The organism is Nostoc sp. T09 (assembly GCF_002154695.1).
In the GTDB taxonomy this organism is placed as follows: Bacteria; Cyanobacteriota; Cyanobacteriia; order Cyanobacteriales; family Nostocaceae; genus Aulosira.
In genome coordinates, this window is sequence record NZ_MTAV01000120.1 from 1 (window position 1) to 52,132 (window position 52,132).

The 52,132-nt window shown below is 41.4% G+C and carries 41 protein-coding genes and 1 pseudogene; 27 read left to right on the forward strand and 15 right to left on the reverse strand.

Annotated features, from left to right (window positions below; translation table 11 throughout):
* Nucleotides 1-456: 456 nt before the first annotated feature.
* The 4 genes and pseudogenes from BV372_RS22850 to BV372_RS22865 all read left to right on the forward strand — a co-directional run bounded on the left by BV372_RS22850 (nt 457) and on the right by BV372_RS22865 (nt 3,731).
* On the forward strand, nt 457-2,031 hold the full coding sequence (locus BV372_RS22850; protein WP_086688790.1) for a reverse transcriptase domain-containing protein: 1,575 nt from the start codon (nt 457-459) through the stop codon (nt 2,029-2,031).
* 86 nt (nt 2,032-2,117) lie between these two features.
* A pseudogene (locus BV372_RS22855) lies at nt 2,118-2,480 on the forward strand (SnoaL-like polyketide cyclase); the annotation flags it as partial.
* A gap of 63 nt (nt 2,481-2,543) precedes the next feature.
* On the forward strand, nt 2,544-2,873 hold the full coding sequence (locus tag BV372_RS22860; protein WP_086688827.1) for an MgPME-cyclase complex family protein: 330 nt from the start codon (nt 2,544-2,546) through the stop codon (nt 2,871-2,873).
* 216 nt (nt 2,874-3,089) lie between these two features.
* Nucleotides 3,090-3,731, forward strand: coding sequence for a hypothetical protein (locus BV372_RS22865; protein ID WP_086688828.1), 642 nt, complete (start codon nt 3,090-3,092; stop codon nt 3,729-3,731).
* 104 nt (nt 3,732-3,835) lie between these two features.
* Here the strand turns inward: BV372_RS22865 and BV372_RS22870 are convergent, their stop codons facing one another.
* The 3 genes from BV372_RS22870 to folD form a co-directional block, all read right to left on the reverse strand.
* Nucleotides 3,836-4,303: a divergent PAP2 family protein gene (locus BV372_RS22870; RefSeq protein WP_086688791.1), complete on the reverse strand. Its 468-nt coding sequence runs from the start codon at nt 4,301-4,303 to the stop codon at nt 3,836-3,838.
* 209 nt (nt 4,304-4,512) lie between these two features.
* On the reverse strand, nt 4,513-5,442 hold the full coding sequence (crtE, locus tag BV372_RS22875; RefSeq protein ID WP_086688792.1) for a geranylgeranyl diphosphate synthase CrtE: 930 nt from the start codon (nt 5,440-5,442) through the stop codon (nt 4,513-4,515).
* Nucleotides 5,443-5,598: 156 nt separating this feature from the next.
* Entirely contained in the window at nt 5,599-6,489 is an 891-nt protein-coding gene (folD, locus tag BV372_RS22880) for a bifunctional methylenetetrahydrofolate dehydrogenase/methenyltetrahydrofolate cyclohydrolase FolD (RefSeq protein WP_086688793.1), read from the reverse strand.
* Between folD and BV372_RS22885 the strand changes: the two genes are divergently transcribed.
* From BV372_RS22885 to BV372_RS22900, 4 genes are all read left to right on the forward strand, one after another.
* Nucleotides 6,488-6,676 carry a hypothetical protein gene (locus BV372_RS22885; RefSeq protein ID WP_086688794.1) on the forward strand — a complete coding sequence of 63 codons (189 nt, stop codon included), beginning with the start codon at nt 6,488-6,490 and terminating at the stop codon, nt 6,674-6,676. The two genes, folD and BV372_RS22885, sit on opposite strands and share 2 nt — an antisense overlap.
* 115 nt (nt 6,677-6,791) lie before the next feature.
* On the forward strand, nt 6,792-7,211 hold the full coding sequence (locus BV372_RS22890) for a hypothetical protein (RefSeq protein WP_373270806.1): 420 nt from the start codon (nt 6,792-6,794) through the stop codon (nt 7,209-7,211).
* A gap of 30 nt (nt 7,212-7,241) precedes the next feature.
* Nucleotides 7,242-7,679, forward strand: a complete 438-nt coding sequence (locus BV372_RS22895; protein WP_086688795.1) for an NUDIX hydrolase — start codon at nt 7,242-7,244, stop codon at nt 7,677-7,679.
* 192 nt (nt 7,680-7,871) lie between these two features.
* On the forward strand, nt 7,872-8,966 hold the full coding sequence (locus tag BV372_RS22900; protein ID WP_086688796.1) for an AI-2E family transporter: 1,095 nt from the start codon (nt 7,872-7,874) through the stop codon (nt 8,964-8,966).
* 43 nt (nt 8,967-9,009) lie between these two features.
* Here BV372_RS22900 and BV372_RS22905 read toward each other — a convergent pair whose 3' ends face one another.
* On the reverse strand, nt 9,010-10,038 hold the full coding sequence (locus BV372_RS22905) for an ATP-binding protein (protein ID WP_373270808.1): 1,029 nt from the start codon (nt 10,036-10,038) through the stop codon (nt 9,010-9,012).
* A gap of 195 nt (nt 10,039-10,233) precedes the next feature.
* Here BV372_RS22905 and BV372_RS36585 point away from each other — a divergent pair, with 195 nt between their 5' ends.
* From BV372_RS36585 to BV372_RS22930, 6 genes are all read left to right on the forward strand, one after another.
* A complete protein-coding gene (locus BV372_RS36585) occupies nt 10,234-10,398 on the forward strand; it encodes a hypothetical protein (RefSeq protein ID WP_179198197.1) in 165 nt (54 codons plus the stop codon).
* Nucleotides 10,399-10,403: 5 nt separating this feature from the next.
* Nucleotides 10,404-12,995, forward strand: coding sequence for a DNA mismatch repair protein MutS (gene mutS, locus BV372_RS22910; protein WP_086688798.1), 2,592 nt, complete (start codon nt 10,404-10,406; stop codon nt 12,993-12,995).
* 261 nt (nt 12,996-13,256) lie between these two features.
* Nucleotides 13,257-13,856: a hypothetical protein gene (locus tag BV372_RS22915; RefSeq protein ID WP_086688799.1), complete on the forward strand. Its 600-nt coding sequence runs from the start codon at nt 13,257-13,259 to the stop codon at nt 13,854-13,856.
* Between the two features lie 192 nt (nt 13,857-14,048).
* Complete coding sequence (thrB, locus tag BV372_RS22920; RefSeq protein ID WP_086688800.1) at nt 14,049-14,972, forward strand: homoserine kinase; 924 nt, start codon at nt 14,049-14,051, stop codon at nt 14,970-14,972.
* 9 nt (nt 14,973-14,981) lie between these two features.
* Nucleotides 14,982-15,491 (forward strand): hypothetical protein, encoded by a 510-nt coding sequence (locus tag BV372_RS22925; protein ID WP_086688801.1) that lies wholly within the window; start codon nt 14,982-14,984, stop codon nt 15,489-15,491.
* Nucleotides 15,492-15,889: 398 nt separating this feature from the next.
* Nucleotides 15,890-17,503, forward strand: coding sequence for an NAD(P)H-quinone oxidoreductase subunit 4 (locus BV372_RS22930; protein WP_086688802.1), 1,614 nt, complete (start codon nt 15,890-15,892; stop codon nt 17,501-17,503).
* Nucleotides 17,504-17,862: 359 nt separating this feature from the next.
* On the opposite strand, the gene BV372_RS22935 is transcribed toward BV372_RS22930, so the two are convergent.
* Nucleotides 17,863-18,165: a PadR family transcriptional regulator gene (locus tag BV372_RS22935; protein WP_086688803.1), complete on the reverse strand. Its 303-nt coding sequence runs from the start codon at nt 18,163-18,165 to the stop codon at nt 17,863-17,865.
* Between the two features lie 998 nt (nt 18,166-19,163).
* The gene (locus tag BV372_RS22940; protein ID WP_373270807.1) at nt 19,164-19,571 is read right to left on the reverse strand and encodes a DUF6335 family protein; all 408 of its coding nucleotides are present in this window, start codon (nt 19,569-19,571) and stop codon (nt 19,164-19,166) included.
* A gap of 344 nt (nt 19,572-19,915) precedes the next feature.
* Here BV372_RS22940 and BV372_RS22945 point away from each other — a divergent pair, with 344 nt between their 5' ends.
* The 11 genes from BV372_RS22945 to BV372_RS22995 all read left to right on the forward strand — a co-directional run bounded on the left by BV372_RS22945 (nt 19,916) and on the right by BV372_RS22995 (nt 32,838).
* Nucleotides 19,916-20,305, forward strand: a complete 390-nt coding sequence (locus tag BV372_RS22945) for a DUF2267 domain-containing protein (RefSeq protein WP_086688805.1) — start codon at nt 19,916-19,918, stop codon at nt 20,303-20,305.
* A gap of 159 nt (nt 20,306-20,464) precedes the next feature.
* The gene (locus BV372_RS22950) at nt 20,465-21,562 is read left to right on the forward strand and encodes a DJ-1/PfpI/YhbO family deglycase/protease (protein ID WP_086688806.1); all 1,098 of its coding nucleotides are present in this window, start codon (nt 20,465-20,467) and stop codon (nt 21,560-21,562) included.
* Between the two features lie 142 nt (nt 21,563-21,704).
* On the forward strand, nt 21,705-22,403 hold the full coding sequence (locus BV372_RS22955; RefSeq protein ID WP_086688807.1) for an SRPBCC family protein: 699 nt from the start codon (nt 21,705-21,707) through the stop codon (nt 22,401-22,403).
* Between the two features lie 122 nt (nt 22,404-22,525).
* The gene (locus tag BV372_RS22960) at nt 22,526-23,695 is read left to right on the forward strand and encodes a zinc-dependent alcohol dehydrogenase (protein WP_086688808.1); all 1,170 of its coding nucleotides are present in this window, start codon (nt 22,526-22,528) and stop codon (nt 23,693-23,695) included.
* 53 nt (nt 23,696-23,748) lie between these two features.
* Complete coding sequence (locus BV372_RS22965; RefSeq protein ID WP_086688809.1) at nt 23,749-24,315, forward strand: hypothetical protein; 567 nt, start codon at nt 23,749-23,751, stop codon at nt 24,313-24,315.
* Nucleotides 24,316-24,491: 176 nt separating this feature from the next.
* On the forward strand, nt 24,492-25,661 hold the full coding sequence (locus tag BV372_RS22970; RefSeq protein WP_086688810.1) for a zinc-dependent alcohol dehydrogenase: 1,170 nt from the start codon (nt 24,492-24,494) through the stop codon (nt 25,659-25,661).
* 15 nt (nt 25,662-25,676) lie between these two features.
* Nucleotides 25,677-26,018, forward strand: a complete 342-nt coding sequence (locus BV372_RS22975) for a cupin domain-containing protein (RefSeq protein ID WP_086688811.1) — start codon at nt 25,677-25,679, stop codon at nt 26,016-26,018.
* Between the two features lie 334 nt (nt 26,019-26,352).
* On the forward strand, nt 26,353-27,300 hold the full coding sequence (locus BV372_RS22980) for a manganese catalase family protein (protein WP_086688812.1): 948 nt from the start codon (nt 26,353-26,355) through the stop codon (nt 27,298-27,300).
* A gap of 1,441 nt (nt 27,301-28,741) precedes the next feature.
* Nucleotides 28,742-31,381, forward strand: a complete 2,640-nt coding sequence (locus BV372_RS22985) for an EAL domain-containing protein (RefSeq protein ID WP_086688813.1) — start codon at nt 28,742-28,744, stop codon at nt 31,379-31,381.
* Between the two features lie 48 nt (nt 31,382-31,429).
* A complete protein-coding gene (locus BV372_RS22990) occupies nt 31,430-31,987 on the forward strand; it encodes a dual specificity protein phosphatase family protein (protein ID WP_086688814.1) in 558 nt (185 codons plus the stop codon).
* Between the two features lie 161 nt (nt 31,988-32,148).
* On the forward strand, nt 32,149-32,838 hold the full coding sequence (locus tag BV372_RS22995; RefSeq protein WP_086688815.1) for an SAM-dependent methyltransferase: 690 nt from the start codon (nt 32,149-32,151) through the stop codon (nt 32,836-32,838).
* Between the two features lie 164 nt (nt 32,839-33,002).
* Here the strand turns inward: BV372_RS22995 and BV372_RS23000 are convergent, their stop codons facing one another.
* The 4 genes from BV372_RS23000 to BV372_RS23015 all read right to left on the reverse strand — a co-directional run bounded on the left by BV372_RS23000 (nt 33,003) and on the right by BV372_RS23015 (nt 37,117).
* Nucleotides 33,003-34,103 (reverse strand): AI-2E family transporter, encoded by a 1,101-nt coding sequence (locus tag BV372_RS23000; RefSeq protein WP_086688816.1) that lies wholly within the window; start codon nt 34,101-34,103, stop codon nt 33,003-33,005.
* Nucleotides 34,104-34,252: 149 nt separating this feature from the next.
* On the reverse strand, nt 34,253-35,701 hold the full coding sequence (locus BV372_RS23005) for a bifunctional orotidine-5'-phosphate decarboxylase/orotate phosphoribosyltransferase (protein WP_086688817.1): 1,449 nt from the start codon (nt 35,699-35,701) through the stop codon (nt 34,253-34,255).
* Between the two features lie 52 nt (nt 35,702-35,753).
* Nucleotides 35,754-36,476, reverse strand: coding sequence for a molybdopterin-dependent oxidoreductase (locus tag BV372_RS23010; RefSeq protein WP_086688818.1), 723 nt, complete (start codon nt 36,474-36,476; stop codon nt 35,754-35,756).
* A 41-nt stretch (nt 36,477-36,517) separates the two neighbouring features.
* Nucleotides 36,518-37,117 (reverse strand): cytochrome b/b6 domain-containing protein, encoded by a 600-nt coding sequence (locus tag BV372_RS23015; RefSeq protein WP_086688819.1) that lies wholly within the window; start codon nt 37,115-37,117, stop codon nt 36,518-36,520.
* 645 nt (nt 37,118-37,762) lie between these two features.
* Between BV372_RS23015 and BV372_RS23020 the strand changes: the two genes are divergently transcribed.
* The gene (locus BV372_RS23020) at nt 37,763-42,784 is read left to right on the forward strand and encodes a GAF domain-containing protein (RefSeq protein ID WP_086688820.1); all 5,022 of its coding nucleotides are present in this window, start codon (nt 37,763-37,765) and stop codon (nt 42,782-42,784) included.
* Here BV372_RS23020 and BV372_RS23025 read toward each other — a convergent pair.
* Complete coding sequence (locus tag BV372_RS23025) at nt 42,778-43,194, reverse strand: anti-sigma regulatory factor (protein ID WP_086688821.1); 417 nt, start codon at nt 43,192-43,194, stop codon at nt 42,778-42,780. The two genes, BV372_RS23020 and BV372_RS23025, sit on opposite strands and share 7 nt — an antisense overlap.
* A 149-nt stretch (nt 43,195-43,343) precedes the next feature.
* Here BV372_RS23025 and BV372_RS23030 point away from each other — a divergent pair, with 149 nt between their 5' ends.
* On the forward strand, nt 43,344-44,534 hold the full coding sequence (locus tag BV372_RS23030) for a SpoIIE family protein phosphatase (RefSeq protein ID WP_086688822.1): 1,191 nt from the start codon (nt 43,344-43,346) through the stop codon (nt 44,532-44,534).
* 43 nt (nt 44,535-44,577) lie between these two features.
* Here the strand turns inward: BV372_RS23030 and BV372_RS23035 are convergent, their stop codons facing one another.
* The 4 genes from BV372_RS23035 to BV372_RS23050 form a co-directional block, all read right to left on the reverse strand.
* Nucleotides 44,578-44,910: an STAS domain-containing protein gene (locus BV372_RS23035; protein WP_086688823.1), complete on the reverse strand. Its 333-nt coding sequence runs from the start codon at nt 44,908-44,910 to the stop codon at nt 44,578-44,580.
* Between the two features lie 219 nt (nt 44,911-45,129).
* Nucleotides 45,130-47,145 carry a glycosyltransferase gene (locus BV372_RS23040; protein WP_086688824.1) on the reverse strand — a complete coding sequence of 672 codons (2,016 nt, stop codon included), beginning with the start codon at nt 47,143-47,145 and terminating at the stop codon, nt 45,130-45,132.
* A gap of 19 nt (nt 47,146-47,164) precedes the next feature.
* Nucleotides 47,165-48,574 (reverse strand): DUF3131 domain-containing protein, encoded by a 1,410-nt coding sequence (locus tag BV372_RS23045; RefSeq protein WP_218776757.1) that lies wholly within the window; start codon nt 48,572-48,574, stop codon nt 47,165-47,167.
* Nucleotides 48,575-49,019: 445 nt separating this feature from the next.
* Nucleotides 49,020-51,848, reverse strand: coding sequence for a DUF3131 domain-containing protein (locus BV372_RS23050; RefSeq protein ID WP_086688826.1), 2,829 nt, complete (start codon nt 51,846-51,848; stop codon nt 49,020-49,022).
* Between the last annotated feature and the right edge of the window lie 284 nt (nt 51,849-52,132).

Consider the following 52,132-nt stretch of genomic DNA (forward strand, 5'->3'; position numbering starts at 1 on the left):
ACACACCGAACAAGCTCGGTTCTTGTAGAGTGAAGCTGGGAACAGGGCGCAACCAGACGACCGTTGCGGGTTGACACTGGCGCTAACAGGGAGTTCCTATGATGAAACAGAGCCTAGAAAAGCGACTTATCTGGAGGCAAGGGCGCAACGCAAAATCCCTGACCCCACTGGAGTTCATTCCCGCCGAACATGTAATGGAGTAGCGGCAAGAGTCTAGGGAATCCAGTAGTCGAATTGGCTACATCTAACGGAACAACGCCACATGCTTCAACCGGGGAAACCCCGGCAACGCAGTGGCTCATCAATCTCTCCGAGGGAACGAATAAAAACTAATTGTGGGTCTTGAGACAGTCGAATCTCAGGTAGACCAGACGAGAGGAGGAATCCCCACAGTTAGGGTAGGACAGTCCGTAATTGGACTGAGGTGTTCAGAGAATACAAACTCCAGAAGAGAAAATGATTAGACACAGTTACAGAACTAGTGAATCTTGGAAAGCCCTACCGTGGAAGAAATTCCGCCGAAATCTTTTCCGCCTTCAAAAGCGCGTATTTAAAGCTGTTCAAGTTGGAGACAAGCGGAAAGCGCGGTCACTCCAAAAGCTCATTTTAAAATCCACCTCGGCTCGATTTCTTGCAATAAGACAAGTATCTCAGTTAAATGCTGGTAAAAAGACGGCGGGTATTGATGGGAAGAAATCCCTCTCATTCATGGAACGCTTCAAACTTGAAGAACTACTAAAAATGAATAGTGGAAATTGGAAGCATCAAGGACTACGGGAAATCCCCATCCCCAAAAAGGACGGGACTACCAGAACGCTTAAGATACCTACCATCGCGGATAGGGCTTGGCAAGCTATCGCAAAGTACGCACTCGAACCAGCACACGAAGCCACTTTCCACGCCAGGAGTTATGGGTTCAGAACTGGGCGTTCTGCCCATGATGCACAAAAATACATCTACTTGAACCTTAATTCCAAAGCGAACGGAATAAAAAAGCGGGTAATCGAACTCGATATTGAGAAGTGCTTCGATAGGATTAACCACTCAGCAATAATGGACGAACTCATTGCCCCCAAAGGCTTAAAACTCGGCATCTTCCGATGCCTCAAGGCTGGAGTCAACCCAGAATTCCCCGAACAAGGGACACCCCAAGGGGGAGTGGTCAGCCCTCTGCTAGCTAACATCGCGCTTAACGGGATTGAGAGTATACACAGATACCATATGAATCAAGGACAGAGAATCACTGACAAAACATCAGCCAGTGATATCACCGAGCCATCAGTCCGATACGCAGACGACATGGTTATTATACTTCGACCCGTAGATGATGCAACAGAGATACTTGAAAGAATCAGCGAGTTCCTCCGCAAACGCGGAATGAATGTAAGCCAAAAGAAAACCAAAATTACCGCCGCGACAGATGGGTTTGATTTCCTCGGCTGGCACTTTAAAGTCCAGAAAAACGGAAAGTTCAGAAGCACTCCCTCAGTGGACAACTTCAAAGCGCTCCGTAAGAAAGTAAAACACATCGTCAACAACTCGAATTATGGTGCTACCACAAAGGCTCTTGAATTAGCCCCGGTAGTTAGAGGTTGGAGAAATTACCATAAGTTCTGCAAGATGGACGGTTCCAGGAACTCCTTGTACCACATCGAAACAAGAGCCTACAAGGTATTCAACAAGGAAACCAATCAAAACCGCTACTCCAGCAAAAAATTACTGGACAAGGCATTTCCAGCAGTTTCCTACTCCGAACACAAACACGCCATAGTCAAAGGAACAAAATCCCCCTATGACGGAGACACAGCCTACTGGAGCGAACGCAACAGTAAACTCTATGATGGCGAAACCTCTAAAGCTCTTAAGATGCAAAACCATAAATGTGCATCCTGCGGGTTAAAATTCATCGATGAGGAACGGGTTCACCTGCATCACATCGACGGAAATCACTCCAACTGGAAGAAAAATAATCTTGAAGCAATTCATGAGAGTTGCCACGATTACAAACACATGAGCAAAAGCGCTAGCTAAGAACATCGGAAGCTGGGTGCGATGAAAGTCGCACGCCCAGATTTAACAGAGAGGGGCGCGGGATAATACCCGCCCTCGACTCTACCAAAGCATCTGCTGAAAGCTTTGAATCATCGGGTGAAATCTTCCATACAACATTTCCCCAAGGATTTCCTTGGGAAGTTCTGGAAGTGTTCTCAGGTCCACCAAATGTGACATTCAAGTGGCGACACTGGGGAGATTTTAATGGTGCATATAAAGAGTTTGCACCAACTGGAGAGACAGTAGAAATTATTGGCATGAGCATTGCTAGAGTTACCGATGACTTGCAGATAATTTCTTTGGAACACTACTTTGACAATACGCTGTTTTTAGAAAAACTAACAGCTGGCGGCAAGCTGCCAATTAGTGACAACAAAGGAAGTGCTTGTCCCTTCAGTTCTTGGTTTAAAAAAGTCAAGAAGAGTTAATTTTTCAGGGTACAGCGTATACACTGTACCCTGGGATTAATCATTAACAACCACAGGATGAAAATGCAAACATACTATTACGTATTGACAAGTCAAAAATTTTTGTTACAGGAAGAACCTATAGAAGAGGTTCTCAAGGAACGTACTCGTCACTATCACGAACAAGAAAAAGAAATTGATTTTTGGTTGGTTAAACAGCCAGCTTTTTTAGAAGCACCAGAAATGGCAGAGATTAAAGCCAAGTGTCCTCAACCATCTGCAGCAATTATTTCTACCAATCAGCAATTTATTACTTGGCTAAAACTGCGGTTAGAGTATGTCATCACAGGAGAATTCCAAGCTCCTTCCCAGACAATTTCCGATCCTATAGCATCTCTAGCTACCGTATCCTAATATACTGTTCATTAGGTGGATAGACATAAATATCACTCATGAAGTTTGGATCTGGGGCAATAGTCATTTGTCATTGGTCATTGGTCATTTGTCATTTATTATTTCCCCACGTCTCCCCGTCCCTGTGACTCCTTGTCCCCCTGCTCCCTGCTCCCTTGGTTCCCATTTGGGGGAACAAAATATATTTTGATGAAATCTTTTAAAAACATCCTATTTATGTCTGAGACTGTTGTGCAGAGATTTCCGAATTTACCACATGCTGTAGTATTAGCGATCGCAGGGTTGATGGGTGGTATGAGTTCTGTTACCGCTCAACAAGCTCTTCCAGTTTGTCAGCCTCCTAGTGCTGGTGAGTATCTTTTATTGATAGTTAGTCCCACAGCAGATAATCAGAAGCAACTGCGCAATGCCTTACCTCCTGAACTCAAAAGCACGACCTGTCAATACTTAACAGAGACAGTAACGCGGATAGGGGGGTTTAATAAAATTGACGATGCCAATCGTTGGGCGAGATACATCAACAATATTGTTGGGTTGTCTGGTATCATTACCACTAGACCGGCAGATGTGCAACAACCTCAAGCAGTAACCTATAATCCTCAAGCCTTGGGAGTAGGCTATGCTGTATTAGTAGATTATTTCAACCGCCCAGAACTTGTCTCTAATGTAGAACAAGCGGTAGGAGGCGATGTAGGTTTTGCTTCTTACGGACAACGCCCTTACTTACTGGCGGTTTACACCACTAACCAAAAAGAAGCATACAGCACATTGCAAAAGCTCAACGAACGCGGCTTTGTTGCCTATCTAGTAGATAGTCGTAAGGTGATGCTATTGCGGTCAAATGTGCGTTCACAGTAGTTACTCATAGGTAACAGTCAAAAGGCAAGGTATTAATTCCTCCTTGTCCTTCATGCCCTCCTTTCCCTATTCCCCTACTTTTTCATCAGGACTACCTTCCTGCACTATAAGCTAGTGGCTAAGAAAGACCTCGCTAACAAAGAGATGGTTATACCTAAAGCCGACCCAGCGATGACTTGAACTGGTGTGTGTCCCAGCAATTCTTTGAGGCGGTCTTGGCTAAAGTCATGTTTTTCATCAAATAATTCATCAATCATTTGATTAAGAATTCGAGCTTGCTTTCCAGCGGCTTGGCGCACTCCAGCGGCATCATACATGACAATGATGGCAAAAATCGTAGCCAGGGCAAAATCAGGAGATGCCCAGCCGAGAGTTTGCCCTACACCTGTGGCTAGAGATGTAACTAGAGCCGAATGGGCACTGGGCATACCTCCAGTGGTCACTAAAACACGTACATTTAGTTTGCGATTTTTGATTAGCTCGATGACGAGCTTTAGAGATTGAGCAATCAAACAAGCTACCAGAGCAACCAGCAGCACCCGGTTGTCTAAGATGTTGCCTATGTCCTGCATGGTATTTTGGCGAAGTTAGTAAATATTAGCAGCAGTTGTTTTTTTTGGAAACCTTTAGATGCGACCCAACGAAATCCAAAATCCCCAATTGACCGTCGCTAGGCTCCCAGTCAAAATCAGCTAAGTTCTGGTGTTTAAAAACAAGCTACCCTACGGGCGAGTATGTGGGCAGAATCCAAAATTGGTATGAATTCCCCGTAGGGGTTGACTTAGTGATTGCGACTGATAATAAAATGAGCGATCGCTTTTAGGGGTTGTGCTTGTTCTCCAAATGTATCTAATTCCGCACAAGCTGCCTCAATTAGCTGTTGAGCTTTGGAGCGCGATTCTTCAATTCCCCACAAGCTGGGATAAGTTACTTTCTGCGCTTTGAGATCCTTGCCAGCAGTTTTGCCTAATTGTTCTTGAGTAGCAGTGATATCTAAGATATCGTCCACAATTTGGAATGCCAGACCAATATTCTGAGCATACCGAGTTAGTCTTTGCAAATCTTCAGAAGATACTCCTGTTAAGATTCCACCACAAACAACACAAGCCTCTAAAAGTGCAGCTGTTTTGTGATTGTGAATGAAATTCAACGTTTCTAGGGAAGTATCTAATTTACCTTCCGATTCGAGATCGACCACTTGACCGCCAACCAAGCCAGCAGCTCCTAATGCCCTGCCGAGACGGGCCACTACCTGCAATACCCTATCTCTAGCCACATTTTGGGGCGTCTGGGTGGCAACAAACTCAAAAGCATAAGCTAATAAGCCATCTCCAGCTAAAATTGCGATATCCTCGCCATAAATCTTATGATTTGTGAGCTTACCCCGACGGTAATCGTCATTATCCATCGCTGGCAGGTCATCGTGAATCAATGACATCGTGTGGATCATCTCCAGAGCACAAGCTGTTGGCATGGCCATCTCGATTGTGCCTCCAGTCATTTCACAGGTAGCAAGGCAAAGGATGGGACGTACACGCTTACCACCAGCTAACAGAGAGTAGCGCATTGCTTCATAAATTTTTTCTGGATAAACGATGGGGATCGCCCGATCCAAAGCGGTATCACAAAGCTGTTGTCGCTCTTTGAGATAAGCTGATAGGTTGAACTTGGTTGTCTCTGGCGTCTTTTGAAACTTATCAGTTGCTACCATTCTTAAAATTCCTGAAATTTTGGTATTTTTGTCATATACGTCACAATTTTAAGGGGCTTTGGAGCTGAAAGAATCACTATGCCCAGAGGATTAATAATATCGTGCGCGATCGCTATTCAATAAGCACAAAAGAGAACGAAATGCGATCGCAAATTATCATCCATCACTCTTAACTCCATACCGTCTTAAATAGCTGGCAAATGTATTTTGCAACAACATAGCGACAGTCATAGGACCAACACCGCCAGGAACTGGGGTGAGAAACTCCGCCACGCCAGCTGTTGATTCCCAGTGGACATCGCCGACTAAACGACTTTTACCACTGGCATCGGTGACGCGATTCATCCCCACATCTACCACAACAGCGTCCTGTTTCACCATTTCTGAGGTAATCAATCCCGGAAGACCTACTGCTGCAATCAGAATATCGGCATTTTGGGTGATGGCTTTTAAGTCGTGCGATCGCGAGTGGGCAATGGTCACAGTCGCATCAGCTTCCAGAAGCATCAATGCCATGGGTTTACCCACTAAAATACTACGTCCCACTACCACTGCTTGTTTTCCTGACAAGGGAATTTTATATTCTTCCAACAGCCGCATCACACCAGCTGGGGTACAACTGCGTAAACCTGTTTCTTGGCGCACCAGTCGCCCTAAATTTACTGGGTGCAGTCCATCAGCGTCTTTATCTGGATCAATTTGATTGAGCAACCTAACAGCGTCCAAGTGTTTAGGTAGAGGTAACTGCACAAGAATGCCATCTACCTGTTCATCTTGATTGAGTGCAGCAATTACATCTTCTAGTTCTGCTTGGGTAGTTTCAGTAGGAAAATGCTTGCCAAAAGAAGCAATACCCACTTTAGCGCAGGCTCGCTCTTTATTACGTACATAAGCAGCCGATGCTGGATTGTCGCCAACCATCAATACTGCTAAACCAGGGGGACGCCCAATTTGTGGTTGTAACTCTGTAATGCGCTCTAGAAGTTTTTGGTGAATTTTTTCAGCTAAAGCTTTACCATCAAGAAGTTTGGCAGTTTTTGTTTCCATGAGAATTTCTAGCTATATTCGCTTTGAGTTCAAAGTCCAACATCTAGCCGTCTGTAGCGGAGTCAACAGTCATCAGTCAACCTTGGCTATTGACTATGATGGTTTTGCTATTTTATGCCGTAGCGTCGCTCAAACAGCAGAACTATATTGTTTAATCTTCTCAGATCAACTGCATCATCTCAAATAGGGATGTGGGGGGATGAGGGAGTGTGGGAGAGGGTGGGGAGACAAGGAAGATGAGGAGAAATCATTCATGACTATTGCCTATTGCCTTTTGACCCTGGACTCTGGACTGTTGACCAATGCTCAATGACAAACAAACACTAATGCAAAAATTTTCTCAAACTTACAGCATTTTTCCCTATCGCCTAGGATTCTTCTTGCTACTGATGCTGGGACTCTGTAGTTGTGGTAACTTGACACAGCCTGGCTTAAACCTCGGTAAATTCACGGGTAGTAATGTCACTCCGATTCGGGAAATTAAGCCAGAACAAAACAAACAGGCTACAGTTTACATCCAAGGTAAAGTAGAAAGGCAAGTGCCCCTTGTGAAACGGTGGGCGTATCAAATCGATGACTCAACAGGCAAAATCTGGGTTGTTACTCATCAAAATAAGTTGGCAAAAGGAGAGCAAGTTGTAATTAAAGGCAAAGTTCGCTATCAAAGCATACCCTTGGCGGGTCAAGAGTTGGGAGAAGTATATGTAGAAGAAGATTCTTAATAATTATCTTAAATAGCTAGATAAAAATTTATGAAAAATCATCAGGTACAGGTTGCGATCGCAATTCTCTACCAAGAAAACAAGTTTCTTATGCAACTGCGGGATAATATCCCCAGTATTATTTACCCGGGTTACTGGGCGCTGTTTGGCGGACATCTTGAGTTGGGAGAAAGCCCAGATATTGCTGTCAAGCGAGAAATTTTAGAAGAAATTGGCTATGATTTTCCAGCATTTTCTGAATTTTGCTGTTATTGGGATGACACAGTTATCCGTCATGTCTTCCATGCACCACTTTTGGTAAGTTTCGAGCAACTGGTTTTAAATGAAGGCTGGGACATGGCTTTCTTAACACCAGAAGATATTCGCCAAGGTAACTGTTATTCGCAAAATGCTGGGGAAATTAGACCTTTGGGGCCTATGCATCAGCGAATTATGCTGGATTTTCTGGACAGCAATCAACATTCATAAGCGTTAAGTAGGTTGGCACACTGAAACTACCAGTCAGGGTTGTCATTGGTCAAAAGGCAAAAGGCAATAGTTAAGAATGATTAGTTATTTCTTCCCTGTCTTCCCTACCCACCTGCTTCCCCTTCTCCTTCGTCCAGTCCCCAATCCCCAGAAGCAAAAATAAATTTAGAGCCTTTTGTGGAGTTACTACTCATGCAATCAATCAACAAACTGCCGCGATGGTTAAGTATAGGATTGGCATTTCCCATTGCCATTCTCAACGGTTGGCTATTACTCCAGGTTGTACAGTATTTTCAACCACTAGTAAGTATTTTTGCTGCCGCCATCTTACTAGCTTTTGTGTTGAACTATCCAATTCAATTTCTTCAAGAACGTGGGGTAAAACACAATCTAGCTATTGTGGTAGTTTTACTTTTGACTGTGGTGATTTTAGTGGCTTTAGGTATTACCTTAGTTCCGCTGATTATACAGCAGTTGAATGAATTAGCTAACATTCTTCCCTATTGGATTGATTCTGCCAGTCAACAAATCCAAGTTTTCCAAAATTGGGCAGCGACACAACAACTTCCTGTAAATTTAACTGGTTTAGCTACCCAAATATTAGAGAGATTGTCTAACCAACTTCAATCTTTCACTGGCAGAATTCTTTCTGTTGCTTTCGATACTATCGGTGTTGTGGTGAATGTGTTGTTGACAGTGGTGCTGACTGTCTATATGGTATTAAACGGCGATCGCCTGTGGGATGGAGTTTTTCAGTGGTTACCTCCTCACATTGGCCCAAAAGTACGGGAATTACTGCGAGAGGATTTTCATAATTATTTTATTGGCCAAGCGACGTTGGGTGCTGTGTTAGGTTCAGCGATTACATTGGCATTTTTGACGCTACAAGTTCCCTTAGCGCTACTTTTTGGAATTGGTATTGGCTTTTTCTCACTCTTTCCTTTTGGTACGGGAATAGGCATCACTATAGTAAGTTTTTTGGTAGCTTTGCAAAACATTTGGTTAGGAGTAGAAGTATTAGGTACAGCTATAGCGATTGACCAAGTGAATGCTAATTTTATTGCGCCTCGGATTTTGGGAAATTTGACTGGCTTAAATCCTGTATGGGTAGTAATTTCCTTATTAATAGGAGCTAAATTAGGAGGCGTGTTAGGTTTATTAATTGCTATACCTATTGCCAGCTTTATCAAAGACATAGTAGATAGCTGGCGTGATGGAGCATTTAGCCACGTAATTGTATCTAATGACAATATCAAACACCCTTCTCCTGTTGAGGTGGGTGACTAAGCAATTCAAAATTTGAAATGCGATCGGCTAGTCACGCGGCTAGTCACGAATCAAGTTGAACAGGAATTTTAATCATAAACTCAGTGCCTTCTCCTAGCGCAGATATGCATTGCAATTGACCGCCATGTTTATCTACAACAATTTGATAGCTGATAGATAGCCCTAATCCTGTGCCTTTACCGACGCTTTTAGTAGTGAAGAAAGGGTCAAATAATCGTTTTTGTATATCCTTGGGTATTCCCAAACCATTATCGGCAATGCGAATAATTACATGGTTATCATCTATGAGTTCGGTACGAATCCGAATTAGAGGATATTTTTGAGGTGAAGGTGGTAAACTACAACTTAAACCTGAGCAATCATAATTGTTAAAAATAGCATCAATAGCATTTGCCAGAATATTCATAAATGCCTGATTGATTAGACTGGGATAGCATTCAACTAAAGGAAGTTTTTCATACTCTTTAACAATGGTAATTATTTGACCAGTTTGCTGATTTTTCAAGCGGCTTTGTAATAGTAGTAGAGTGCTATCAATTCCTTCATGAATATCAACTCTTTTTTTCTCGGATTCATCAAGACGAGAGAAATTCCGTAAAGCAAGAACTATCTCGTGGATACGTTCGGTACCCACCTTCATAGAATTCAGCAACTGATGAAAATCGACTAGCTGATAATTACCCGAGTTAGTTTTGACCAGAATCGGCTCATAAACAAGTTGTGGTACTCGCTGTAATGCTATTTGGATTGCATCTACAATCCGCATCTCCTCAGAAACTATGCATACCTCTGGCTGGAGAAAGTTAATTAGATTTTCGATAGGACGTGTAGCAAATAGTGACAAACTATAGGGGCGGCTCATATGTTCAAAAAATCTTTGCCGCGAAATCATTCCTTGATATTTATGATTTTTAGTCAGGATAATTCCTGGTAGTAAAGGCTCTTGCTTAAAAAGTGTAGTTAGATCGTTAACTAGACTCTTTACCTCAACGTAAACTGACCACAGTGGTAATTCTTGCAAAGTTGATTCTAATTGCAAGTTCAACTCATTAGCACTTGTCATGCTATGCATAGCCTGCATACTTTCAATCCTTTACTGTTGAAGTAAGATTTCTAGTAACAACCCAAATAACAATTGCAATAATTGCAAAGTTAATCAAACGTTACAAACTTATAATTCCCTGATGACTCGCCAAAATCACAGCAAAGGTGGGAAATTATTGATATTAGGGTATCTTATACTGCTGTCAACTAGGGCTAATGTTTATTGACGGCAAATATCATCAACTTCCGGTTTTCAGGAAAAATCAACCGTGATACCAGCCACACCTCAGCAAAGTTGGCAAAGGATGAAAAAACTTTGAGCGATCGCAATTCAAGTATCAATCAAGTTATCATCAGATCCTGTGGCTTTTCCGTGCGTAACTCCTAGCATTTATGACCGCTTCTGACTTTGAAATTCAGCCAACGGAACCCAATCATCCGACTGCGCCTCATGCTAACACGCGACTGGTAGACCGCAGCAGGCTGAGTAAGATGTATCAGCATTATGTAGAAATGAAGGATAAGTATCCTCATGCGCTATTGCTGTATCGGGTGGGCGATTTCTTTGAAACTTTTTTTCAAGATGCTGTAACTGTATCTCGGGAACTGGAATTGGTTCTGACTAGCAAACACGGCGGCGAAGTTGGTCGTGTGGCGATGACAGGTGTACCACACCACGCTTGGGAACGCTACACTACCCAACTGGTGGAAAAAGGCTACGCTGTTGTAATTTGCGATCAAGTAGAAGATGCGTCCGAAGCTGTGGGTTTAGTACGGCGCGAGGTAACGCGCATCCTCACCCCTGGGACTTTGCTAGAAGAGGGAATGCTAAAAGCAAGTCGCAATAATTACTTAGCTGCTGTGGTAATTGCGGCTAATCATTGGGGGCTGGCTTATGCAGATATATCTACAGGAGAATTTCTTACAACTCAAGGTAGTGATTTAGAACACCTTACCCAAGAATTAATGCGCTTGCAGCCTTCGGAAGTGCTGTTTCCTACCAATGCTCCCGATTTAGGTACTTTACTGCGTCCGGGAGAAACTTCGCCCCATCTACCCCAATGTTTACCCCCAGCATTTTGTTATAGTTTGCGATCGCAAGTGCCATTTTCGCAAGGGGAAGCAAGAAGTAGATTATTGCAGAAATTTAAAGTGCGATCGCTCGAAGGTCTTGGTTGCGAACACCTCCCCCTTGCCGTCCGCGCTGCTGGTGGTCTACTCCAATACTTGGAAGATACACAAAAAGAAAACCAAGTTCCTCTCCAGTTGTTACGCACCTATACCGTCACTGACTATCTAATTGTTGATCATCAAACCCGCCGTAACTTGGAAATTACCCAAACTGTACGTGATGGCACTTTTCACGGTTCCCTGCTTTGGGCATTAGATAGAACTAGCACAGCGATGGGTGGGCGTGCTTTACGCCGATGGTTACTACAACCGCTTATCGATATTAAAGGCATTCGCTCAAGGCAAGATACCATTCAAGAATTGGTAGAAAATACGGCGTTACGTCAAGACTTGCGGCAGTTACTACGTCAAATTTATGACCTGGAACGCTTAACAGGGAGGGCTGGTTCTGGTACCGCTAACGCTAAAGATTTAGTAGCTTTGGCGGATTCTCTATCACGTTTACCGGAATTATCCGAGTTAGTAGCTGAAGCCCATTCTCCCTTCTTGAAGGCTTTGCAGAAAGTGCCAGCGATATTAGAAGATTTGGCACAAAAATTACACGCCCATATTGTAGAGTCACCACCCATACATATTAAAGAAGGCGGCTTGATTCGTCCTGGTGTAAATACTCTATTGGATGAGAGAAAGGCAACTGTAGAAGCAGATCAGCAGTGGATTGCTAATTTAGAAGTTGATGAGAGAGCAAGAACAGGAATCCCGACGCTGAAGGTAGGATTTAATAAAACTTTTGGTTACTACATTAGTATTTCCCGTGCCAAATCTGACCAAGTACCTGCTAATTACATCCGCAAGCAAACGCTGACAAATGAGGAACGTTACATTACACCAGAATTGAAAGAACGAGAAGCGCGGATTCTTTCAGCACGTGATGATTTAAATCAGTTGGAATATGAGGTTTTTGTCGCCTTGCGGGAAGACGTCGGAGAACAGGCGGAGGTAATTCGCAATCTTTCTCGCGCGGTGGCGGCCGCGGATGTGTTGTGTGGTTTAGCGGAGTTGGCGGCGCAGCAAGGTTACTGTCGTCCGGAAATACTGCCAGGACGGGAAATAGCAATTGTCGATGGGCGACATCCAGTAGTGGAACAGTCTTTACCTGCGGGGTTTTTTGTACCGAATTCCACGCAGTTGGGTCAAGAGTCATTAACAAATGACAAGGGACAAATGACAAATGACCACCCTGACTTAATTATCCTCACCGGGCCAAATGCCAGTGGTAAGAGTTGTTATTTGCGTCAGGTGGGATTGATTCAGTTAATGGCGCAAACGGGGAGTTTTGTACCAGCTAGGTTTGCGAAGTTGGGAATATGCGATCGCATTTTCACTCGTGTGGGTGCAGTGGATGACTTAGCCACGGGTCAATCTACCTTTATGGTGGAGATGAATGAAACTGCGAATATTCTCAATCATGCCACGTCACGATCTCTGGTGTTATTAGATGAAATTGGGCGGGGAACGGCAACATTTGATGGGCTATCTATAGCTTGGGCAGTGGCTGAGTATCTCGCAACCGATATTTGCTCCCGCACAATCTTTGCCACGCATTACCATGAGTTGAATGAACTAGCAGGGATGTTAGCGAATGTGGCTAATTATCAAGTGACAGTGAAAGAGTTACCCGACCAAATTATCTTTTTACACCAAGTCCAACCGGGAGGCGCTGATAAATCCTACGGTATTGAAGCGGGACGGTTAGCAGGTTTACCAGCCGTGGTAATTCAACGGGCAAAACAAGTCATGGGACAAATTGAACAACACAGTAAAATTGCGATCGGTTTACGAGAAGGTCTTTAGCTCGACTTTATCCATATTTACGAAATCTAAAAGCCGACGCTGAAACCATTGCAGTTTTTGAACTTGATGGCAAATCAGTCACATGGAAAAAGTATTTGCCAAAAAGCCAGGGTTTTTGCTGGATCAGGAAAACCGAGTTCTTAATTTTGGATAAAGTCAAGCTTAGAGGGTGTTTGAACAGTCGGACATAATGAGAAAATGCGGAATACTGAACTTGACTCATGGAGTTAAAAATCTGATTTCTTTTTTGAACCTCAGCTAATGAAAAAATTACCTTTTCTCGGAGCTAGTCTGTTTTTGATACTTGGTGCTTACGGTTTTAGCGCATCCCACATCAGTAATGTGCATCAAAATCAAATTTCTACATTATCCTCAAAAAATCAGGTTCAAGCGGCTCAAAATAAAGCAAAATTTAAACCAGACCCAGATAATCCCAATTATTTGCGCGATTACGGCTTTTCTACGTCGCTACCTCAAACAGGTAAAGTGACGATTCGGCAACCTATACAACAGTTTAAACAAACTCGGATGTTTAAAGCTTGTCCTGCTAATTCTAAATTATATGCTTATGCGGAAAGTACGAATTACCAGGTAGAAATTTGTACTAAAGAAAATAATCCCAGACTACCTAAATATTATTTGAGTCGTGCAAAGAATGGCAAAAGTAGTCTGACAATCACCAGCCATGATGAAGATGACGCAGCGCAATTAATCTTTAAAAATAATGGCTACACGTATTTAATTTACCGAGACGGTGGTGGCCCTAGCAATTCTATTAATGCTTATCTAGAGGTGACACGTCCCGATGGTAAGACTTTTGGCGAAGCGCTACTTTATCTCTACGAACGACCGTTTGATTGATTTTTCGGGGGAATGGGGATGAGGGAGTAGGGGCAAGGGAGTGTGGGAGAGGGTGGGGAGTGTGGGGGGAAAGGAGGACGACGAGACAGGGGGACACTGGGACGCGGAGATATAAATAATGACTAATGACAAAAAATGAGCAAATCAATCATTTACATGGGATGCTGGTTGATTGATTAGTGAGATTTGCAGATGTCTGTTGTTTCTGGTGTCACTGTTACTGTTCCCGCCACTACTGCTAATTTGGGGCCTGGTTTTGACTGCATTGGCGCAGCTTTAACGCTGTCTAACAAGTTTGAGTTTACTCGCTTGGATGAAGGCGGGTTAATTATTCATGTGACGGGTGAAGAAGCTGAAGGGGTACAAACTGATGAGAGTAATCTTCTCTATCAGGCGTTTGTGAAGTTCTATCACTATATAGAGCAGATACCACCAACCGTAAAAATTGAGATTCAGCTAGGTGTACCATTGGCGCGGGGTTTAGGTAGTTCGGCTACAGCAATTGTAGGTGGGTTGGTTGCGGCTAATCAACTGGCTGGGGAACCTCTCTCGCAGTTGCAGGTGATGGAATTAGCGATCGCAATGGAAGGACATCCTGATAATGTCGTTCCCGCTTTATTGGGTGGATGTCGTCTGGCTGCTAGCAGTGGCGCAGGTTGGGAAATTTGTGATGTACCTTGGCATGAAAATGTTGTACCAGTGGTGGCGATTCCTGATTTTGAACTTTCGACTTCAGAGGCGCGGCGAGTTCTCCCAACTGAGGTAAGTCGTGCTGATGCAATTTTCAATACGGCTCATTTGGGTTTGTTGTTGCGTGGCTTGGCATCTGGTAAGGGAGAATGGTTAAAGACAGCTTTACAAGATAAGTTACATCAACCCTATCGCAAAGCTTTGATTCCTGGTTACGATGCTGTGAATATGGCTGCTGTTGCTGCTGGTGCTTATGGCATGGTGATTAGTGGTGCAGGACCGACACTGTTGGCTTTAGCGGATGCAGAACATTCCCAATCTGTAGAAGCGGCGATGCGAGCTGCTTGGCGAGAAGAAGGAATTACAGCTGTTGTGCGATCGCTTTCTCTGGATAACCAAGGCGCGAGAAGCCTTAAAGAAGGATAAACAGGAATTATGCAGCAGATTCAAGCAGAAATAGCAGCACTTAGCCAACAAATTCAGGCTCTCCACCAAGAACGTGCTGCCCTTACTATTAATAATGTGGTGTCGAGCGAGAATGATTCACCCATCGTCATAGCTGAAGCTTACCGTCGCTTTGCTCGGGAAAATTCCCATTTAGCTGTGGAACTCAAAGGAATTGATGATGCGATCGCGGCTTTAGAATTTCAGATCCAAAAAAAACAGTCTGAGTTAACACGTTGGCAAATTGAATCAAAAGAACTTACTTTACAGCAGCAACTAGAAGAAGCTAGAAGCGTGGCGCAGGTTCATGCTCAACGCATTAATCAACTCGCTGGAGAACTAGCAACCGAAATCCGCCTGCTGAAAGCTTGCGCCGATCACCTCAGTCCCATATATTGGCAGGTGTATTACAAACCATTTATTACTGGGTTCAAAACAATCTCAGTTCCCCATGTCCGCTCAGATGGTGAGGTGTGGACAATTGTCAACCGCATTGTTTAACCCCAACCGCCTCAAGACTAGGAAAAAAGTTCACAAGACTCCCCTTAATAATGCTGCGAGTAATCACTCACCACAGATAATTCCCCATTTATTTACAAGATAGGTTGGTTCTTGTTCAAGGAAGGCAAATATCTAGCTTTAACTGGTGGCATAAGCCGCCTTTTTTATTGGCTTCTAGCCTCTAACCGAGATTTTTATCTCAGTCCAAGAGAAATATTCAACCCATATTGACGTTGCAAAACTTTACAATTAGAATGGTGGACGGCAAAAATGCTGAGTATTTATCTCTATTAAAATCTTAAGATTTGCCATCCTAGGGATAAATTACGTTTACAAAAGTACAAATTTGTTAATATACTGCAATTAAAAGAAAATTGTAAACAGATCGTAACAAAGTGATGAACACTATTGAAATCCCTTGGCTAACAGCCATAATTCTCTTGCCGCTGATGGCATCCCTAGCCATTCCGCTGATTCCCGACAAAGAAGGCAAAACCGTCCGCTGGTATGGTCTGGGAGTAGCACTAGCAGACTTTGCCCTAATGATTTATGCCTTTTGGCATAACTACGACTTCCACAATTCAAGCTTCCAACTTGTAGAAAACTATCCTTGGGTACCGCAGTTAGGTTTGAATTGGTCTGTAGCAGTTGACGGCTTATCAATGCCTCTAGTGTTACTGACAGGCTTAATTAACACTCTCGCAATATTCGCGGCTTGGAAAGTTACCAACAAGCCGCGTTTATTTTATGGACTAATGCTGGCAATGTATAGCGCCCAGCTTGGTGTGTTTGTTGCCCAGGATCTACTATTGTTTTTCTTAATGTGGGAAATCGAGTTAGTACCTGTGTACTTGCTGATTTCGATTTGGGGTGGACAAAACCGCCGCTACGCTGCAACTAAGTTTATTATCTACACTGCTGCCGCATCAATATTTATCCTGGTAGCTGGTTTTGCAATGGCATTCTCTGGAGATACCGTCAGCTTTGACATGGCGACTCTGGGAATGAAAAATTATTCTCAAGCTTTTGAACTATTAGTTTACGCAGGTTTCTTAATTGCCTTCGGCGTGAAACTACCAATATTCCCCCTACATACTTGGCTACCTGATGCTCACGGTGAAGCATCTGCACCTGGTTCCATGATTTTGGCTGGTGTGTTGCTCAAGATGGGTGGTTATGCACTAATCCGCTTCAACATTGAAATGTTACCTAATGCCCATGCTACCTTTGCGCCAGTCCTGGCCATCTTGGGTGTAGTGAACATTGTCTACGGTGCTTGTTGCGCCTTTGCTCAAACTAACCTCAAACGTCGGTTGGCTTACTCTTCAATTGCCCACATGGGGTTTGTGTTGATTGGGATTGCTTCCTATACAGAAATCGGAATCAGCGGCGCTGTCCTCCAGATGGTTTCTCACGGTTTGATTGCTGCTAGCTTGTTCTTCCTGTCTGGTGTGACTTACGAACGTACCCACACCTTGATGATGGATAAAATGGGCGGTATGGGTAAGGTAATGCCCCGAACCTTCGCTCTGTTTACAGCTGGTTCAATGGCTTCTCTAGCTTTACCTGGAATGAGTGGCTTTGTCGGTGAATTGATGGTGTTCCTGGGTATCGCCACCAGTGATGTTTACAGTTCTAGCTTCAAGGTTGTAGTTTTACTCCTGTCAGCAGTGGGCGTAATTTTAACTCCGATTTACTTACTGTCGATGTTGCGTCAAGTATTCTACGGTAAGCAAAGCGAAGAGTTACATCTCGATAAATTCATCCCTGATGTTAAACCCCGCGAACTGTTTATTACTGCTTGTCTTTTAGTTCCCATCATCGGTATTGGCTTCTATCCCAAGTTAATCACCCAGACTTATGATGTGAAAGCAGTAGAATTAGCTGCTCATGCCCGCCAAGTTCTACCAGTTTTTGCTCACCAGCAACCATCAAGTCTCTACTCACGTCTGTTTAAAGCTCCAACATTGGCAGCTTCTCCAGTTGAAAGTTTGGTTAATATTTCTGAGTAATTATATTTTTCACTAAGGGTGCTACAAGTAAATTCTAAATATGAGGGGAATATAGGGGTGGTTGCAAAACAACCCCTAAAATTTTATCAAGCATTTTTAAAGTTCATTTGAACACCTCACAATCAGTTGCAATTATAAAATTATTAGTTACCCTATAAACTCTAAAGAACTAACAACTCATTCCCTCTACCAACAATCACTTTGACTGCAACTTATACCATTTTGAAAAAAGAATGCAACAGATGAGTAGGGGCACGGCGTCAGTAAGATAATTTGATATACCAAAAAATTGTGGGTGCCGTGCCCCTACAAAGAATTTATTTGTCGCAAACATTATTTGAATTGGTATTATTTATTGACTACTCCTCGAATAATTCGCCAAATAATTCCCGTACCTTTTGTTTGGCGTCGTCTAACATCATTTTACCCAAATCGGTAGCCCGGTAGAGTCGTCGGCTTTGTCGCCCCAATCGCTCCTCAACAGAGTACAGATATCCTTTGCGCTCCATATCATGCAGCATTGGGTAGAGTGTTCCAGCACTGAGTTTGTAGCCGTGACGTGCCAGTTCTTCAATAATGCCTAAACCAAAAATTGGCTCCTGAACTGCATGATGCAGAATGTGAAGCCGAATCAAACTGGAGTAGAACTCTCGACCATCCATCAGGCAAGGATTTTGCAACAATAAGTCAAGATTTCATTTTCGCCTATATTTAGCCTAGGTATTATTAATCGCTGTTATCTCCCTGTTGTGTCACTCTCCGGAAACTTTTGCCATTTCTAAATTCTAGAGCTTTTGTATAGCAGGCGATGGCTTCGCCGCGCCGTAGGCATCGCGCGATTATTTTCTAATAACAAATATAAGACCGATTTTTTCTAATAGTATAGCTTGTATTGATTGCCTCATCAGGCTTAAGCGCGATCGCCCTCCCAGAAAGTGACAGAAGAAGGATATTTATACCAAAAATAGCGTTTGCTGAAGAATAGTATCAAAGAAAGCAAGATTCTCCTAATTCCAGAATCAAATTTGTCTACTTATTCAAGAATAATTAACCCGAAACCTAATTAGAGTTTTGTTCCTTAACTCAATTTGCCAGGTTTCTGTTAGTCTGGTTCAGGTAAAAAACGAGTAAATTATCAAAATCTGTGACTCAAATCAACTAGAAACCAAGAGATTCGTTTTCTACTTCTAGCTAAAAGTCGTAATATAAACAGTCAAACTGCAAAGCTTGTACATCTGAAGGTAACCCACACTAACAAAAATAAAAATTTTACCAAAAAACTAGTAATGCTTTAGTTTTTGGCTAATTTTTCGAGAGAAGTCTCTCAATTAAAACTTTTGTAGTTTCAGTACCAACTCGTAAATAAACTTTTAGCATAAATTCTGCTTTATTTGAATAGTTATACTTACAAATGTCTACAAGTAATTACACATAAATTTTTGATATATTTAACAAATAACTAAAAAAACAAGGATGCTCATAATAATGTAGATTGGGCAGAAGAGAAGCGGATGTTAAGCCCTATTGATTTGTAGGTCTATACTTATACAACCGTATAATCACTTGCAGTAAAAATACTCTACCCTTAATCAATCTAAAGGTAGAGTAAGATTTGTAATGAATTCTGAGCATTTGATGAAACTTAATTTCTCTCAGTGAGCTATTTCCGGTCTTGATAATCTTCAGAAGACATCGGATCTAACTCCCAACGGCGATCGTCACGCTCTTCTAAAATATCATTAGTGCGGAGAAAAGCGCGATCGTCCATTTCTAGCCCAACTGCTGCTTCTAATTCCTCAGTGACGTTTTGATCGGGAGTGGGAGCAGTACCACCAACCGCTTCATCTCCAACTGCATCTGCATCTTCCCAATAAGCGTCAACATCCCCACCAGTCAGTTCGGGACTAGTTTCTGTATACTCGCGTCGTTCTGCTTGTATGGAGCGCCCACCGATATTGTATCCTGGCAGGTCTTTTACACCCGTGCCGTAAGATTCGGTAATTGCTTGAGGCAAATCATCAGAGTTTATTTCTTCATTACGATTTTTTTCTGCCATAATTCTAGCCATTTCTGCATCTTCACCATAACCTTTTCCTAACAGAAGCTTGTCTAACTAGCGATGTATTACTTTAGAAATAAAACAATCTATCCCCTGGGAACGAAGTTAATTTACTATTTGAACCATACTCTGGTAAATATGAATTCATGGTCAAACCCGTGTAGTTGAAGTTATTAGTTATGAGCAATAAGTTAATAAACAAAATGTTTTGATTAATAGTTTATTGCTCATAATTAATTTTTATTCAAAAAAATTATCGATATATTCAATTTATCTTTTTTTGAATTTGATTATTGATCGTCAGCTACCTGAATGCTAAAAGGCAGCATTTATGGGAAAAACGGAGGTACAAAGTGGAATACAACGAGTTTATTACCCACGTACAAAGCCTAGCCCAATCCAATTCTCGTGCAGAGGCAGAACGTGCTACCCGTGCCACATTGGAAACAATTAAAGAACGGATTGGATCTGATGAATCCAAAGAATTAGCTGCACAGCTACCTGATGAACTGAGCAATTATTTACAAGGAAGTCAGGGAGAATCTGGTCAATCTTTTAGCTTGCAAGAGTTTATTGCTCGTGCCAGTCAAAAAGAAGACATTGAACCAACAACTGCCGCGATTCATGTGCGGGCCGTTTTTGCAGTCTTACAAAATGCAATTAAACCAGAAAAATTTGCCACTTTTCATAAACATTTCTCTCACGATTATGAAGAACTTTTTCCTACCGCACCAACTAGCTAAGTTCCTTCATAGTAAACAAAGTAGACAAATTCAAGATTTATGAAAATGGAGAATTTTACATTTTAGTCTAAAAGAATATAGCCAGCCTCATGAAATAAATTATCAAAGCTGTTGTCTATTTTAGGTAGTTGAATTCTACAGTTACTCAGGAAAAATCAGATGGTACATCATAACAATCATTCTGGCAAGAAAAAAGTTGCTATCCTCATTGAAAATGGCGTCGAGGATTCAGAATTTACGATTCCTTACAATGGGTTAAAACAAGCGGGAATGGAGGTAGTTGTCCTCGGTTCACGCATGAATGAGAAATATAAGGGTAAACAAGGCAAAATTAGCATCCAACCTGATGCCACTACCACAGAAGCAATTGCTGCGGAATACGATGCGGTGGTTATTCCCGGAGGTATGGCTCCAGACAGAATGCGGCGCAACCCTAACACAGTACGCTTTGTACAAGAAGCTGTGCAACAAGGAAAATGGGTAGCTGCGGTTTGTCACGGGCCACAACTTTTGATTGAAGGCGATTTACTCAAAGGTAAACGCATTACTGGTTTTACGGCTATCCGCAAGGACATCATCAATGCTGGTGCAAACTTTATAGATGAGCCACTAGTAGTTGATGGCAATTTAATTACTTCCCGTGAACCTGGGGATTTAGCGATTTTCACCACAGCTATCTTGAGCCGCCTGGGTTACGGTGGTAAAGATGCTGCATTACCAAACGAAACAGATACATCTGCTGAATGGTGGAAACTGGCTGATGCTTGGGGTGGCTCAACTAAAGGAGATATTGTTAAAGGCTTGAATACTGCTCTGGCTGGTGAGCGTTATTCCTTAGAAGCATTGGAGAAGTATCTTGAAAAAGAATCAAACACAGAAGCGCGATCGCTGTTTCAAGAGTTCATCGGTACTAAGCAGCGTCATATCGAGAAATTGGAAACATACCTCGATAGATTGGGAGAAAAACCTTCCTTAGCTGCAAATGTTGCCGATCAATATGCCAAGGTAAAAACTGCTTTTACAGGAAGCGATGATGTATATCAAATACGTTGCGCTTTAGGCGATTTGCAAACAGGAATTGGCGATATTGGCAATTTGTGTGCCCAGTTTACCGATCCAGTTGCCACCGCTATTTTCAAACAAATTTACCAAGATTTATTGGCATACGAACAACGATTGGTAGGACTGTATCGAGGGAGTATAGGCGCAGAGGTTAAGCCTCCCAAGCCTACTACAGGAGCAGCTACAGCTATGTAATTTGTGTGTGAACCACAACAGAGGACACTTTCATGCAGGGATTTTTCCAAAGTGGAAAGTGTCCATCGCGCAAAGAACATAGAGGCAAAAGAGAGTCTTTGTGCCTTAAGTGGTCATCTTACTGCGATCGGGAGGAAAAAAAGTGACTGCGACACCAGGAGATAGAACAAATACAGGTCAAGGTGAAGCCAGTGAAACTGAACGTTGGGCTTCTTTAATCGGTGGCGGAGCTATGGTGCTCATGGGTTTAAGACAAGGCTCTTTGCGCGGTGCGCTAACGGCTTTGGCTGGTGGTGGTCTGATATATCAAGGTGTAACCAAACAAAGCACAATTGAGCAAGCACAGGAAGCGATAGGCATGAACAAACCAATCAAAGTTGAAAAGACGGTAACAATAAATAGACCAGTAGAGGAACTGTACCGCTTTTGGCACAACTTTGAGAATTTGCCGACATTTATGAAGCATCTCAAATCTGTGAAGGTGTACAACGAGACACGTTCTCATTGGATTGCCAATGCACCTTTGGGTAACAGTGTGGAATGGGATGCAGATATTTTAGAAGACCGAGAAAATCAATTTATCTCTTGGGCTTCAGTGGCGAATGCAGATGTAGATAACTCGGGTTTTATTCGCTTTCAAAAAGCACCAGGCGATCGCGGTACAGAAGTCAAGGTTGTTCTGGAATATAACCCCCCTGGTGGGCAATTAAGTGCGGCGATCGCCAAACTTTTCGGTGAAGAACCAGAACAGCAAATTGGTGACGATTTGCGTCGCTTCAAGATGCTGATGGAAGCTGGAGAAATCGCTACCACAGAAGGTCAACCCTCTGGACGCCAGTAGTCATTAGGGTTTGTCATTTGTCATTTGTCCTTTGTCATTTGTACTAAACACCAATGACCAATGACTAATGACCATTGACTGTTGACTAATGACCATTGACTAATGACTATGGACTAATCAATATGAAAGCAGTTTGCTGGCATGGAGCCAACGATGTGCGGGTAGAGACGGTGCCAGATCCGAAAATTCTCAACCCCCGTGACGCTATTATCAAAATTACTTCCACAGCAATATGTGGCTCAGATCTACATATCTACGGTGGCTATATTCCCACAGTGCAACAAGGTGACATTATTGGTCACGAATTTATGGGGGAGGTGGTAGATGTAGGTAGTGGAGTCCATAATTTAAAAATAGGCGATCGCGTCGTTGTTCCCTCAACAATTGGCTGTGGTCACTGCAACTATTGCCAGCGTGATATGTGGTCGCTGTGCGATAATTCCAATCCCAAAGGTTGGATGGAAGAAAAATTATACGGCAATATCACCTCAGCAATTTACGGCTACTCTCACCTATTGGGTGGTTATGCAGGCGCACAAGCAGAATATGTGCGCGTACCTTTTGCAGATGTGGGTGTCGTTAAGGTTCCTCGCGACTTACCGGACGAGATGCTGCTATTTATCTCCGATGCCATTCCCACCGGTTATATGGGAGCCGAATTCTGCGATATTCAACCTGGTGATACCGTAGCCGTTTGGGGTTGCGGTGCTGTTGGACAGTTTGCCATGATTAGCGCCTATATGATGGGTGCAGAGAGAGTGATTGCGATCGATCGCTTTCCTGAACGTCTAGAAATGGCGAGAAAGTTTGCCAAAGCAGAAACAATCAACTACGAAGAAGTTGATGCTGGCGAAGCGTTGAAAGAGATGACTGGTGGCCGTGGCCCCGATGCTTGCATTGATGCAGTGGGTTTAGAAGCACATGGTGTCGGATTAGAAGACTTCTACGATCAGACAAAACAAAAGCTGAGATTAGAAACTGACCGTCCCCATGTACTACGGCAAATGATGGTGGCTGCACGTAAAGGTGGCACTCTTTCCATTATGGGTGTTTACGGTGGCTTTGTAGATAAAATGCCCTTCGGTGCTGCTATCAACAAGGCTCTAACCTTCAGGATGGGGCAAATGCACGGGCAGAAATATATGCATCTGTTGCTACAACTTATTTTGGACGGAAAACTCGATCCATCTTTTGTTGTTACCCACAAATTACCGCTAGAACAAGCACCCCACGGTTACCACATTTTTCAACAGAAAAAAGACAACTGCATCAAAGTTGTTCTTAAACCATGAAATAGCTCATAGCTATTAACAATAAACAGATTGTAATGCAACGGAGGATGTCTATGACACGTGTATTTTCTTGGATACAGAATGTGATTGTTCGCCGGATTATGGTAGTTTTGCTCCTAGGATTGGCGTTTTTGGGAATGCAAAGTTTCGGCTACAGTAATGGAATGGTGGCACAAGCCGACGTGAAAACACCAGAAGGTATCTATTACAAAGGAACACCCGATAACGTTGGCAATACCAGCAGTGACAAGAATATATTAGAAAAAGCCAGAGATACCCTAAACCCAAATACTGGCAATAATCCCAGACGAAATTTTGATGATGATCGGCGCTTTTCTAGGGAAGATCGAGGATCTTATGGCAATAGAGGATACTATGAAAATGGTGGTAATAAAGGCAAGATTGGTGATACCGTAAAAACACCAGAAGGTATTTACTACAAAGGCACCCCTGATAGTAACCAGATTGAGAATAGCCAAAATAAACTGAAAAAAGGTGCTGATACTATTCGCGAAAAGCTAAACTTAGATGAAGACACTCCTCGAGCTACAAAAGACTTTGTGAATTCAGTTAAAAGCAAAGTAGGAGAAGTTGTCAATCCAGGTTCTAAGAATAACTAAGAACGCTTGTAGGGTGGGCATTGCCCACCAAAATACTCAGATGTTGAACATCAAGATATTGTCAGCAATTTCTTAACTAATTGTAGAGACGCGATGATTCGTGTCTCTCAATTAAAACTAATCAAGATATTAATTCTGACAAACCAAAAAAATTTAAAGCCTAAGGATTAATAATTATGAAAGCAGTTTGCTGGCATGGAGCCAATGATGTGCGGGTAGACACAGTTCCTGACCCCAAACTGATAAACCCGCGTGATGCCATTATCAGAATTACCTCTACGGCAATTTGTGGTTCCGATTTGCATCTTTACGATGGCTACATCCCCACAATGCAAAAAGGCGATATCCTTGGGCATGAATTTATGGGGGAAGTCGTTGAACTTGGCACTGCTGTTAAACATGTAAAAGTAGGCGATCGCGTAATTGTTCCCTTCACTATTTCCTGTGGTTCTTGTTTCTTCTGCCAACGCGATTTGTGGTCTTTGTGCGATAACTCTAACCCCAATGCTTGGTTAGCAGAAAAGCAAATGGGTCATTCACCAGCAGGTCTGTTTGGTTACTCACATTTATTGGGTGGTTACGCTGGTGGTCAAGCAGAATACGCCAGAGTACCTTTTGCAGATGTTGGCTTGTTCAAAATTCCCGATGGTTTAACGGATGAGCAAGTATTATTTTTAACTGATGTTTTTCCTACAGGTTACATGGCAGCGGAGAACTGCCATATTAAACCCGGTGATATCGTTGCAGTGTGGGGTTGTGGCCCTGTCGGACAATTCGCGATTAGAAGCGCATACATGTTAGGTGCAGAAAGAGTTATCGCCATTGACCGTATCCCCGAACGCTTACAAATGGCTCAAGACTACGGCAAAGCCGAAGTTCTCAACTACGAAGAAATGGATGTTGGCGAAGCACTCAAAGAAATGACCGGAGGTCGTGGCCCTGACGCTTGTATTGATGCCGTGGGGATGGAAGCACACGGTACGGATGCGATGGCGGTGTACGACAAGGTAAAGCAAGCAGTACGCCTAGAAACAGACCGACCCACAGCATTAAGGCAAGCAATTGTAGCTTGTGGGAAAGGCGGTCACCTATCTATTCCCGGAGTCTACGGCGGCTTTTTGGACAAAATACCTATGGGTGCTGCTATGAATAAGGGCCTAACCTTCAAAATGGGACAGACTCACGTCCACAGGTATGTAAAACCATTGCTAGACCATATTCAAAAGGGTGACATCGATCCCTCATTTATCATCACCCACCGCCTACCTCTAGAACAAGCACCCCACGGCTACGAAATTTTCAAGCACAAGAAAGATAACTGTATCAAAGTTGTACTCAAACCGTAAGGAAATTAATGGAATATGAGTGACACCAGCGTTAAGAAAGTAGACTCTACCCATTCGCCTAAAGGTAAGCTGGGTCAGAAGTATCTTGCATCTGGCAAGACTGTGGCTATGCGTCTTTGGGAAAATGAACAACCAAGCGAAGATAAACCCCCAACCTCTCGTGAGTATGAAACGGTCGGTTATGTAATTAACGGCCGAGCCGAGTTACATATTGAAGGGCAAACAATTTTGTTAGAGCCTGGGGATTCTTGGGTGGTTCCTAAAGGATCAAACCACACATATAAAATTTTAGAAGCGTTTACCGCAGTTGAGGCCACTAGTCCGCCTGCTCAAGTGCATGGGCGTGATGAGAACTAAAGCAGAATTCAGAATCAATATTAGGGGATTTTAACCTGTGAAAAATTTTCTTCTGAATTCTGACTGCTACTTACTAAATTCTCGTTAAAATTTCAACCTCTTTCAAGAGCAAATCAACACAGTTCCGCACCGATAAATTAACTAGATTTATCGGTGTTTTTTTGTGTGTATCTATGGTTTTAAATAATCGGAATTTTTGTAATATTTTTATCTGGCTGGAGGCTGATGGAGACATAAGTTTTAATTAGTTTCCTAGAAGGAGAAGGCAAGACAAAAATTACATTGTCTGCCCTAGCAATATCTCATCAATCAGTCTCATCAATTAGGAATTAACATGTTTTACCACACTAAGAAATTACAGTACTTCAAGCCCCCAGAAAAACCCGATGCAGTCTACGCGATGAAAATTCAAGAACTCATCGGTGGCACTTTTGGGGAAATGACAGTAATGATGCAATACCTGTTTCAGGGTTGGAACTGCCGAGGACCTGCCAAGTATCGGGATTTGCTCTTAGATACGGGAACTGAGGAGATTGGCCACATTGAAATGTTGGCAACAACGATCGCTCATCTTTTAGATAAAGCACCACTGAGATTACAGGAAGAAGGTGCCAAAGATGCTGTAGTAGGTGCAGTTATGGGTGGTTCTAAACCAGGCGATGTAATTAATGATGTAATTGCAGCGGCGATGAATCCCCAACACGCCATTGTCTCTGGTTTAGGTGCTACGCCATCTGATAGTGTTGGCTATCCCTGGAACGGTCGCTTTATCGTTTCTAGTGGTAACTTACTGGCTGATTTCCGGTCGAATCTCCATGCCGAGTCTCAAGGACGCTTGCAAGCAGTGCGTCTGTACGAGATGACAAACGACCGTGGTGTGAAAGACACCTTAAGCTTTATGATTGCCCGTGATACCATGCATCAAAACCAGTGGTTAGCGGCTATTGAAGACCTCGAAAGTTCTGGATTGGAAACCACTCCGGTTCCTAGTTCTTTCCCACTAGAATTGGAAAAACGCGAGTTCGCCTATCAATTCTGGAACCACTCTGAAGGTACCGAAAGTGCTGAAGGTCGTTGGGCAAAAGGTCCCTCAATGGATGGTAAAGGCGAATTCCAATATGTTTCCCATCCTCAGCCACTAGGACCAGAACCAGAACCGCCACAGCCTCCAACACAATTGCATGGTACGCCCAAAACTCAACAGCAACAGAAAGTACAGGGTGATGGTTCTAACGCACCTCCTTTGGTTGAGTCTGTCACAATCAAAAACCCAGAGGTTTAACTAAACTATCGGTATGCCTCCATGTAGACCGATAGTTAGAAGTAGGGTGGGCATCGCCCACCGAAACACAAATATATGGTCAATGCTCACCCTACAAAATTTTGCAAATAAAATAAAGCTGCTGTTGGAGTTTCTAGTACAACAAGGTGCAAATAAACTAACTATTTGAAATGACCCAAAAGCTGAAAATATAAGTATTTTAAATTCTGCACAGTGGCGCTAGTGGTGCGATCGCCCAAACAATGTTGCAAAAATTTGTCTACTTAAAACAACAACACCCAAATTTCTACTAGCTTAGTTATTTCCTCTCTTTTCTTCAATACTATCTAGGGTTGCACTGATTCAAATCACACTTGCAGTGTCATTAAAGAATCAGTCACATCGCCCTCATTTAAGAACTACTTCGAGGAAATGTAAGTGTTAGATTTGGGTGTTGCTGTTAGTTGACGAGACAGATATTGAAACAGCGTTTTTACCTCTTAACTTAATTTAACTTTTGGACTTTGGCTGTTGGATCTGCCAGGAAAGCTTGTGAGCTTCAATTAATAAATTATCACTCTTCGATTGAGGTGAAGTCTTGTCGCAATTAAACTTTACTTTTGGTAGTAATGCGTTAATGACATAATTCCTAGGTCGTGACCATAGTCAATTTCGAAACGTTGGCGATCGCTTTACCAAGGAGCTGATAACATTCTCAATAAACTATAAAAAATCTGGTTATTGCAACCGACGCAAGATGTACATTTACCCTAGCCAACTGCCAAGGCAAGTAATTCCTAACCTAGTAACTCTGAGGAGCGATCGCTAGCCTTAATGATTTACTATTCTTACTCCAGCGAAGGAATTAATAGTATTTATAGTTGCAACGGATATTTATAGTTAGCAAAAATTTCAGGTTAAACAACAGTGATAAATTGTTAGTTCCTCACAAGTAAGCTTGTGTAAAGCATATATCCCATCATCTTGGCAGCCGCCTTAATTAAGCTAGATAAAAAACCTCGCTGCAATTAAGCAATTATACATAGAAATTATTAAGATTTAATTTTGGTTACCTTATTGGTAGATAGTCTTGGTTGTTGGTATTTTCGTCAATCTTCAAAAAATCCGCAAATCTACGATATATCTTAAGACGTATTTGAATTTATTCTGGGAAGTGAATACACGAAAAAAGTCGAGAGATGTGACCGTAAGGCCTAATTTTCCAATCATTCTAGTGAGTTGAGAAAACGCCTGGGATTCTTATGGGAAACAAATGGCTAAATAATTAGGCATACCGTTCCAGATAGCAAAATGCTGGGATTATGGCCAGGCAATCCTCTCATAAATACCAAGCAAATTGATTGAGTAGCTTTATCTAAGAAGTAGAAGCTCAAAGTTAGGACTTATTGGAGTAGTATTTTTCCAAAGAAGACCCCAAGATATGAGAATGTGAGGAAAAGGTATGCCAGCAAATGAGCGGGAAAAAATACGTCACATTTTGGTTGTCAAAGACTTACAAGGGCAACGAACTATTCCCCTTCAAGAGGCTACCTATTCTCTCGGACGGGATTCAAGAAACGCTATAGTCCTCCGTTCGCGCTCAGTGTCAAGACAACATGCCATTTTATTAAGGGTAACTATTCCAGAAACCGATCAATATGGTTTTCGGATTATTGATGGTGACTTCAAAGGAAAAAAAAGTACGAATGGTTTATTCGTTAATAGTACTAAATGCTTCTCTCATAACCTTCAACATGGAGATGCCATTGCATTTGGTAATAACCAAGTTAGTGCAAAATACTATGCTATTTCCAACCTGTCAGAAAAAGCTTTTTCTGAATCTTTTACAGTTGAAGACATATCTAGCTTCCTGTCGGAGCAAGCCAATCCCGTCAATCCTTTTGAAACTTTAGTCGCTCCTGATTCTAACTTTGAAGGAGCTAGTGAAACAGTACTAGCGCGCCTAGCATCTTTCCCGGAACTCATCCCTAATCCAATTATCGAAATGGATACAGAGGGAACAGTAATCTATCTCAATCCAGCAGCATCTTCTAAGTTTCCCAAACTGAGGGAAGTTGGGGAGGAGCATCCAGTCTTGGCAGGACTGCTGAGTGCAATTCAAAATCGAGAGGCAAATTCTTTCGTTCGCGAGGTGGAAGTTGGTACAGAAGTTTTTGAACAATCCGTTCATTACTTGCCCGAGAGCGATTTAATTAGAACTTTCATCATTAGGGATATTACAGAGCAAAAACGAGTCGCAGCCGAACTTCGCCAGCGAGACCGTCTACTACAAGCAGTCGCGGAAGCTGCCAATTATTTGCTGGTGGAAATGAACTACGAAAGCGGTGTTGAAAAAGCTTTGGCTATGCTGGGCGAAGCTGCTGAAGCAGACCGTGCCTATCTCTTCAAAAACCATCTCCACCCAACTACAAAGGAGATGGCAGTAAGCCTACGGTTTGAATGGACACGCTCGCATATTGAGTCTTCACGCCATTGCTGGCAGAATCAGCGCTATGAGTTTTCTGGATTAGCCCGTTGGTACACTGCCCTCTCGCAGGGACAATGCATTATTGGACTCACCCGTGAATTTCCGATCGCTGAACAAAAAATTCTGGCTAGAGATAGAATTCAATCTATCTTTTTAGTACCTCTGTGTCTGGAGGAAAAGTTTTGGGGTTACCTGGGCTTGGCAGACTGTTCAAAGGAACGTCAGTGGTCAAGACACGAAGAGTCAACTCTGTTGACGATGGCTGCCAGTATCAGTGGTGCTTGGCAGCGTCAGCAAGTAGAAGAAAGGATTCGCTACCAGGCTCTTCACGATGTGCTCACAGGGTTACCAAATCGCCTACTCTTTAATGAGCTGCTTGATAAAGCTTTACCTAATGCAACTCGCAGTCGGGAAAGTCTAGCTGTAATGTTTCTCGATCTAGATCGTTTCAAGGTGATCAATGACACTCTAGGGCATACACTAGGAGACATTCTGTTAAAATCCGTAGCTCAAAGATTGAAAGATTGCTTGAGAACTGGGGACACCGTTGCGCGTTGGGGAGGTGATGAATTTACCATCTTACTTCCTAAAGTCAATTATCTCGAAGAGGTAAAACAGGTAGCTCAGAGAATCTTACAAGCTTTAGAAAATCCCTTTGAAATAGAAGGGCACGAACTGTATGTGAGCGCCAGTCTTGGCATCGCTCTTCTCAACGATCATAGTCATAATGCTGAAACTCTAATCCAACATGCAGATGCAGCTTTGTATTACGCAAAGGATGCTGGGAGAAATAATTACCAGTTATACACCACTTCCCTAAGTACTAAGACGCCTGAACTCCTAACTTTAGAGAAGAGTTTGCGCTATGCCCTAGAACGGAATGAATTCATGCTGTACTACCAGCCTAGGGTGAATATTGCAACGGGAGATATTACTGGCATGGAAGCTCTGCTACGCTGGCAGCACCCAGAAATGGGACTAGTAGCGCCTAATGTCTTTATCCCCCTTGCTGAGGAAAGTGGATTGATTGTCCCCATTGGAGAGTGGGTAATACGGACAGCTTGTAGGCAAAATAAAGCTTGGCAACAAGCAGGATTACCTTCGCTGACTGTCGCTGTCAATCTCTCCCTGAAACAGTTCCGCCAACCGAATTTAGTGGAAATTTTAGCTAGCATCTTACAAGAGACAGGTCTAGAGCCAAAATTTTTAGAGTTAGAAATTACAGAATCAACCGCGATTGAGGATTTAGAGTTCACCAGAAATGTGCTGGAAAATTTAAAGCAGATGGGTATTTACCTTTCTATCGATGACTTCGGTACAGGTCATTCTTCCCTGTCGCGCCTACAGCTTTTGCCGCTTCACCATCTAAAAATCGATAAGTCTTTTATTCAAGAGTTGACAACGGATCACAAAGTAGCTCATATTGTCAAAGCGATCGTGGTATTAGGGCAAAGTTTGGGGTTACGGCTTACCGCTGAAGGCGTAGAAAAACCAGAAGAACTAGAGTTTTTGAGATCTATCAATTGTGAGGATGTACAGGGTTATCTGTTCTATCGACCGCTTTGTGCCCAGAAAATCACAGAAATACTGCAAAAAGAGCAAGTAAAGCACTAGTACAACTGAAAGCTAAAATCAGAATAATCAGATGCTAGACTACTCAAAATGTACAAATTTGCTCCAGCAGGGGAGAATGAATCAATAGTATTTGGTGCGGCGCGGCCTGGATATGTAAACCAGAAAGTGCATGATTGGATTGAGTTCATGAAGCAGCAAGATATCAAGCGAGTTTGTTGTCTTCTTCCCGAAAAGCAATTAGTTAATTATTCTGTTAATTTGCTCAATAGATATGAACAAGAATTTGGTGGGAATCAGCAAGTTTGCTGGGCACCAATTGAAGATTTCCATCTATGTGATTTAGATACACTCACAACGAAAATACTTCCTTTTTTAATAACAGCCAAAAAACAAGGCGAGAAGGTAGTTGTACACTGTTCTGGTGGTAACGGACGTACTGGCCATATACTAGCCACATGGTTGGTAAGTGTTCACGGATTATCAAATACAACTGCAATAACAGAGGTTAAGAAAACAGGCAGAAATCCTTATGAAGCTGCGTTAGCATCTGTGTTTAGCGGCAGAAATCCCTTTCAAGTTGTCAAAGAACTAGACTCACTGTTGAATAATTGCCGTCTCACAATACGTGCAGATGAGTTTACATAGCTAGGAGAAATGTCAGCCTGCGATCGCAGTTGTATTTAGCTCCGTAAATCTAGATGATTGGCGTTTAGGGAAGCGTAATTCTTAACATAAGATATCGTCAGGAAAATATTCTGAATATTGCTATTATTCTGGGCGATCGCTCTACTCATAAGGTGAATGATATGGCAATGGTTCTAGATAACGTCGTTCCTTTTGGGAGGTCAATGGATGAATATATAAAAATGTTCAATTTAACCGACGCAGATTTAAATAAAAAAATTATTGGGATTAGCGATGGCCCAGCAAGTTTTAATGCCGAAATGACAAGTCAAGGTAAAAGTGTAATTTCAGTTGATCCACTTTACCAATTTTCTAGCGATAAAATATTGCAACGCTTTAATCAAGTAGTTGATAACATTATTAACCAAGTTAAAGCTACACCTAATGATTGGGTATGGAGCTATCATAAATCTGCAGATGAATTACGCTCCAATCGAGTAGAAATTATGCAAAAATTTATTGCTGATTATGAGATTGGTAAAAATAATCATAGGTATGAAGTTGGCGAATTGCCAAAGTTAGCATATTCAAACCAAGCATTTGACCTAGCTCTTTGTTCACATTTTTTATTTTTATATTCAGATCATTTCGCTTATGATTTTCACCTCAATTCAATTCAAGAGATGCTACGTATTGCTAAGGAAATTAGAATATTTCCTTTAATAACTCTCATGTTGAAACCTTCTCCACATTTAGATGCAATAGTGAAATATTGCATTTCAAAAGGCTACACTGTAGAGATTAAAAAAGTTGAATATGAACTACAGCTTGGTGGAAATCGGATGTTGAGGATTGCTAAAAAGGTCAAATGAGAGTTGCCTATTTCTAGCAACCTTCAAGTGAAAACATTAACTCTGCCTAAGAAGTTGTTAATCGTTAATTAGACTTTCTAGCAAACGGTTAATAACACCTTTAAAGGGGATAGTATCATTAAGTCACTACACCAATATCGTGGTAAATTACAACTCTTGCCCGATTAAGAAGTTGATTTCTCTGTTAACATTTCCGGTATTTCTTCACCCTTAATCACATTCTTAGAATCATCAGATAGAGACATAAAAACATCCGCTACATCTTTAATAAAACCAGCCACAGGTACGGCGATTAGCAAACCCAACAAACCACCTATATAAGTTCCTACTAGTAAGGAAATTATCACCCATATCGGTCTAAGTCCTGTAAAACGCCCTAAAAGACGGGGTGCGATCGCCTGGTCGATTAACTGGTCGATAATAATAGCTACAGCAAAAATCTTCACTGCTAGCCAAACATTATGTGAAGCGATAATTAAAATAATTACAATCAGGCTGATGACATCACCAAAGGGAATTAAGCTTAAAAGCCCGACACCTAAACCAAAGAGTAAAGCAAACTGGACTTGGAAAACTAAAAATAATACGGTTTCGGCAACTCCCATCAGTAGCGCTAAACTTACTTGACCTATCAAGTAATTTTGAAAATTTAATTGCAGAGACTGTCTAGCCTGTTGCGCAAAGCCCCAAGGTATTTTGTTAAATATACCCTCCCAAATCCGTTTACCATCTATTAATAAGTAAAAAGTTAATACCACTGTTACTATTGCCTCTGAAAGGCTATCAATGGTATCTCTGATAATACTTAGAAAGTGATTAAATAAATACTCTAATTCATCAGGTACGTGATTAGTAACTTGAGTTAGTATTTGACTTATATTAACCTTTAATTTTTGGTTTAAATCTGAATTATTTAAACTTTGGAGTTTTGCTTCATTAGCATCGATCCATTGGGGCAGCAATTTAGCCATTTCATTAAATTGCTCTAATACAATGGGGAATAAGATAACAGCTAAACCAATAAAAATAATTAAAGCTGATATAAAAACTATTCCTATTGCATAGTTACGTTTAACTCCACGTTGCTGAAGAATCGAAACAGGATAGTTTAAAATAAAAGCAAGCAAACCTGCTAGTACTAAAATTGTGACTATTGGTTGGAAGTATTTAAAAAATTGAAATGCTAGCCAACCATTGAGAAAAACCAAAGGAAATAGCAGTGTCAAAATTAAGATTTTGATAAGTTGATTTAGGGAAAAATTCATAATCAATTCAATAAACTATTATTATTGCGATGTGACACAAGAAATATTCCTATAATTGTAAATTAGCTGTCCTAATTATTCTAGGATTATATATTTAATAATGTTCAAGATAATACCAAACCTAGAAGAAACAACTTTTTATTTTTTAATTATGGGCAGCAGTTATAACCTTCTTTAAAAGCTAAAAATTGCTCTTCATTTATGCGTCCTGCTTGATACAGCGTTTCTGTAATTTCGGAAATAGTTAAAACTGCATAGCTATGGTAACCATTTTTTCTCAACCTATCTTTTACCCCTTGTTCATGGTCGATAAATACCACAATATCATTAACGTTTAGTCCCGCAGATTGCAATTTTTCTGCACCTTCCATCACACTTTTGCCACTGATGAGAATATCATCAACAACTACCACAGTTTCACCAGGATGGAAGTTACCCTCAATTACCTTGCGAGTTCCATGTGCTTTGACCTCCTTACGAGGAAAAATCATCGGATAATGAAGGCGCAAAGCTAAACCTGTTGCTGTGGGTAAAGAACCATAGGGAATACCTGCTATCCTATCAAAATTTAGGTTTTGCAAAATCTGCTCATAAGCACTCAGAACTTGATTAAAAACTTGAGGATTAGAAATAATTTTACGTAAGTCAATGTAATATGGAAACGTTTCTCCCGAGGCTTGCACAAAGTTACCAAACATGATGCAGCCGATATCATACAATTGTAAAATTAAATCTTGCTGCGGATGTTGATTTAAAAAACACACATCCGGTAACCATACAGAACAGGTGGAATTATCCTGAATAATATTAGTTTTAGCTTGATTAATTTCTGCCCTTAAAGAGTGAATTTCTGTAGCTAATTGTGGAGTTCCTAACATATCTTGAGGTACAGGAATCAGCAGTCCATCACCGTTATTATTTAAGCCTGCTGCTAAAATTTGATTGAAATTGCTACCCTCGGCCCAGATACTACGAGCCATAATAATTCTTTCGGGTGCAACTGCTCGAATTAATGCCAAAACATCAGGATTTGTAGTTCCCACCTCTAGTCCTAATTGTTCTGGAGTACCCCAATTTTTTGATTCTTTTACCACCTGCAAGTATAAAGGCGATTCGTTTGTAGGATATTGCTGTAAAGTTTCCGCCCCTTGATTAGATGTACAACACAAAATAAATACAGCTTTATCAGGATAAACTAAAAATGGTGCCACATGATCTTGCCCGGTGTAGGGACTGAGCGTAATAGCATCTACCCGCCATTGTGTAAACACAGTACGAGCAAAAATAGTACTGGTATTTAAGTCACTGTGTTTAGCATCTAAAATAATTGGAATATGGTCTGGGATAGCTGTTAAAGTTTTGTACAGCAGTTCTAAACCTGGAATACCTAACGCTTCATAAAAGCCAAGTGTTGGTTTATAAGCACAAACACAATCAGCAGTTTCAGAAATAATAAATTGCAACCAATTCCACAAGCCAGCCATGATATCTTGAGATTCATAGCGAGCAGGCATCATTTCAGGATTTGGATCGAGTCCTACAAATAGTAAGCTTTGATTGCGGGCAATATTGTCATGTAATTTATCGAAAAATTTCATAGTCATTTTTTTAAAGGTAATATTGCTAAGTTTTAACCAGATTAATCAATTTTTAAAGTCCCGCAAACCATTCGTAACCTTGATCTTCCCAATAGCCTTTAAAAGGCGATAAATAACTAGCTAGTGTAATTTGAGTTACCCATTTACTCTGCTTATAACCCAGTTTAATAGGCGAAGCCAAACGCAGAGGTGCGCCATTATCAATTGGTAAAGGCTCACCGTTCTTTTGATAGGCTAATAAAGTCTGGGGATGCAACACCGATGCTATATCCCAACTTTCATAGTAGCCATCGGCTGATTTAAAATAAGCATACTTGACATTAGCTTTTGGTTGAGCAAGGGTAATAATCTCCTTTAAACGTATACCACCCCACTGCACGATCGCAGCCCAGCCTTCTACACAAACATGGCGAATAATCATGGAAGTTAAAGGTAAAGCTTGAATTTCTGCCATGCTCAGGCTGAGGGGATTATTCACCTCTCCATCAATAATTAAACGATACTTTTCTCGATCAATAATTGGAGTAGCTCTAAAGGTATTAACTATTAATGCTTCTGGTTGAATTTCACTGGCTGGAAATTCTGGTACTGGCTTTTGGGGATTAAATATCAATGCTTCTACTTTTTGATTTAGTGGTTCGGAAAGTTTACCTACTAAATCTTCAAAACTCGGTGTACCACAGCCACCTAGCAAAAAGCTGACACCAGATAACCCAGAAATTTGAAAAAATTGACGGCGTGTTAATTGAAGACGATGATTGCGAATTAAACCCATATTCAAAAATATCAAATTCTTTGGTAGCAAGAGCAGCGAATTTACCAAAACATAGATTCTGTAAGTTCCTCACCCCCAGCTTTACGCCCTAGTAGAGAATGAGCGATCGCAAATATAATTACTGTTGGGACTGAGGAAAAGTGAATAATCCGCAATGCTTCCCAACTCCCAAATATATTGACAATCCAGGGAAATTGCGCAGGTTTATACATTCCTATGCCAGTAAATAATGCTAAAAGCAAGATAGGAATAATAGCTGTATAAACAATGCGATGCCAAGCATAAATCAACCGCTTGGAATTGTGGCTTTTTTGTAATGCTTTCAGATCGTTGACACCCACAAATCTATGTCGCCAACGTCGGGTAATTAAAATGTAAACTCCATACCACAATAAATTTAGGGAAAATAGCCACATGGCGAAAAAATGCCAATGTCTACCCCCAGCCAGCCAACCTCCTAATGTAAATAAAGGCGAAATGTGTAAACCTGCACGTCCACCAAAAACTGGATTGGCATTATATATTTGCAGTCCACTGGTAACCATGAGAAACAAACTAATGATATTACCAGAGTGGAAAATCTTAGCTCCTATTGCTTGAGTTGGTAACTTCCGTGCTCTAGAGGGGATGGTCGAAGTCATAGATATCTAGTTTATTTGTCTTAGACAAACAGCCTATTCTACCTTTTCATCCTACGATTCAATCGCGATTTTATTGTTGATTATTTCTCTAATTTTCTGCGATTGTTCAAATCTGTTGCAGCCACAAAGCTAAAAATCCGAACTTTTCTCAGATTTTTTATGTGTCATAGTTTACCCAGTAAGTGGTAATTATCCCGTTACTTTGCAAAAGCAGGCTGCCTCTCTTACTTTATGCAACACTGACGTTGTTAAAATTTACAATTAATTTACGCAAATACTATAGTAGTATTATTAACAAATAATTCTGCTGAGTACTTGCTCTATCCAGCAAACATAACAGCAAGCGTACCCTTCGCTAAACCGCTAGCTGCTTCTTGCCAGATATCGCCTCAAAAATTCAAAACCTTAATGATATGCGAATTAACATTGATGAATGTCCAAAGACACATCATGGTAAAACTTTGCAAGACTGATGCATATCCTATATCAGTGAACTTACTATAACTATTTTCGCTAAAAAGTATCATTATTGATATAACAATTTCATGATAGTTAGTTAAAATAACTACTTTTTATTTCATTAATTTTAGTCAAAAATACTTAAGCAGCAATCACCCGATTAATAACTTCAAACCAAGCTCAAGGATGAAACCACCGTTCCCTGATAACGAAGCACAGAGAATTGAGGCGCTTTTGCAGTATCAGATCCTCGATACAGTATCTGAAGAAGCCTTTGATGAACTTACTCATTTAGCATCATATATTTGCGGCACACCGATTGCTTTAGTCAGCTTGATTGATAGCAACCGTCAATGGTTTAAGTCAAAAGTCGGTTTGGCAGCCTTAGAAACGCCCCGCGATCTTGCATTTTGCGCTCATGCGATCCTACAATCTGAAGTTTTTGTAGTTCCCGATGCCACAACTGATGAACGATTTGCGGCTAATCCTTTAGTGACGTCAGATCCTCACGTACGTTTTTATGCAGGTGTACCGCTGATTAATGCTGAAGGTTATGGGTTAGGAACACTCTGTGTAATTGACCATGTACCACGGAACCTAACAACGGAACAGACGGAGGCATTACGAATTTTAGGTCGCCAAGTCATCAGGCAAATGGAATTGCGGCGCAATTTAGCAAGTTTAGTATTAACAAATCAAAAAGGCAAATATCTTAAGAAAACACGTATCCAATTCTTCAAAAAGATTGCAGCCGGATTTGGATTAGCAGCAACGCTATTAGTTTTGACTGGTATAGTTTTCTATCAAAATACTAAATTATTGATTAATACTACTAACCAAGAAAAAATTACTGAAGAGAAAATCTACACTCAAGAAAAACTACTATCTCTACTAAAAGATGCTGAGACTGGACAACGTGGTTATCTACTTACGGGAGAAGAACTTTATTTACAACCTTATCAAGTAGCAATTGCCAATATTGATGCAGAAATTCAAAAGCTGAAACAGTTAACACCAAATCAACCCAAAAAACAGCAGCAACTTACCATCCTTGAAAGATTGATTGCAGCAAAGCTAGCAGAATTGAAGGAAACTATAGAATTTCGCCAAAATAAGGGATTTGATGACAGCTTGGAGCTAGTTTTGACAAATCGAGGCAACATTCTGATGGATGATATCCGCAAGTTGATTGCTGAGATGGAGAACGCGGAAAAAAAGCTGTATCACCAACAGAGAGCAGCAGTAACAGCTAGTGGATGGAATACAATTTGGACATTTGCGATCGCCATTTGCTTGTGTTTTCTCATTCTCGCTGTCGTCTACAACCTCATTTACCGAGAAGTAACTGAGCGAAAGCGGACAGAGGAAATACTAGAAAAAGAGCGTAACTTTATTTCAGCAGTTCTGAATACAGCCGGAGCTTTGGTACTAGTGCTCGACGCCCAAGGGCAAATCGTTCGCTTCAATCAAGCTTGCGAGCAAACAACTGGTTACTCATTTGATGAAGTCAGAGGTAGGTATTTCTGGAACATTTTTCTGATTCCTGAAGAAGTCGAGCCAGTCAAAGCCGTTTTCCAACAGCTACAAAGTGGTAAAGTTGCGAAAAATTACGAAAACTACTGGTTAACTAAGAATGGTAGCCGGCGGTTGATTGCATGGTCGAACACCATCTTGAAAGATGATGAAGGTAATATTGAATACGTTATTGGTACTGGGATTGATATTACTGAAAGCAAGCAGGTAGAAGCAGCATTGCAAGAAAGCAAGCGCTTTGCTGAGAGTGTCACGGATAACTCGCCTAGTCTCATCTATGTGTTCGATTTAGACAACATGAAGACCATTTATGGGAATAAACCTGCAAGTACATATCTGGGCTATCAGCCAGAACAAATGAACGCAATGGGCCCGGACTTACTGGGCACTATCATTCATCCCGACGATTTTGCCAACAGGATGATGTATTTTGAAGCATCCCAGAAGCTGAAGGGCAACGAGATCATCGAGTTTGAGCAGCGGTTAAAGCATGTTAGCGGTGAATGGCGGTGGTTTTGGCATCGTGAAACCGTGTTCAAGCGCAGAGCAGATGGTACGCCATGCCAAGTTATGGGAACTGCACATGATATTAACGATCGCAAACGGGCAGAACAGCATCTGAGCGCACAATATGCGGCAACCAGCGTCTTAACAGCAGCTAACACAATCGCTGAAGCTACTCCCCCGATCTTGCAAGGAATTTGTAAAAGCTTGGGATGGGATTTGGGGGAAATTTGGCTAGTAGATCGGCAAGAAAATCTGCTGCGTTGTCTCGATATGTGGCAAAAAGCATCCTTGGAAGTCCCAGAGTTTGAGGTCGCCACCCGACAAGCTACTTTTGCACTAGGAGTTGGATTACCTGGTCAGATATGGAATGAGAATAAGCCTGTTTGGATTGATGATGTCGTTGAAGATCCAAACTTCGTCCGTACCCAAATCGCTGCTCAAGCCGGATTGCATACAGCTTTTGGGTTTCCTATCCATAGTGGTAATAAAATCTTTGGCGTCATCACTTTCTTTAAGCAGGAAAAGCAGCAAATTGATCTAGATTTGCTCATGAGTATGACCTCTATTGGAAACCAAGTTGGTCAGTTTATCGAGCGCAAGCAAGCAGAAGCAGAACTCCAACGCCAGAACTTGCGATCGCAATTGTTAGCCGATGTCACTTTAAAAATTCGTGAGTCTTTGCAAATTGATGACATTCTGCAAACCAGCGTGACAGAAGTGCAAACGTTGCTACAAGCAGATCGCGTCCTCATTTTGCAGTTGGAATCAAATGGCGATTTAACAGCGCTAAAAGAGGCCGTGCTACCTGGATTGCCCATTGTCATGGGACAGAACATCGTTGAGCCTTGTTTTTCACAAGATTATATCCAGAAATATAGTCAGGGAAGGATTAGTGCCATTACTGATATAGAGCAAGCTAACTTTAAACCTTGCCATCTCGAATTGCTCCAACAATTTGCTGTCAAAGCTAATCTAGTTGTCCCGATTTTACTCAAAAAGCAACTATGGGGATTACTAATTGCCCATCAGTGCAACTATCCCCGCCAATGGACTTCTTGGGAAATTGAATTTTTGCAGGAATTAGCTGACCAAATCGGTATTGCTTTAGCCCAAGCCAAATTATTAGAAGCAGAAACGACTCAGCGACAAGAACTTGAATTAGCTCGTCACCAAGCTGAGTTGGCATCTCAAGCCAAAAGTGCTTTTTTGGCAAACATGAGTCATGAAATTCGCACCCCTATGAATGCCGTTTTGGGAATGACTGGCTTGTTGTTAGAAACATTCCTCAACCCAGAACAGCGAGATTTTGTCGAAACTATACGTATTAGTGGAGACGCTCTTTTATCCTTAATTAACGAGATTTTGGATCTATCTAAACTAGAGGCTGGGGAAATGGTTCTCGAAACTCTAGACTTCGACTTATCGGCCTGTGTTGAGGAAGTTTTAGACTTGTTGGCTTCTCAAGCCAATCATAAGGGATTGGAAATTGCAGCGTTAATTTATCGCAACGTCCCCACCCAGCTGCAAGGGGACGCTAGCCGACTGCGACAGATTTTAGTGAACCTGCTGAGTAATGCTATCAAGTTTACTAGCGTTGGTGAGGTCGTAGTCAAGGTGGAATTGCGAGCTGAAACATTAACTACAGCCACTATCCAGTTTGCTGTCACAGATACAGGACTTGGTATTGCTCCAGAAGATCAAGGCAAACTCTTTGCACCATTTACCCAAGTGGATGCTTCTACAACTCGCAAATATGGAGGCACAGGTTTAGGATTAGCTATTTGCAAACAACTAGTGACTTTGATGGGAGGAGAAATTGGCGTAGAAAGTCAGCTAGGGGAAGGATCAAAATTTTGGTTTGAAGTAACTTTTGTTAAGCAACTCCAGCCTGCTTCTATAATCAGCGATCGCGGACTGCTGAACAATCGCCGTTTGTTAGTAGTGGATGACAATGCTACTAATCGGAAAATTATTTACCATCAAGCTACCCGTTGGGGAATGCAGGTAGACACAGCTGACTGTGCAGCTACAGCCTTGAGAAATATGCAAGCAGCTGATGAACAAAAACAGCCCTATGATGTCGTCTTGATTGATATGCAGATGCCCGAAATAGATGGCATGACTTTGGGAACACAAATTAAAGCCAATTTTGCCATTGCTAATATACCGTTGATTATGCTTACCTCTACTAATCAACGAGATGAAATCCAACGAGCGCTCACAATAGGATTTGCTGCTTATTTGGTCAAACCCGTTAAACCATCTCGCCTCCTCGACACTATTATGACTAACTTAGGAACTGAGCCAAAACCAGATGATTCTGATGCCTCAGATGTTACAAAACTGTCAAATTGTCCACGTATTGTACAGAATAATTCTCATAAATACCAGTTAAGAATTCTCTTAGCCGAAGATAATTTAGTTAATCAGAAAGTAGCTCTCAAACAGCTCGAAAGTTTGGGCTATAGTGCCGATGTTGCTGCCAATGGTAGAGAAGTATTACAGTTATTAGAAAAAATCCCCTATGATTTGATTCTCATGGATTGCCAAATGCCGATTCTTGATGGTTTAGATACGACAAAAGAAATTCATCGTTGGCAAGAGAGCGCCTTTGCTAGTCATCGTCGCCCTGTGGTGATTGCAATGACTGCTAATGCAATGAAAGAAGACAAACAAATGTGTTTAGATGCAGGCATGGATGACTATCTGAGCAAGCCAGTGATGAAAGAAAAATTGGCAGCGAGGCTAGAACATTGGGGGGCAATCCTGAAGACACAAGAAGCCGCAATTTTTGAACCTGAGAGAACAACAATAGATGCCGATTCATTCAATCTACTGATCAATTGGGAACACCTGCATCAGCTTTCGGAAAACAACACAGAATTTGAATTTGAGCTATTGCAAATCTTCGTTGAGGATACGCAGGCTCATTTAGAAGCAACCAAAGCCGCGATCGCCAGTAATGACTTTCAGCAAATCGCACAAGAAGCCCATCACCTCAAAGGTGCTAGTGCCAATGTGGGAGTCACAGCTATGCAAAGAGCAGCAGAGCAATTAGAACAATTAGCTCATCATCAAGAGCATAGAGGTACTACTAAGTTAATTGATGATTTAGCAGAATCTCTCAAGCAGATTCAAGTCTTCTTAAGAAATAACGGTATTCAATAATATTTACAGATATATAAACAGTAACGATTATCTGCTGTTTGTTTATAAGTTAACCGATCGGCAATTACTGACATAATTTTTAAACCCCGCCCCCGCTCTAGCTCATTATCTTCAAATTCAGATAGTTCTGCTAATTTTTTATCTAAATCAAAGGCTTTACCTTGCGACCATATCCGAATTTCTATGCGTTCGCTGAAGCGTACAGCTTCTAACTCAATTGATGTATCAATAGGTAAATCTTTGTGTGCATGTTCAACAATGTTAGCAAAGCCTTCCATTAAAAGGGTTTGACATTCCCACCATATTTTTGTGTCAGGAATAGGTGGATGATTTATCCGATCAAACCATGATAAAACTTGTGAAGCCGCAGTCAAATCAGTATTAACTATGAAATTGATTTTATTGAGCACTTTTTAAGTAAACCTTTAATGAATTTGTTTTTATCAAGCATATATAATATTTTTGGATATTTGACTATTTATTAATCTTGCACCAAGCAAAAAAATGTTAATTTAAATGAGAATAAGGAATTTTTGCAGAATTTAATTAAATATAATTTATGTTTAAAATACTGATTATTGATGATGACCCGATCGTGCGTACAGCACTCAAAAGAACGCTCCAAAACCAGGGTTATGAGACTGCAATAGCCAGCGATGGTGAAGAAGGAATTATATTAGCAAACAGCTTACGTCCGGCTCTAATTATCTGTGACTGGATGATGTCGAAGATAGACGGATTAGAAGTCTGTCGTCGGATCAAGGCAGATCCAGAATTGGCAACTACTTTTTTCATTCTGCTGACTGCTAAAGGTGCAGCTCCGGGAGAGGAAAAAGATAGAGTTCAAGGATTAGATGCAGGTGCGGATGAATTTGTCTCCAAACCAATAGAGATGAATGAATTAAAGGCAAGGGTAAGAGCAGGGTTAAGATTGCACCAGCTTCATCAAGCTTTACAAAGTCAAAAACAAGCTTTAGAGCAACTTAACCAGAATTTGCAAACTCAAAAGCAAATTTTAGAAGCAGAATTAGCTGAAGCAGCTGATTATGTGCGATCGCTTTTACCGCCGCCTTTGCTAGGAACAGTCACCACAGAAGCGCTGTTTATTCCTTCAGCACAATTAGGAGGCGATTGCTTTGACTATTACTGGCTTGATGAAGATAATTTAGCAATTTATCTATTGGATGTTTCAGGACATGGAGTTGGTTCAGCGCTGTTATCTGTATCTGTGCTTAATCTCTTGCGATCGCAGTCTCTACCCAACACTAACTTTTGTCAACCAAGTGAAGTTCTCAAAGCTCTCAATCAAGCTTTTCAGATGAGTTATCACAGCGATAAGTACTTTACCATCTGGTATGGAGTTTATCATCGCCCGCAACGTCAGCTTGTTTACGCTAATGCTGGACATCCACCAGCTGTACTAGTATCTGGTAAAGATCCAACAGATATCAATGTGAGAAAGCTAAGTTCTTTAGATATGCCCATTGGCTTTTTACCTGATGTCCACTTTGAAGATGCAATTATCGAAATCTCCGCCAACAGCACTTTATATATCTTTAGTGACGGTGCTTATGAAATTCATCAGCCAAATGGTCAACTTTGGGGTCTCAATGCTTTGATTGATTTGTTAATCAACTGTAGCAATATCGATCCTAGCCCACTTAAGCAAGTATTAGCGCAGATTATGACTGTAAATGCCCAAGAAAATCTTGATGATGACTTATCTTTGCTGAAGGTTAACTTTGCTTAGTCTAGTCCAATCTACATATTTCTATAATCAACTGTGTCATTGCTTATTGCACAGACAACACTTGGCGTTTGAATTCTTCACGGTCGGCAAAGTTTTGAATAATTCTATCTACTTTAGTTAGTTCAAATAACATCTTGACTTGAGCACTAGCAGAGCAGACAAAGAGTTTTGCATTAGCACTTCGCACTATTTGCAAAGAAGACACTAAAGCACCTAAACCAGAACTATCCATAAAGTTTACTTCTTTAAGGTCGATCAATAACACATCCAATTCTGTTTGTTTCTCTACAATATCGCTAACGTCACGCCGCAACTGATTACCTCTATTAGCATCTAAAATGCCTGATATTTCTATTATTGTTAATTTAATTTTCATAGCTTGATTTACCTGTGATTTTGATAAGTTATTAGATGTTGCTATTTTGGCATTTACTTGAGAAAAACTGCAAGAGAGATAGCAATATATTTATGTTTTCATCCTGCTTATTTACTATTGTGAATACTTCAGCAGCCAGAATCTGTCCTACTTTTTAAGGTAGGTAATGTCCACATAGTTAATTATTAATTTTTCAGAATAATTTAGGATTTTTCTAGATTAAACATCTTGTGGTGGTTGCCAGAAAGCAGCGCGGATAATAGACCAGAGGAGTAGTAAGTTATAGATAGCCCAAGCACAATTTAGCAAGTGCACCCAAGGCTCGTTCAAGCTACCAACTGCAAAGCGATAAATAGTCCAGATGATGCCTAAAATAGTTAAAGTAAAAATTAGTAGTTGTGGCCAAACTAGCTGGATATAAATACCTGATTGCCGTTGCTTGGGTGTAACTTGGAACTTAATCTGTTTACCTGAAAATACACTCCATACTGCTTGGATTAGCAAAGGAAATAGCGCGATCGCAAATTGTTCAGAACGCCAGATTTCCCTAGCCGGAATTCCCCAACCAGCGGTAATAAAGGTCAATCTATTAATAATAAATGCCGGAAAGAAGTGTAAAGCAAAATCATTGCCATAAGTTTTAACTGGAATGATTCCTGTAAAAAAGTAGATAATTGGACAACAAATAAAAATAATAGTAGCAAAACCAGAAAAATAGCTATACATTGTCTTAAAATATTGTAGACGTTGCCAGAAACTTAGCCCTGATTTAGTCAAGGGATTTTCTCTGACTAGTACTTGAATAGTACCTTGTGCCCAGCGTAAACGTTGTTTGAGTGTAGAACTCAAATCATCTGGAGCCAAACCTTCTGCTAACAGTTCATGGTGATAAACAGATTTCCACCCGGCGCTATGTAACCGCATAGCTGTATTCATATCTTCTGTAATACTATTGCTAGAAACGCCACCAATTAATTGAAATTCATCTAACCTTTTTTCATCTTTGGTATACTCATCGGAAAAATATTGTAATCCAACACTAATCAGAGCCTCTCGTCTTAATACTGCATTTGTTCCTGTATAAAAAGCCGCATTCATGCCATCTTTACCTTGTTGCAGCGGCCCGTAAAATAAATTGGCTCGATGTCCAAAAGGATCGCCCGGAGGAATGTTATAAAAATCTTGGGGTGTCTGCACAAATGCAATTTGGTTCTGCTCGTATTTTCCGACGAACAAATTGTAGTTATAAAAATACGGTAATACTCGCTTGAGAAAGCGTGACTTAGGAATATGATCTGCATCTAAAGTTAGAATAAATTCCCCAGAAGTTTCTCCAGAAAAAATTGCGTAATTGAGATTACCTGCTTTAGCATGATGGGCGACACCAGGTTTTTTCGGACGTGCAATGTAACGCAAACGAGCAAGTTCTACTAGCTCTAATGATTTTTGGTGAATAGCTTCCTCTAATAATTTATTCTCAGTAATCAGACTTTGATGAATGCTGTCCTCAGAAGTACCATCAATATCTTGCGGATTGGGATGTAACCAAAGAATAAACTGTCGTAGACTTTGTAAAAATTTTGTGCTATTATCTTCGCTATTTTTGAATTTATCTGGAGGTAATTTCTCTATAAATTCTTCAACATCTAGCAAAGTCGGTTTGAGGTTTTCTAGTTCGTGCGATCGCTTCATCAACGCAGAAATTTCGGCATCAATTCGCCTAACTTCTTGTTGTAATAGCGGTGATTGTAAATCCTCCATACCCAGCTTTTCTGACATAGCTCGCATCTCGGGAGAATTGCCATCATCTAATATATAAACTCGAAGCTTATTTGGAGGATAATCTATACGTAAAGCGGCTCTGGCAGTTTGTTCTACAATTTCTGGTGGCTCGTTGTAACAGGCAATAAATATATCAACCGTTGGCCAATTGGACGTGGGGAAAGGAGGCGACATTTGATCGAGTGACTTAATCTGCCGCACTAAGGGTCGCCACAATCCAATCACAAACATCATCCCGCCGATATAGCTATAAATTTCTGCTATTAGCAACGGAATCGAAAGCCAAAGCACATCAAAGTTGATGGAATGAGTGATACGCCAATGTAAATACCAAGCCCCAAAAATTAAATTTATTTCTGCTAAATAGCGAAAGAGCAGCGTTCTTTTTTTGAGGCTCGAACGGCTGTTTCCAGAAAAGTTTGATGTATTGTCAACGATGGATACTGAAGTCATCTTACTACCAAAAATAAAATTAAAAAATTAGGGGACGTTTGTTTCTAGCTTGGTACAGTAGGCTTTCTAAAATAGCTGCATTAGTATTAACATCTAGCGAACTATTAATCCCAAGCTGCTGATTTTCATATTGCCCAGAAAAGTAGCCGTTATTTTTGCTAGCTAAATTCTGAACAAAGTCTCGCAGCTTTTTACTGTAAGGATCATCTGGCATTAGTGCATACCAAGAAAACGCAGCTTTAGTACTAATAAATCGCAGATGGGCATAAGTTTTTTCCCTAACGCTAGTAGCTTGCCAAGGTTGACCATTGGCGTAGACACTGTAATACAAAAAATAAGGGGGACGATCTAAAGAATCTTCATTGACAGCCGTTAAAATACCAGTACGTTTAAACCTTTGTGCTTGCACTTTCAAGAGATTTTGAACTTGAGGTTTGACCATATCTGTCCAACCCATTTCTAAGCCCCAAAGCAGATAAGGATCATTTGTTAAGTAGTTGGTAGCCCCAGAATTTTTGAGATTGCGTCTGTCGATTAGTAAGGTGACACCATCTACCTGCACTGTTTCTACTGGTGGATGAGCAAGAGCTTTTGCGGCGTGAATATTCCACAGCTTTAAGCTATAAGCGGCATATTGTTCGTAGCCTAACCGCCCTTCTTGTACTTCGCGAAATCTTCCCCCAGATGCGGGAATAGCGCCATTCAACCAACCATCTTTGACCAGTTTTGCTAAATTCCAGCGAGCAACAATGTGATTAATGCGATCGCTATACTCTGGATAATGCGATCGCAGAATATGCAAGGCTAGTAAAAATCTTGCTAAATCTAGAACAGACCAACCACTCTTACCCTGAGGATCGGGACTGTCATTAAGTTTTCGCATTTGTGCAGTATGAGTGCTATAGGCTTTATTCGGCAACCCTGTAGCTGGTAGAGGTAGGGTTTCTAAAGTCCTAAGCAAGGTGTTCATACGTTGTCGAAATAAATCAGTCGGCAATAAACCTAATTGCTGCGCTGCATGAATTCCTAATAAAGCACTACCTTGATCCCACCAAGTTGTCCACGGTAAGTTGTCTACCGAATTTACTAAACCTGTTTGCAGATTCCAGTTGCGTTCAAAATACTTCCAAGCACGTTGGGCAGCAATTATATCTGCTTGTTTAGTCAATCGCGGTTGAGAGAGATTCCCAGAAGGAATAATAGGTGGTGGAGCGACTTTAGGCTTTGGTGGAGCTAATGGTGGACTGATTGCAGGATTTGGCGATAAGGGTACATTCTCTACAGGTGCAGCAGGTTCTGAAACCTGCGGCTCAGGATAAAAATTATTAGGGCCAGCAATGATTATAGAGGGCGAACATTGCCATATCTCTGGAGCACAAACCGATGGTTGCTGATTAGTTGTTACATACAATACTGATTCCAGAATCACCCTGTTTATCCTTGCTAAATCAGTTACTCTTTTGGTTAAAGCTTGCTTGACTTGTGCCAGTATAGTTTACTACTCAAAATTGGGCATTGAGATTCATAACCTTGTTATAAATTTATACACATAAAAATCCGATGCACACCCGGGAAATCATGGAGATGGGAAAAGGGGTAATACAGAAGATTGCTGCAAATATAGTGGTTTGCAATTGGGTGTGAGATCGCAATACAGTTCAGTTAGGCTGGGATGCAATACGTCGTATGGGCACGGCATTAGACCTCTTGTAAAAATATATTTTTGCAAGAGGGGGGAAAGGGAAAAGGTTAAAGGAAAAGGGTTTTGAGTTCCTTTCTCCTTTTCCCCTTTCCCTTTAACCGACTTCTGCAAGAAGTCTATTGATAAGATTACTGTATACACCAAAAGATTATGGGTGCCGTGCCCCTACAATCTACTTTTGAGTTACTGAGTTACTATCATTACTGTTAGAAACCCAGTAATTACCTGAAGTATTAGAAACAAACCGCGATTTTTGCCTGGCAGTAGTAGGTAAACCGCGATCGGAATAGCCGCTACTCACTGTTCGCCACCAAGGAGAGTTCATAGCAGTAGTTGGACGAATCAGAGGTTGCTTGGTTGCCATATATAGCAAGGATTGCAGAATCATACTATTGGTACTGCCGCTAAAACCGAGGGTGAATTTGCCAGTTTTTTCGGAAAAACCCTCATAAAATCCCAGCAGTGGGTTATATAAATCAGTCGTCGCCCTGACTAACTCTTGGGCATAATTATTTTCTGGCAGCAGAGCATGATATGCAAATGCTACTGCCGTACTTACCAATCGCCCATCCTCTATAGGTTTACCGTCATCTCCTAAAGCCATCCAAGGTTGCGCGTGAGCAATAATTGTGCTGTGGACAATGTAAGGCTGGCGCTTAATTAAAGTAGTTGCTGAGGCAGTGAGTTTTCCGGTGCTATGGTAACGTTCGGCTTGAGCTTGGAAAATCGGTGTAAATAGTGATCGCATTTGGGGATCTAGACCAAACTCTAAGGCATACAGTAGGAAAGGATTGCTGACTGTGTATTGATTAACTTTGGAGTTGGTATCTGTTCGATTACGTTCAATAGGGACTTGGAAACCTTCTACTGTAGCAGTTTTATATTTACCACCAACCGCAGAGCCATCGACATCAAACCCCCACAATTGAAAAGCACGTGCTGCGTATTCTTCATAACCTAACCGGATTTCTGGTTTAACGCGGGGGAGCGATCGCCCATTTTTATCTTTGCTCGCGGTGGCACTAGCAATCACACCATTCCGCACTACCCGTAAATAAGACCAATCTAGAACAATTTGATCGACTGCTGCCGTATATTCTGGATGACAGGTTTTCAAATTATAAAGTGCTGCCATCATCCGCCCCACATCTAAAGCCGACCAGCCAGTACCTTCGGGAACTAGGTTACCGCCATAATCTACAGGTTGCAGCGTTTTGATATCGTAACCTCGGTTGGGTAATTCCCCGGCAAACAGAGGCATCTGCGCGATCGCTGCTAAAAGTTGACGAGTGCGCCGATCAAATTCTTTCGGGGAGATAATATCAATTGTCCTAGCTGCATGTAGTGCGGCTAGATAATCTCCCAATCCCCAAAAAGTCGCGCCTTTAACATCAGAGCGATCGCTCACCAACCCAGTGCTGGATTGTAAGTTGGCTTGGAAATAAGCCCAAGCTGCCTCAGCATAGCGTTTTTGGATCACCGTTAGCGGTTTAACTAGTACTGGACAGGAGGATGGCTGCGGATTGCCTACTGCTGGAATGGGTGCAACTACCACTGTGGCTGGAGTTGAGGGTGGATTAGTTGGAGTATTTTTGCTGGTTGCGGGTGGGTTAACTGGGTTATTTGTAACTGTTGAAGCAGGAGTTTTGGTAATTGGCTCTGATGGTTGTGGTTGTGAAGGTGACGCCGCAATACTTACCCCACTAGCTCCAATAAGTGGGCGATTACCTCTGGCTTTATAGTATAAAATCTCCATAATTAGCCCGTTGGTATTGCCTGTCAGAGCTTTATTTGGTTGTTTTGATTCCTCATACAGCCCAGCATAAAAACCGCCCTCAGGGCTATGCAAATCCTTCACTGCATCAAAAACTTTCTGAGCATAAGTATTATTGGGAAAAAGATAACGCCAACCAAAGGCAGCCTTGGTGCTGATGCTGCGCAACTGTGGATAGGGCTTATTCTCATCTGTAATAGTTGCCCAATTAACGCCATTAGAGTAGACAGTATTATAAAGAAAATAAGGAGCTTGATCGATGTTATCTTCTGAGACAGCCGTTAGCTGTCCAGTTGAATCGAAGCGCCGCTTTTGTACTTCTAAAACTCTGGTGGCAAAATCTTGTAAATACCCCTCTAAACCAAATTCAATGCCATCTAAAATATAAGATTCACTGACTACATAATTGTTAGCATTGGTGCTTTGAAAATCACGGGTATCAACTGGAATTTTAACTCCGTTAATTTCAATCATTTTATATGGTTCTAAAGCTAGAGCCTTGGGTGCTTTAAACCCCCAAAGTTCATAACCTCTCACAGCATATTCTTCATAGCCAAGGCGTCCTTCTTGCACCAATAAAGTATTTTTATTAGGTAAAACTGTAGCTCCAAATAGTTGATCATCTTTAAGCGATCGCCCTACCTGCCACTTCGACACAATCCCCTTCAGCCAATCATTATATTGAGGATGACAGGTACGGATAACGTGAAATGCCGCGAGTAAGCGACCAACATCTAAAGCTGACCAGCCAATACCCTGTTCTAGAGGATTATTGCCGTAATCTACCATCTGTCCAGTGGCTGCGTGGTAAACCTTATTTGGTAAAGCTCCTTCAAATAGCTTGAGGTTGCTAATAGTAGAGAGAAACTTGTTGAGTCGCGAGTCAAAGTCAGATTGGTTAATTAAATTTACCCACCGCGCCGCATTTAATGCCATCAGATAATTGCCGATATCCCAGAGAGTACCTGAAGGATAGCCACCAGTGGAATTTGTAAATCCTGTTGCTGGCTGATAATTGTTAACAAAATACTCCCAAGCAATCCGAGCGTAATTTTGTTCTTCTGGCGTGAGTGGGTTAGTGATATTGCTACAACTATTAGAATTGTCACTACTAAGAGAATTTTGAGCAAAAGCTATGATTGGTAGATAAAATAAAAATTGCAAAAATGTTCCACAAACAAACAAGGCAATCCATCTCAACAGCTTTTTGTGAAGGCGTTGCTGCATATTTTTAATATTTAAGTTTTAAGATTAGTTCAGTAATAATTTATGTAGAGATAAGTTAAGGGAAAATACCAAATTTTAGAAATTTTTCAGTAAAAGGATTTTCCCTGCTGCCATGACAATGATACTTAGGCGCATGTCAATATAGATGCCTGAATGCTCATTTTTCAGGCAATGAAATTTTTTCATTAGAATTGCCATCTACCTTCTGACTTGTAAGTAGGGAATAGGGAACAGGGAACAGGTAAGAACTACTTACATGCTTGGCGATGAAAATTTTTTCATGG

Excerpts from the sequence above, each read along its gene's own strand:
- BV372_RS22995 (WP_086688815.1), top strand. The coding sequence starts at position 32,149 with ATGGCAATGGTTCTAGATAACGTCGTTCCTTTTGGGAGGTCAATGGAT.
- BV372_RS22860 (WP_086688827.1), top strand. The coding sequence starts at position 2,544 with ATGCAAACATACTATTACGTATTGACAAGTCAAAAATTTTTGTTACAG.
- BV372_RS22905 (WP_373270808.1), bottom strand. The coding sequence starts at position 10,038 with ATGCATAGCATGACAAGTGCTAATGAGTTGAACTTGCAATTAGAATCA.
- BV372_RS22950 (WP_086688806.1), top strand. The coding sequence starts at position 20,465 with ATGGTACATCATAACAATCATTCTGGCAAGAAAAAAGTTGCTATCCTC.
- BV372_RS22925 (WP_086688801.1), top strand. The coding sequence starts at position 14,982 with ATGCAGCAGATTCAAGCAGAAATAGCAGCACTTAGCCAACAAATTCAG.
- mutS (WP_086688798.1), top strand. The coding sequence starts at position 10,404 with ATGACCGCTTCTGACTTTGAAATTCAGCCAACGGAACCCAATCATCCG.
- BV372_RS23035 (WP_086688823.1), bottom strand. The coding sequence starts at position 44,910 with ATGAAAATTAAATTAACAATAATAGAAATATCAGGCATTTTAGATGCT.
- BV372_RS22915 (WP_086688799.1), top strand. The coding sequence starts at position 13,257 with ATGAAAAAATTACCTTTTCTCGGAGCTAGTCTGTTTTTGATACTTGGT.
- BV372_RS22895 (WP_086688795.1), top strand. The coding sequence starts at position 7,242 with ATGAAAAATCATCAGGTACAGGTTGCGATCGCAATTCTCTACCAAGAA.
- BV372_RS22900 (WP_086688796.1), top strand. The coding sequence starts at position 7,872 with ATGCAATCAATCAACAAACTGCCGCGATGGTTAAGTATAGGATTGGCA.
- BV372_RS23040 (WP_086688824.1), bottom strand. The coding sequence starts at position 47,145 with ATGACTTCAGTATCCATCGTTGACAATACATCAAACTTTTCTGGAAAC.
- BV372_RS23005 (WP_086688817.1), bottom strand. The coding sequence starts at position 35,701 with ATGAAATTTTTCGATAAATTACATGACAATATTGCCCGCAATCAAAGC.
- BV372_RS23050 (WP_086688826.1), bottom strand. The coding sequence starts at position 51,848 with ATGCAGCAACGCCTTCACAAAAAGCTGTTGAGATGGATTGCCTTGTTT.
- BV372_RS22990 (WP_086688814.1), top strand. The coding sequence starts at position 31,430 with ATGTACAAATTTGCTCCAGCAGGGGAGAATGAATCAATAGTATTTGGT.
- BV372_RS22975 (WP_086688811.1), top strand. The coding sequence starts at position 25,677 with ATGAGTGACACCAGCGTTAAGAAAGTAGACTCTACCCATTCGCCTAAA.
- BV372_RS23010 (WP_086688818.1), bottom strand. The coding sequence starts at position 36,476 with ATGGGTTTAATTCGCAATCATCGTCTTCAATTAACACGCCGTCAATTT.
- BV372_RS22885 (WP_086688794.1), top strand. The coding sequence starts at position 6,488 with ATGAGAATTTCTAGCTATATTCGCTTTGAGTTCAAAGTCCAACATCTA.
- thrB (WP_086688800.1), top strand. The coding sequence starts at position 14,049 with ATGTCTGTTGTTTCTGGTGTCACTGTTACTGTTCCCGCCACTACTGCT.
- BV372_RS23020 (WP_086688820.1), top strand. The coding sequence starts at position 37,763 with ATGAAACCACCGTTCCCTGATAACGAAGCACAGAGAATTGAGGCGCTT.
- BV372_RS23015 (WP_086688819.1), bottom strand. The coding sequence starts at position 37,117 with ATGACTTCGACCATCCCCTCTAGAGCACGGAAGTTACCAACTCAAGCA.
- BV372_RS22970 (WP_086688810.1), top strand. The coding sequence starts at position 24,492 with ATGAAAGCAGTTTGCTGGCATGGAGCCAATGATGTGCGGGTAGACACA.
- BV372_RS22890 (WP_373270806.1), top strand. The coding sequence starts at position 6,792 with ATGCTCAATGACAAACAAACACTAATGCAAAAATTTTCTCAAACTTAC.
- BV372_RS23000 (WP_086688816.1), bottom strand. The coding sequence starts at position 34,103 with ATGAATTTTTCCCTAAATCAACTTATCAAAATCTTAATTTTGACACTG.
- BV372_RS22930 (WP_086688802.1), top strand. The coding sequence starts at position 15,890 with ATGAACACTATTGAAATCCCTTGGCTAACAGCCATAATTCTCTTGCCG.
- BV372_RS22985 (WP_086688813.1), top strand. The coding sequence starts at position 28,742 with ATGCCAGCAAATGAGCGGGAAAAAATACGTCACATTTTGGTTGTCAAA.
- BV372_RS22940 (WP_373270807.1), bottom strand. The coding sequence starts at position 19,571 with ATGGCTAGAATTATGGCAGAAAAAAATCGTAATGAAGAAATAAACTCT.
- BV372_RS22980 (WP_086688812.1), top strand. The coding sequence starts at position 26,353 with ATGTTTTACCACACTAAGAAATTACAGTACTTCAAGCCCCCAGAAAAA.
- BV372_RS22865 (WP_086688828.1), top strand. The coding sequence starts at position 3,090 with ATGTCTGAGACTGTTGTGCAGAGATTTCCGAATTTACCACATGCTGTA.
- BV372_RS22850 (WP_086688790.1), top strand. The coding sequence starts at position 457 with ATGATTAGACACAGTTACAGAACTAGTGAATCTTGGAAAGCCCTACCG.
- crtE (WP_086688792.1), bottom strand. The coding sequence starts at position 5,442 with ATGGTAGCAACTGATAAGTTTCAAAAGACGCCAGAGACAACCAAGTTC.
- BV372_RS22960 (WP_086688808.1), top strand. The coding sequence starts at position 22,526 with ATGAAAGCAGTTTGCTGGCATGGAGCCAACGATGTGCGGGTAGAGACG.
- BV372_RS22965 (WP_086688809.1), top strand. The coding sequence starts at position 23,749 with ATGACACGTGTATTTTCTTGGATACAGAATGTGATTGTTCGCCGGATT.
- BV372_RS23030 (WP_086688822.1), top strand. The coding sequence starts at position 43,344 with ATGTTTAAAATACTGATTATTGATGATGACCCGATCGTGCGTACAGCA.
- BV372_RS22935 (WP_086688803.1), bottom strand. The coding sequence starts at position 18,165 with ATGGATGGTCGAGAGTTCTACTCCAGTTTGATTCGGCTTCACATTCTG.
- folD (WP_086688793.1), bottom strand. The coding sequence starts at position 6,489 with ATGGAAACAAAAACTGCCAAACTTCTTGATGGTAAAGCTTTAGCTGAA.
- BV372_RS22870 (WP_086688791.1), bottom strand. The coding sequence starts at position 4,303 with ATGCAGGACATAGGCAACATCTTAGACAACCGGGTGCTGCTGGTTGCT.